The sequence below is a fragment of the Nostoc sp. WHI genome (assembly GCF_015714725.1).
In the GTDB taxonomy this organism is placed as follows: domain Bacteria; phylum Cyanobacteriota; class Cyanobacteriia; order Cyanobacteriales; family Nostocaceae; genus Nostoc.
In genome coordinates, this window is record NZ_WBKM01000235.1 from 1 (window position 1) to 48,416 (window position 48,416).

The following is a 48,416-nucleotide window of genomic DNA, read 5'->3' on the forward strand; positions in this document are numbered from 1 at the left end:
GAGTGAAACAAGTGGCGATGGATGCTTACGCTCACCAAGACGTGCCATTTGAGCAACTGGTAGAAGCCTTACAACCAGAGCGTTCCTTAAGCCATAATCCCCTGTTTCAGGTAATGTTTTCCTTGCAAAATGCCCCCATTGGCAAACTAGAAGTGCCTGGTTTGACCCTGATACCTTTAGAAATAGCCAACGTCACGGCGAAGTTTGATTTACTCTTGTCGATGGCAGAGACAGAAGACGGTTTGACTGGGGCTTGGGAATACAACAGCGATTTATTTGATGCTGACACTATTAAGAGGATGATTGGACATTTCCAAACCTTGCTGTTGGGTATTGTCAGCAATCCGAGTTGTCGAATTGACGAATTCCCCTTGCTGGTTGACTTACAACGCCAACAGTTATTGGTGGAGTGGAATGATACTGAAGTCGAGTATGGTTTTGAGTGTATTCATAATATGTTTGCAACTCAAGTGGAACTGACGCCCGATGCGGTGGCGGTTGTTTATGAACAACAACAATTAACTTATCGACAGTTGAATGAGCGAGCTAATCAACTGGCTCATTATTTACAAAAAATGGGGGTGGGGGCAGATGTTCTGGTGGGTATCTGCATGGAGCGTTCTTTGGAAATGGCTGTGGGGGTGTTGGGTGTTCTGAAGGCTGGTGGGGCTTATGTGCCAATTGACCCACAATTACCGCAAGAGCGTTTGGCTTGGATGCTGGAGGATACTTGTACTGGGGTGTTGTTGACTCAGAATCGGCTGCTTTCGAGTTTACCTGTTAATCAGGGGCGCTTGGTGTGTTTGGATGCTGATTGGGAGGTGATTTCTCAGGAGTCTAGGGAGAATCCTGTGAGTGCGGTTAATCTGGATAATTTGGTTTATGTGATTTATACTTCTGGTTCTACTGGTAAACCTAAAGGAGTAATGAACACCCATCGGGGGATTTACAACCGCTTGGTTTGGATGCAAGAAACATATCAATTAACCTCACAAGACCGCGTTCTCCAAAAAACTCCCTATAGTTTCGACGTGTCAGTGTGGGAGTTATTTTGGCCATTGTTTACTGGAGCGTGTTTGGTTTTGCCCAGACCAGAAGGACATAAGGACAGTGGTTATTTGCTGAAGCTAATACAAGAGCAGCAAATTACTACATTGCATTTCGTCCCCTCTATGCTGCAAGTTTTTCTAGAGGAGCCAGGAATTGATGCTTGTAGTTGCTTACAGCGTGTTTTTTGCAGTGGAGAAGCACTACCTTTGAAACTCCAAGAGCGCTTCTTTGCACGTTTGGGGTGCGAATTACACAATCTCTATGGGCCAACGGAAGCCGCTATCGACGTTACCTTTTGGCAATGCGAACCAAAGAGCGATCGCCAAATAGTACCGCTAGGTTATCCTATTAGTAATATAAAACTTTACATTCTCGATACATACCTCCAACCTGTTCCAATGGGAATCCCCGGTGAACTGCACATTGGTGGCGTTGGTTTGGCGAGAGGTTATCTCGCACGTCCCGATTTGACTGCACAGAAATTCATTCCCAACCCCTTTGATAATCAGCCGGGAAGCCGTCTTTACAAAACTGGGGACTTAGCTCGCTATTTATCAGATGGTAATATCGAATATCTTGGTCGGATTGATCATCAGGTAAAACTAAGGGGTTTCCGCATCGAATTGGGAGAAATTGAGGCGGTGTTGAGACAACATCCCCAGGTGCAAGAAACTGTAGTTATTCTCCGGGAAGATCAACCAAGTAACAAGCGCTTGGTAGCATATATTGTTAACAATACTGTATCAATCGACACCAGCAAAGTTCGCCACTTCTTAGGTGAAAAACTGCCAGATTACATGGTGCCTAGTGCCTTTGTGGAGATGAAAGCCTTGCCACTAACGGCTAATGGCAAATGCGATCGCCGCGCTTTACCAGCACCAGACGCAACCGTAAATTTAGCAGTCAGCTTTGTAACACCTAATACTCCTACAGAAAAAATTCTAGCCGCCATTTGGTGTCAAGTATTGGGATTGCAAGAAGTCGGTATTTATGACAACTTTTTTGAACTCGGTGGAGATTCCATTAAGGCTATTCAAGTAGTATCCCGTTTAGCCCAGCACAACCTCAAAATCAAAGAAAGACATTTATTTCAGTTTCCAACTATTGCCGAACTCGCCCAACAAGCAGTTTTACAAAACAATCAAGCTGAACAGGGGACTATATCAGGAATTGTACCACTGACCCCAATTCAACTTTGGTTTTTCTCAACTTACCCAGGCAAAAAACATCATTTTAATCAGTCTATTATGCTCGCCACTCCAGATCGCTGGAATGTGGATGCTTTACGCAGCGTTGTTCGACAGATTCAATTACATCACGACGCACTGAGATTGCGATTTAGGTATGTCAACGGTTCCGTTGTGCAGGAATCTGAAAGGGCTGAAAATCCCTTCAGTTTTGAAATTATTGATTTAGCGGAACAAGCCGATGCAATCAGTCAATTAGACGCAGAAGCTAATCGGGTTCAAGCTACGATGAATCTGGAGCGCGGCCCTTTAATCCGTTTTATTCTCTTCCACTTGGATCGAGGAGATAGACTTTTAATGGTTGCTCACCATCTAGTTATTGATGGCGTATCTTGGCGGATCTTAATGGAGGATCTTTCTCAAGGATATGAACAAGCTTGTGCAGGTTTACAAATCAAATTTCCTGCTAAAACAGACTCTTATCAGCGATGGTCAACCGCACTGCAAGAATATAGTACCAGTCAAATATTACAGCAAGAAATAGAGTATTGGCAGCACCTAGCTAAGACGATGGTGGATACTTTAAAAATCGATACTCCTGAGAGAGAAAATCTTGTCCAGGATAGTTGCGCCCTAGCTTTTACTTTAACCGCAGAGGAAACAAACTCATTATTAACAGAAGTTAACCGTCCTTATAACACCGAAATTAATGATATCTTGCTGACTGCTTTGGCTCACGCCCTCAATACGTGGTGTGGATGTCGGCGCTCTTTAATTGATTTGGAGGGACATGGACGAGTTGATGACATTGATGGGGTAAATGTCAGCCGTACCATAGGCTGGTTCACAAGTATTTATCCGGTGCTGCTCGATTTAGGTATCGCTAATGATTTGGGATATCAAATCAAGTCAATTAAAGAAATGTTGCGACGGATTCCTCACAAAGGTATAGGTTACGGTATCTGGCGCTACTTAATATTAAATGAGCAAAGTTCTTGGATTCATCATCAGCCGGCGATTCTGTTTAACTACTTGGGGCGTATCGACGAAGACATCAGCTTCAGTGGACTTAATTTAGCTGAAGAGCCATGCGGTAATTTGATTGACCCTGAATCCAGACGAACACACGAATTAGAATTTTCGGGATTTGTTCATCATGGGAAACTAAGACTTTCAATTACTTTTTGTACTAACCGATTTCAGCAGCAAAGTATCCAAAAACTATTAGATAATTACGAAGATGCTTTGAAAGCGATTATTAACCATTGTCAGCAGCAAAAAACTCTTGAACTTACCCCTTCTGATTTAACATACGACAATTTGACTTTGGAGGAATTTGAAGACATTTTTGCAGAAGAATAATCAGGTAGAAATAAAATTAGACATTACTAAATCAGCAAATGAAATCTTACGTATCGAAATCCAAAACTCCTTATACTCTCTGCGTCTCTGCGTCTCTGCGTGAGATAAATCATTCCACAAATATCCACCGCCAAAAACCACTCTAAACATAACTAAGGAGAAAAAACAAAATGAATTCAAATAAACATCAGACTCTCAACACAAGTAAAGAAAATTTAAAAGATTTGTACCCATTAACACCGATGCAGGAGGGAATGCTGTTTCATTCTCTCTACGATGAAAGTCCTGGTACTTTTTTAGAGCAAATCTCCTGTTTAATTACTGGTGATTTTAATATTGACTTATTTGAGAAAAGTTGGAACGAACTGTTTAAGCAAAATGATATTTTTAGAACTATATTAATTCCTCAGAAAGCTGCACAACCCTTACAAATGGTCTTAAGGGAATGTCAGGTAAACTTTCACTATGAAAATATTCAGCATTTGAGAGGAAAAGAACAAGAAGCTTATTTAGAGAATTACCAACAGGAAGACCGAAAAAAAGGATTTAAGTTAGACCGAGATTTGCTGATGCGAGTCGCGGTTTTTCAGACGCGCCCCGATAGCTACGAAATACTCTGGACGCATCACCATATTATTATAGATGGTTGGTCTTCTGGTTTGGTGCTTGGGCAGTTAATTGACACTTACAAAACATTAGTTGATGGCAAGATTCCCAATGCTAACACTGCACCACCTTACAGCTATTTTATTCGCTGGTTAAAACAGCAAAATACAGAGGCAGCAAAGCACTACTGGAAGGAGTATTTACAGGGTTATAACTATCCAGCTAGGATGCCAAAAAGTCAGTTTGCAGAAGTAGGTTATCAATTATTTACATTTGCATTGAAACTAGACGAACAAACTACCAGCCAATTAGAGCAGTTGGCTCGTAAATTGCAAGTTACCCTTAACAGCTTGGTTCAAAGTATTTGGGCTGTCTTGTTAGCTCATTATCATGATGTCGATGACGTTATTTTTGGCTCCACGGTATCGGGTCGCCCTCCTGAAATTAAGGGCGTTGAACAGATGCTTGGTTTGTTCATCAATACCATTCCAGTGCGAGTTCGGATGGAACCGAAATTGACATTTGGGCAATTAATTGAACAGATTCAAAAAGATGCGATCGCTAGTATTGAACATAGTTATTATTCATTAGCTGATATTCAGGCATTGAGCGAACATCGTTCTAGTTTGCTAGACCATGTAATTGTATTTCAAAATTATCCTGCCCATGACCAAGTGCGCGAAACTATAGAAACAACTCACTACGGGTTTAATATTGAAAAAGTCCAGGTTGTAGAACAAAGTAATTATGATTTCTCGGTAGTTATAACTCCAGGTAAACAACTGCAATTCCGGTTTTTATATAATGCGAAAGTTTTTAGTTTGGCATATATTCAACGCCTTGAGAGCCATCTGAACAATATCATCGCAACTGTGCTGAAATCTCCAGAAATTGCGATCGCTGATATCCGAATTTTGAGCGATCGCGAAAGCCATCTGCTACTATCAGATTTTAATGCGACTAAAGCTGTCTGCGACCAGGAAAAAACCATAGTTGATTTGATTGAACAACAAGCCAATCAAACTCCAGATGCAACAGCAGTCCGTTTTGCTGACAAAAACCTCAGCTATCGAGAACTGTGTACCGCCTCTGGCAAAATTGCGGCTTATCTGGTAACAAAAATAGAAGTGCAACGCGGCGAACCAATCGCAATTCTGCTTCCGCCTTCCGAACAGTTCGTCATTGCGGTATTGGCTGTGATGAAAGCAGGGTGCGGGTTTTTGGCGCTAGATTCCCAAGCACCCATAGAACGAAATCTCTCTATTATTAAGGAATCTGGTGCAAAGGTGGCGATCGCTGATGATATATTTAGCCTCAAACAGGAAAACTTTTCTGGCACTGTTGTTGTAATCGCTGATCAGGATGCTCTTGAGCCACTTTCAACTAACCATTTACCATCACCCGCAGACTTAGCATATATCATCTTTACATCTGGTTCAACTGGAAAACCAAAAGGAATCGCAGTTAATCATTCCAGTCTCTTTAATTACATCCAATGGTGTTCCAAATTTTACTTCCAAAAACGGGATATGGGAAACATGCCATTGTTTACCTCTCCTGCTTTCGATTTAACTATAACTAGCCTTTTCTGTCCTTTGGTTATTGGTAAGACGGTGGTAGTCGTAGACAGAGAAGAAATTGACCAAACCCTCAGACAAATTATCGACTTGGGAACCCAAATTGATACTATCAAACTAACACCATCACATATTTCAGCTTTAAAACAATTAGAAGCAAAGCAAATTGCCATCCAATTAGCCATTGTGGGTGGCGAGGAGTTGAAAAAAGAGCAAGTCGAAACATTACTGGCTCTAAATCCTAGCATGGAAATTTACAACGAGTATGGCCCAGCAGAAGCAACAGTGGGATGTATTGTTAGTCGAGTAACAGAGCCAGACTGCATCACTATTGGTAAGCCAATAGATAATACCAAAATTTATATTCTCAACAGATATTTGTTGCCTGTTCCTATTGGATGTATAGGTGAAATTTATATTGCTGGTTCCTGTTTAGCCTCTGGTTATTGGCAAAACTCTACATTAAGTGCAGCACAATTTATTGAACATCCGCTAGAGCCAGAAAGTAAACTTTACCGCTCAGGAGATTTGGGCAAATGGTTAGAAAATGGAGAAATTATTTACTTAGGTCGAAAAGACGACCAGGTGAAGATTAGAGGACACCGCGTAGAATTGGGTGAAGTGGAAACCATGCTCAAGCAGCATCCTGGAGTCGAAGATGCTGTTGCTATCTTAACTGAATCAACGGCTAACATTGCACAGTTACAGGCTTATATTATCCCTAGTTATGGGCAAGCACCACTACTCAGACATTTAGTTAAATTGATTTCCGAAGACGCCAATCTCCAAAACCAGCTGCATTACCTACCCAATGGCTTGCCGATTTTTGGGATGAATCGGAAAGAAACAGATTACCTATATCAGGACATCTTTGAAGAAGAGAATTACTTAGCTCATGGAATTACTATTAGCAATGGTGATATCGTCTTCGATGTGGGAGCCAATATCGGGATGTTTTCGCTGTTAATCAATCAGAAGTGTCCCGAAGCGCAGATTTACGCTTTTGAACCCATTGCTCCAATCTATGCAACCTTAAGCAAAAATGCTGCCCTTTATAGTCACAAAATTAAGTGCTATCCCTTTGGATTTTCCTGTGAAGAAAGTCAGCCCATTTTTACGTATTATCCTACGAACACAGTTATGTCGGGTGAATACGGCGATGTTGAGGATGATAGAAGAATCGTGTCATCGTTTATCATAAACGACGAGAAAGCCAAAGGATCTGCTGGCGTAGTCTTAACAAAACAGGAATTGGACAATCTTTTAGATGACCGAATGCGATCGCACCAGCAAGTTGTTCATCTCAAACCGCTATCCTTAGTTTTGAGAGAGTTGGATATTAATCATATCGACTTGTTAAAGATTGATGTTGAAAAAAATGAAATCAACGTCCTGGATGGTATTGATGCGGAAGACTGGCAAAAAATTAAACAATTAATCGTAGAAGTTCACGATATCGAAGGGCGGCTTGAACAAGTCAAAAAACGTTTGGTTGGATACGGGTTTCAGGTTCAGATTGCTCAAGACAACTTACTCAAAGGTACTAACCTTTATAAAATTTACGCTCATAGAGGCCAAAGTCAAACTTTCAACTTGTCCGACACTTCGATTAAATCTCAGGGAGAAGAAGCAGAGGAGGAATGGGTACAAGTGGAGACTTTAGTAAAAAGTATTCGTGCTTTTCTTGACAATCAGCTACCACAATACCTGATTCCCAACGATTTCCAATTTGTGAATCGGTTTCCCTTAACCTATAACGGAAAGCTTGACCGCAAAGCCCTACTGCAAGAAACTGGACTTACTCAAAAGCAAAATCAAGCACACGAACTACCCAAGAGTTCTATAGAAACAGTTTTAGCTGGGATTTGGCAAGATTTACTTGGTATTAAAACCGTGGGGGTTCATGATGATTTCTTTGCTCTTGGCGGTCACAGTTTAAAAGCACTGATGCTACTTTCCCGAATTCGCAAATCTTTGGGCATTGAAATCGCCCTCAAGTCTGTCTTTGAATTTTCAACGATTCGGACGCTGGGCGACTATACTACCACGATTGGGGCTTATAACGATATTATTGGCAAGGAGCAGATGATCTTGCTCAGTAACCAAGGTGAAAGATACATCTTTGCCTTACCCACCGTCTTGGGTTATGGAATCGCATTTAAAGGGCTAGCTCAACATCTCAAGTCCTACTCAGTATATGGTTTAGACTTTATCGAAGACAAAGATCCCGTTGCACGCTACGTTCAATTGCTGGAAAAGGCTCAACCAAAGGGTTCGTACTTGTTATTAGGGTACTGCGCGGGAGGTAATTTAGCTTTTGAGGTAGCAAAAGGTCTAGAGGATCGAGGTCGTCAAGTTTCAGACATCATTATGTTAGATTCCATTCCCCGGTTTTGCCAGCGCAATGAAAGCGAGGCGATGATTCAAGAGCAAGTTGATGCAGAAATTGGCTACTATTCCACCTTTGTTAAAGAAGACAAAGATTTAAGCATGATATTGAGCAATCCATATTTTCAAGACAAACTCAAAACGAAAATGATTGCTTATATGCGCTACTTAAATAATGTGGTTAACAATGGACAAATCAGAGCTAATATCCACTTAATTTGTTCGCAAGAAAATCAGCCAGTCCCCGACAACATAAACAGTTGGATTAACATCACCACAGGTAAAGTATCAGTTTCCAATGGTTGGGGCAATCACGGTGATATGTTCGTCAATGAATACTTGCAGCACAACGCCCGTGTGATGAATGAAATTCTGGTAGGACTTACGCAAAAATACACGCTGTAGGGGCAATTCATGAATTGCCCCTACCTAAAAAATTCATGAATTGCCCCTACCTAAAAATCATTCTTTTTGGCTATTGTTTGCATAAGTCATATCTGGAACAGATTCTTCAAAATCAGATTGAAAACAGACGCGATTAATCGCGTTTCCTAACTTCCGGTAACCAAATAATAAACGTAGTTCCCGGCGTATCAGGTGAAGTTAACTTAGAGTTGATTGCAGGGCTGAAAACCTCGATTTCGCCCTGCATTTGCTCTATTAATTGTTTAGCGATCGCTACCCCTAATCCTGTCCCAGGGATTGCTGTTTGCGCTTGTACACCCCGGTAATGCCGTTCTCCAAGATGCTCTAAATCCTGGGGTGGAATGCCAGGGCCGTTGTCACTGATCACAATTCCCTGAAAATTAGCTTTTTCTTGCCCCGCCTGGATCAAAATTTTGCCACCAGTGGGAGTGTATTTCAAAGCATTATCGATAATGTTAGTTAACACTTCTCGTAATGCTTTGACGTTGGCACGTACTGGTGGTAAATTCTGTTTAAATTCAGTTATTAATTGTAGCTTTCGCTCTTGGGCGATCGCTTTGGCTGATATTAATAATGGTTCTAATATCTCTGCTAACGAGCATTCAACTGCTTTATCTCCCGTTCCCGGCAATAATAGCAGAGGTTTAGCGGCTTTTTGGATAGTTGCTTCCACAAATACTTCATTTTCTGCCAGATGTAATGGTTCTAAATCTGCCTCTGTCAAATCAATTACTTGATCAAATTGTTGCAATAATTCTTGGAGGCGATCGCTTTCCCGCACTATACTATTTGCCACATTCCGATTAGCGTCTGCTGGTTGTAGTCGCTTCAATAGCAGTTTGCCAAAAGTTCGCAACGCCGTTAATGGGTTACGAAACTGATGCAACAGGTTATCCAGCAAATCGCGCTGTTTTTCTTGCAAAATTTGTTGTTCATGCAACTGCTGCTCAAACCATGCTCGTCGCTGATCTACAATACAAGCGATCGCTAGTGTTTTGACCATCCGTTGAATCTGACTTTGCTCGTGTTCATTCCATGCCCGGTCATGCCTACCTGTCACTAGTAACCCCATCATCACACCCTCATAAATCAAAGGTAAAACAATTTGGTTGCCATTAAGTAGGTATTCTTCTTTTAGATGGGGTTGAGACGCATCTGGGTTCTCAGACTCCCGTGACGAGGTTGGAAATTCTGCCCCTCCTGTCAATAACCTTCTCTGATGATTGGATAATACCGCCACATTTCCAACTTGAAGTTGCTGGCGTGCTGCCGCCTCAGCAGTTTCCTCTCCTTGCAGTAATAATCCTGTCTCCGGGTAAATCACCACAGGAATCAGTTTTGCCTCACCTGAAGGAGTCTCTAGCAATTCTTGTGTTAGGTACACAACACTTAAAGATGCTCCCAGCCCTTGGGTTAACAGCGCGATTTGCTCTCGGCACAGAGCAAGAAAATCGGAACTGGCATACATTAACATTTTTTAACTCTTGCTCAAGATTACAGACTTCGAGGCATGATTAAGAGAGAATACTTAGTTTTTACCTCACTCATTTAATAAAGCTTAACTAAAATCTTCTTAGTGATGGTTTGTACCAGGGGATTATATCCTTAGTTGCTTTTATTTTACCTATCTCAAAAATATTAATTTTCTTACACTAAAAGGTTAAAAACTATTGATATTCTGAATTAGAACTTATATAATGACGACAAATTTTGTAGCTATCACTACAATCTATAGCTTGAAAGAGGAGGACAATGAGTTGGCAAGGAGACGCAAAAGAAAAAGTCGTCGTCGCCAGGAAGGACGGCGGATTCTAGAACATGTGCCTCAATATAGTATCGAAAGTGGCGAAGAGAAACCTGTGACAGCAGCAAGAAGATTTATTCAAGCTGAAGGTATTTTGCCACCTGCGTTGCTACTCGTAAAGAGAAATGAACACACTACAGACCGTTATTTCTGGGCAGAAAAGGGACTGTTTGGTGCTCAATACGTAGAAGAAAATCATTTCTTGTTTCCTAGCTTGAGGGTGTTAGAACCTTCGCCAGTGCAAGAACCTCTTGCTTTAGCTAGTCGATGAACTAGAAATGGTCATCTTACACATTGAATGTGGCTCCTGACTATCATTAACTAGCAAAATTGCTAAGTTTATGCAAAATTTAATTTTTTTTTAGTTTGGAGCTGATTTGATTTTTAAGACTAGACCAAGTAATTGGAAAGTTAACTTGTCTCAAACCACGCTAGGTTGCATGGGTTGGTACTGGTTTCATAATGCAGAAAGGAGTGGGTATAGAGCCAAGCGCGTCCAAAAGCGCTAGTGAAGTTGCGCTCTATCCCGGAGATTGTTAGAAAGCTCTGTCAACAAATTTAAGTTAATAAATTTAAATTTTTCCCCATGACGCAAGTCGTGGGGAAAACTGACAAAGTAACAGTCTTGATTTCCTCCTTCCTATTTTCCATTGTCCAAGGAGTAGGTCAAGTTAGAAGTCTGCATATCATAGTCAAGAAATGGTCACAAAAATTAACAATTATTCACTAGCCTTTAAATGCAGAATTCTCTGTAACTCACTTAGTTCATCTCGATGGGCAACTACAGTAATCTTACTTGAGGAGGTTTGTTCGCTTTTAATTGTTTCTACTTTGAGCGATACTTTCTCAATTCTTCCAGATTTTTTCCAATAAAAAAGGCCACTTAAAGGCGACAGCAGTACCGTAGCAAGAATAAGGGTACTAAGGCTAGGAAAAACCAGAGACACAACTAGCGATAGGCAAAAAATACCAATAGCTGCCAGTAGAGTTAGAAATATAGCTAAGAACCAGCTCGGGCGAACATTACCTTCAAAAATCACTTTGTTTTGTTCTTGGTCTACCACTGCCACTCGGTAAGATCGCGATCGAAAATACTCTTTTAATTGAGCCATTAAAGCAGATTCGTCTTGCTCAGATACTAGTTCCACTGTTTGTGTGCGGTCTTTAGTCGAGGCACGAATAAAGAAAAACAGCCCCACTGATAACAACAAGGTTAGCAGAAATGTAGATGGCAAAATAGCAGTATCCATAACTAATTCTTACTGTTTGACTAGAGGAGACTTATTCATTATCAATTATTTCGTTATGCCAATTTGAATAGGACTTACGCAAAAATACACGCTGTAGGGGCAATTCATGAATTGCCCCTACCTAAAAATTATTCTTTTTGGCTATTGTTTGCGTAACTCCTATTGAACAATGATTTCGACAAATGGAGCGACAAAAAACGATTACTAGGGACTTTTCCACAATCCAAAATCTAAAATTTAAAATCTAAAATGGTATTACTTTGTCCTCCTGTGGATGTAGTTTTGCCAAAGAACAGCTAAATCCTGCGCTTGAACTTGCCATTCTGGAGAAACTTGGTACATCCGCCTCGGGCGTCCGCGTCCTTCGAGTTTCTTCCAATATCCGTTGATTGCTTTTTGGTCTTCCAGAAATTTGATTGCACTGTAAAGTACGGTATCTGAAAGCCTATAGGTGGGATATTCAGTTTCTAATTGCTGAATCAACTCGGTTCCGTAGGATTCACTTTGTAACAAAACAGACAGTATGTAACAAACTGCTAGTTCCTGACAAAGGTAACTTGGCGGAGGATTCTCAAAGAATTGATATATATCCTCAAGTTTCATGGTTAGTGAATGGCTAAAAAAATGCCTTATGGTAAGGTCTACAATCCTTGTAGTCAGTATATGGTGGTACTCTTAAGTGAGTGATATATAAAGCTACTTAGGCTAGATTTCCAAAGCGTAAACACCAAACTCTTCCCACTACTCCGAAGTTGTGGGAAGAGTTTGCGATTTTTAGGGGTACAAAGTAGAGTACTCTTACCCAAGTTAGATCCGGTGTGGTGAGGAGCGAACAGACAGTGGCAAAGTCCCTATTTTGGTGTTTAGGTGATCCCGGACTGGTTAGAACTGCTTAAGCAATAAAATGCCACCGAAGAAATTTTACAGGTAAAATGCTATTTTGTCTGCAAAACTTAATAAACACTTTGTTTTACAGTGATTCTCTCAACGCAGATTCTCAAAGCTTAAGCTAGAAATATATTTCGGTTCTCGTTTACGTGAGGTACACCCGTAGGGACACGGCACTGCCGTGTCCCTACACCTCGTAATATAATATTGTACCGCATCTGAGTGGGAACCGCTATGTTTCGGTTAAAACTACTACGCCTGTGGACACACCTAAGCAGTAACCCTTACTGATTTCTTGGACTTGAGATCGTCTTGTCTTATCTGGTCAATGTGATAGTAAATTTATCAAAGAAGACGCAAAGACTAGGAAAGGGAGAGACGCAAAGTGCGATACCTCTTAACAAGGCTTTCCGTGTCCCTGTGTTTTTGTGTCCTTTGAAAGCGCCCAGCACATTGGTGATCAGTATGTCACAAACTCCCGATGCCCCATCATCTTCCTCAACTCTACGGGCAATTGCCCAAACTTTTCGCCTTACAGGTTGGATTAGCTTCTGGATTCAGCTAGTACTAGGCGTTGTCTCTAGCATAATTGTGCTGCTGTTTGCCGTCTTTAATCAAAGAACTGGCAGTTCTAGTAATAATCCTGGGACTGGCTTTGGCGTATTTTTAGCAATTTGTGGACTAGTTATTTTGGGTGGGGGGATTTATTTAGCTTACCGTTACACTAGAATCGGTAAGCAATTGGAATCCTCCAATCCCAGCAATCGCCCTCGGAAAAGCGAGACTGTGCAAGTATTACGCTTAGGGCTGTGGGTGAATTTAGGAGGAACGCTGGTGACTCTTTTGGGGGCGCAAGCGATCGTTGGGACATTGGTCGCAAGATCCATATCTCCCCAAGCGGTAACTACCCAATTGTTTGATCCCACCCGGATTATTAGCGGTCTAGATATGCTTGTAGTACAGGCAAATACCAACACTGTCTCAGCCCATTTTGCAGGACTTATTGCCTCACTTTGGCTGCTCAATCGCATTAACAGACCTTAATATAAGGGCAGAGCCGGGGAGAGTAAATAATTTCCCCTTATTTTTTCTATTTAGCAAATTAATCGCCTAATCTTATCCTACTTTTCCGTAACAAACAGCCCAAGGTGTGAAGACAACTATAGATTATTTGAAAAAAACATCCTACTAAAAAGTTGCACAGGGATGATAAACACCTTTTTTGGAAGTCTTACACCATGAGAAATCAATCGGCACAGAAATTTAATCAAGAAGCGTGGAGATTTGGCGTACAGGTTTTGTTTAGTAGTATCGTGCTGGGGTTGTGCATTTTTAAGCTTGGCTCGCCATCGCCAGAGGACGACAAGAATATTGCGCTTTACTGGGGTGGTTTAACAAGTGTACTTGCATACTGGTTACCTTCACCTGGACAAACTAGAGACGAAAAGGAAGCACAGAATATTACTCAAAGGACTTTTGCAGCAGCTGATAACAATAATGGTAATGGTCAGAGTTTGGCTCAGGTTACTGAAACAACAGTGACTCAAGATACCAGTTCATGATGGGCATTGGACATTATTTAAATGCATTATCTGCTTTCATAGCCCTGGCAATGATGCTAGGATAAAATTTTAATAATAGATTAAGACTGATTTTTCTAAAAAACTTTGTTTTCCCAATCACAGAAAACCAAAATTACTATATGCTTGATGCTTATGTGTTAACTGTTTTTACAGGAAAATTCTAAGCTAAAAACTGAGAAAAATCTGTGCTGGATATTAAGCAAATACGGGAAAATCCGCAATTAGTTCAAGAACGATTGAATAGTCGTAGTGGTAAATACGTCATTGAACCGATATTACAGTTAGATCGGCAACAACGGGAATTAGAAGGGACGCGCAGTCAACTCCAAGCTCGTAGCAACGAAATTGGTAAAATTGTTGGGCAAAAGATTAAATCTGGGATCAATTCTCAAGACCCAGAAATTCAAGCTTTGCGGGATGAAGGTAACTCTGTCAAAGCTACGTTGAGTGAACTGGAACCCCAAGAAAAAGACCTCAAAGCTGAAATTGCCCAACTTGTGTTGGCACTTCCCAACTTACCAAGCGACTCTACACCCATTGGTAAAAATGAGGAAGATAACGTAGAAGTGCGGCGCTGGGGTGATGAGTACATTCCCCAAAACCCGAATATTCTCCCTCACTGGGAAATTGGCGAAAAGCTAGGTATTCTCAATGTTGAGCGAGCTGTGAAAGTTGCCCAAAGCCGGTTTGTGACATTGATAGGGGCTGGGGCGGCTTTAGAGAGGGCGTTAATTCAATTTATGCTGACTCTCCATACTCAAGCGGGATATGTGGAAGTCAGTCCGCCTTTGTTAGTTAATACCGAGTCTTTGACGGCGACCGGTCAGTTACCCAAGTTTGCGGAAGAAAGCTTTAAATGCGCGGATGATGACTTGTGGCTGATTCCTACGGCGGAAGTTCCAGTTACAAATCTCTACCGGGGTGAAATTCTTGCTGCTGAGAACTTGCCTATCTATCACTGTGCTTTTACTCCCTGTTTTCGCCGCGAAGCTGGTAGCTATGGGCGCGATATGCGGGGATTAATTCGCCTCCATCAATTTAACAAGGTGGAAATGGTGAAATTTGTCGAACCCAGTACATCTTTTGATGAATTGGAGAAATTGGTAGGGAATGCAGAAGCAATCTTACAGGCGTTGAAGTTGCCTTACCGAGTAGTAAATTTAAGTAGTGGGGATCTGGGATTTGCCTCTACCAAAACTTATGATTTAGAGGTTTGGTTGCCGTCTTCTGGCAAATACCGCGAAATTTCTAGCTGTTCCAATACTATAGATTTCCAGGCGCGACGGGCTGATATTCGCTTCAAAGAGGCGGGTAAGAAAGGCACTCAGTTCGTACATACCCTCAATGGTTCGGGTTTGGCGGTGGGACGGACTATGGCAGCAATTTTGGAGAATTATCAACAACCTGATGGGACGGTGAGGATACCAGAAGCGCTGCAATCTTACTTGGGACGTGAAGTTTTATAATTTGTCCTTTGTCTTTTACCAATGCCCAATGCCCAATGCCCAATGCCCAATGCCCAATTAGAATGGAAATAACTATAGCTTAATATTTTCCCTAATTTACTCTATGTCAGTTTTAGCAGCGATCGCAGTCTTGGCTGTTTTGATCTTAGTACACGAGTTGGGACATTTTGTTGCAGCACGTTCTCAAGGCATTCTCGTTAACCGCTTTTCTTTGGGTTTTGGCCCAGTTCTTTTAAAGTACCAAGGTTCACAAACCGAATATGCTGTCCGCGCCTTTCCCTTGGGCGGCTTTGTCGGCTTTCCCGATGATGACCCCGATAGCGATGTTCCACCCAATGACCCGAATCTGCTGAGTAACCGTCCAATTTTAGACCGGGCGATCGTCATCAGTGCCGGAGTGATCGCAAATTTAATATTTGCCTACTTCGTATTAGCTCTACAATTGGGTATCGTTGGCATTCCTAAAGAATTAAACTATAAAGCTGGTGTCATCGTACAGCCTGTTAATCAAGAATCCATTGCCTACCAAGCAGGAATTCGGGAAGGAGATATTATTCTGGCTGTGAACGGTCAGGAACTCCCGGCTTCTGACAAGTCAACGCCTTTGCTGACAAAAGAAATTCAAACTCATCCTAATCAGCAAATCGAACTGAAAATTCTGCGTGAAAACCAACAACAATCCCTGAAATTAACACCAAAACTGGGAGCCGATGGCAAAGGTGTAGTTGGTGTGGCACTCAGTCCAAATGCTACAGCAGTTTATCGCCGTCCTAATAGTCCTTTTGAAATTTTCGGTATTGCTGCTAACAGGTTTCAACAATTGTTTGTTGGGACACTTAGCGGTTTTGGGCAGTTGATTACCAATTTTCAACAAACTGTTGGACAAGTTTCTGGGCCAGTTAATATTGTCAAAATAGGGGCAAAATTAGCTGAAGATAATAGCGTAAATCTGTTGTCTTTTGCCGCAATTATCAGCATTAACTTGGCTATTATCAACATTTTGCCTTTACCAGCTTTGGATGGCGGACAACTCGCTTTTCTGCTGATTGAAGGTTTGCGCGGTAAGCCTGTGCCTGCTCGGATTCAAGAAGGTGTAATGCAAACTGGTTTGGTGCTACTCTTAGGACTAGGTATTTTTCTGATAGTCAAAGAAACCACCCAATTAACTAGCCAATTAGAGTGGGTACAAAGATTGTTCCAATGAAAATAGGGAGTCGGGAGTCGGGAGTCGGGAGTCGGGAAAAGAAACTTTCATCTTTAAAGCAACGGGCGGTAGAGATTCTCTCTCAATTGAAGCGTCTTTATCCAGATGCTACTTGCTCTTTGAACTACTCAACACCAGTACAATTGTTGGTGGCAACTATTCTCTCTGCTCAGTGTACTGATGAGCGGGTGAATAAGGTGACACCAGCTTTATTTGGTAGATTCCCTGATGCTGCTAGTTTAGCGATCGCTGACTTGGTAGAATTAGAAACCTTGGTGCGTTCAACTGGGTTTTATCGCAATAAAGCCAAGAACATTCAAGCCGCCTGTCGGATAATTGTGACTGAGTTTAACTCTGTTGTCCCTAACCAAATGGAACTGTTGTTAAGGCTTCCAGGTGTGGCGCGGAAGACAGCAAACGTAGTCCTGGCTCATGCTTATGGCATTAATGCTGGGGTGACAGTAGATACTCACGTTAAGCGCCTTAGCGAACGTTTGGGTTTAACTGAAGCAAAAGACCCCGTGCGGATTGAGCAAGATTTAATGGGTTTATTGCCGCAAGCAGATTGGGAAAATTGGTCAATTCGACTGATTTATCACGGTCGTGCTATTTGTAAAGCTCGCTCTCCCGTCTGTGTTGCTTGTGAGCTTGCCGATTTATGCCCTGCTGCGAATAAGCCAGTGGTTGTAGGGTAGTCTTGGTCAAAAAAATCGATCCAAAGCCGGGATACAAGGAGAAAGAAGACATAAACAACTTTCCTTCGTCATCGTTTCAGCCTTAATCCATGTTGGTCAATTTTAATTTGACAAACCAGTAAGCGACACGAGTAACCCCAGAATTGATAGGGAGACTGTAGAATGGGGAATGGTGTCTTTAAATAAATTAAAAAATGTATGGCAAAAAAGAGCTCGATTGAGCGCGAGAAAAAGCGCACTAGGTTGATAGAAAAGTATGCTGACAAACGAGAAGCTCTTCTCGAAGAGTTCAGAAGTGCCGCATCTCCCCTGGATAAGCTGGAAATCCACCGGAAGATTCAACAGCTACCCCGGAATAGTGCGCCTACCCGCCACCGCAACCGTTGCTGGTTGACTGGTCGTTCTAGAGGCGTTTACCGCGATTTTGGACTGTCTCGGAACGTGCTACGGGAATGGGCGCATCAAGGTCTTTTGCCTGGAGTTGTTAAGTCTAGTTGGTAGTCAAGAGTCATTAGTCATTGGTAAATGACAAAATTATTGACCACAACACTTATCAATTCCTAGACTTTCTAAGAGTAGATCGCTGACGGCGTTGGCGATCGCAAACTCTCCATAAAAACTATTGGAAAAATCATACGACTGCATCTCTGTGACAATGGCAATTACCAGAGAACCAAGGTCGTTTTCTCCTTCCATCCGTTGACGCACAAAAATCTGTGCGGCTCGTTGGGCAATATTTTGGTTGACTGCTTCGGGGATAAATTCTGTATCTAGCCACCGTTGTAAGCCTTCTCGTAACCATTCACCTTCGAGCAAGGGGTTTTCAGGGGGTGGTAGGGTGATGGGTGGAATTGGTTGAGTCATTTTTTTTTAAACGCAAAGGGACGCGGAGGGAAACGCAGAGGAACGCTGAGGTTGACTGATGGCAAATTGCGTTTTTCTGGTTTTTTTATATTTATGGAATATGATATCGCCGCTATTGTTGATGGTTATGCACAAGGCTATTTTCTCATGGCTGATGAGTGCGATCGCCTGAGTTGGTACGGAAGTCGCGATCGGACTTTTATTCCTTTGGATGATCGGTTTCGATATCCTAAGTCTTTGCAGCGTGTTATCAATCAAGAGCGGTTTAGTGTGGCGATTAATCGGGACTTTCAAGCTGTGGTGGCTGGGTGTGCTGACAGAGAGACAACTTGGATTTCACCGGAATTACGAGAGATTTATTCGCTACTTTACCAGAATGGTTACGCTTATAGTTTTGAAACTTGGCAGGGTGATGAGCTAGCTGGGGGAATTTTAGGGATTGTGATTGGTGGGGCTTTTATTGGAGAGTCGATGTTTTACCGGATTCCCGAAGGTTCTAAGGTGGCGATGGTTAAGTTGGTGGAAAGATTGCGTCAGAGGCAATTTGTGTTTTTTGATGCCCAAATGATGAATCCCCATTTGGAAAGATTTGGTGCTTATGGGGTTAGAGATAAAGAATATCAAATTTTACTCAAACAAGCGTTGCAACATCGCTGTTTTTTGGTATAAAGATTGACAAAAGTCTTAACATAGCTTTTATCTGTTACTTAGAAAAACAGTTAGCAAGTTTATTAACTGAACTTCAAGAGTTAAGGGAGGACGAGGATTTATGAATCGATACAGTATGATTATTCAATGGTCTGATGAAGATCAGCTTTTCCTAGTCACGATTCCAGAGTTTGCCGATCGCGTTATTATGCCTTGCACTCATGGTAAAACTCGTGAGGAAGCTATTCGTAATGGCGAAGAAGTGATTGAAATATACTTAGAAGCTTGGCAAGTAGAAGGTGAATCTATTCCTGAACCTAGCACGCTTCAAATTGCCTGATTACCAAGCAATTCAACACTCGCAACTAAGAAGCGCCTACCTTATATACTGGGTTAAAGACTATTTCCGAGTGAAACCGTATGTTAGACTTACTTGGAAGAATTACAGTTAATCCCAAACAATGTGGTGGTCGTCCCTGTATCCGGGGCATGAGAATTCGGGTATCAGATGTACTCGACTTGTTTGCGGCGGGACTGAGTGCCGAACAAATCCTAGAAGAAATGCCCGATTTAGAAGCGGATGATCTTAAAGCAGCACTTGTGTACGCTTCACGTAAGCTCAATCATCCCGTTTTGGTTGCATGACGATCTGGGTAGATGCACATCTGTCACCTGCAATTGCAACTTGGATCACTATCACATTCGGCATAACCGCATTAGCTTTGCGTGATGTTGGACTGAGAGATGCCGAAGATCCTGAAATTTTCGAGGCAGCGAGGGCTAGAGGAGTCATCTTCATCACCAAAGACAGTGACAAAGCTTGACTTAGTTGATCGTCTTGGAACACCGCCACAAGTTATCTGGTTGACATGTGGCAATACGTCAAATGCCCGATTGAAAGAGATTCTGAATTCAACATTGCCAGAAGCATTAGAGCTTTTACGATCTGGTGAAGCGTTAGTCGAAATCAGAGGGGATTAACGGTGCAGGCTAACCCAATACGGTTCAGTTAAAGCTAAAACTCTTTGTTAAAGTCAATTTCTTTAATGAACCGCAAAGGACGCAAAGAGAAGAAAGAAATGCTTATCTCTTAGAGTGAAAATAGCCCAGTTATCTGAAGAAGATTTAGTCTGATTAGAAAGTGTTGATCGAAATTACCCAGAATAAGCGATCGCATACTAACAAATCTCTTACACTCTTTCTTCAGTCACTAATGTCAGACTAACCCATTCGCCTTTCTCGTTGTAGCTGCGAATCATCCTCTGGCGCAGGTTTGCTTGGATTAACCAACCGACTTCCAAAAATAAGGGTTGACGTAATTGCACTTTGAGAGGAGAAGTTGCAGAAGCGCCATCTGGTAACAGCAATACTTGCACTTGCTTTTGAGGATCTTGGTCAAAGAGAATAATCCGGTCTTTGATGGTAGCAGTTGAAGTAATTGTGCGATTACCAAAAGAGATACTTTGAATTAATCGCCCAGTATCATCTAGTTGTAATTTCAAAGTTGTAGAGTAAGTATCAGGCGAATCTCCTTCGGAGACGCTACGCGAACGCAAATCTCGATATATTGTCACTGCTTCACCTTGCCATTCTCCCAACAAGTCATTGATCTGCAAGGGTGGACGTTCTGCTGTTTGGGTTCCAGCTAAATGTTCTCTAATTAAGGTTAATTTATTGAGATCACCGCTTTTATCAAACAGTTGCACCAAACGCAAGCGGCAATTTTCATGAACAAAACCGAGTTCTGCACCGAATTCGGAAAATGGGCCTAGCTGAATTAAACCTTCAGAAAATGAACCATTTTCAAAAAACAGTAGACCCCCTCCCACTGAACTAAATTCTCTGATTAGATCATCTCGTCCCGAACGGCTTAGAGTTAAGCGCACTGTCTGGTTATTGTTTAAACCCTCTAGGGAAAGACGGCTAAGAGTATCATTTAGAAGTGTACCTTGGGGAGAAAAACTAGTGAATGAACCTTCCCATACACCAAGATTTTGCAGAAAACATTCCCATTGCGATTTCATAGCAATTTTGTCCTTTGTTCTTTGTCCTTCGTCCTTTGTCCTTTGACTAGCCCTGTAAAGTTGATATGTAGGTTTAATTTTATATTCGTTCAACCCAAAACTTCAGTTGTTCTTTTAAAATTTTGAAAGTTCCGAGTTCAAAGGTCGGAGTTCCAAGTTAAAAGGTCGGAGTTCCGAGTTAAAAGGTCGGAGTTTCGAGTTAAAAGGTCGAAGTTCCGAGTCCAAAGGTCGAAGTTCCGAGTTCAAAGGTCGAAGTTCCGAGTTCAAAGGTCGAAGTTCCGAGTTCAAAGGTCGAAGTTCCGAGTTCAAAGGTCGAAGTTCCGAGCTAAAAGGTCGAAGTTCCGAGTTCAGAGGTCGAAGTTCCGAGCTAAAAGGTCGAAGTTCCGAGTTCTAAGCTAGTAAATGAATAAAAATTGCAATCTCATCCAGACTCACGCTAACAGGGCTAGTCAAAGGACAAAGAACTAATGACTATCCTTTAGCAAAACGGCGGACAGCAAATAAACTTCCCATTAATCCTACAGCTGCACCGAAACTTAAGAGAATCAAGGGCAATAGTAAAATTTGGGCTGTAGTGAGTTGCGCCCCGTTAGTGAGAACTTGGATAAACTCAGGTTGATTGACTAGCAACTTACTGATAAACTGTTGAATCAAAGAGATAAAACTCCAAGCGATCGCACCACCAACTAAGCCAAAGGTGATTCCTTGTAAAATAAACGGGAGGTAAATCCAAACGGAAGTTGCTCCCACTAATTGCATAATTTCAATTTCTTGGCGGCGCGCCATGACAATCAAGCGAATTGTCGTGGTAGTCACAGCGATCGCACTTAAAGTCAGAGTAATCGTAATTGTTAAAGTAATCCAGTTGAGACCTTGATGCAACTGAGCAATCCTTTTAACTGCTTCATCCACATACTTCACCGTATCAACTCCCGGTAACTTAGCCAACTGCGTTGCTAAAATTGGCACACCTTGGGAATTACGCGCTTTCACCTTCATCTCGTCAACCAGAGGATTTTCGCCTAGCTGCTGGGTAGCACCCTCAATATCAGAAATTCTCATTTCCTTAACTAACTTAGTCCAAGCTTCCTCTTTGGTAATGCTTTGTATCGCCGCCACTTCTGGTATTTTTGCGATCAGTAGCTCAATGCTTTCGACCCGCGTACCCGGTTCAAGATAAACTGATACTTCTAACTGGCTACCGAACTGGTAGAGAAGTTTTTCAACTTGCCAAGAAGTTTGCAAACTCAAGCCGAATAAAAACAGTAACACCGTGATAGTACTCACAGCCGCCCAATTCATCCAACCTCCGCGTAATAAACCGAGGAAAGTTTCTTTGAGCAGATAGTCAAGTTTTGTCAGAGATTTAAACACACATCACCTCAAAATCTAAAATTAGCTCTGCGCCTCTGCGCCTCTGCGTGAGATAACACCCAATACGGTTCGGTTAATATGTTTGGCTCTCGGAGATCCCCCCAACCCCCCTTAAAAAGGGGGGCTTTTTTCCTCCTTTACCCCCTTTTTAAGGGGGTCGCCACAGGCGGGGGGATCTTATCCGAACCGTATTGAGATAACACCACCCTTTATACTCGACAGCGCAAACTTTGGAGAGACCAGAGCCAAAAACATCATTAGTAGCGAGTACAACTGACCACCAACGAGATTGATAGAATTAAAGTAGTAGGAATTTTCACCATCTAGCCATCGAGACTCATGCCCTCTGAAATTGCTGTAGAGAAAAAAAAGTTAAAAAATCCACCTTTGGAGCTTCATTATTTAGGCGATCGCGTGCTGCGTCAAGCTGCAAAGCGGATTTCTAAAGTTGATGACGAACTCCGCCAACTGGTGCGCGAAATGCTGCAAACTATGTACAGCAAAGATGGCATCGGTTTGGCTGCACCCCAAGTAGGAATTCACAAACAATTAATTGTCATCGACCTGGAACCAGAGAACGCAGCTAATCAGCCTTTGGTGTTGATTAACCCCACCATTAAACAAGTAAGCCGGGACATCTGCGTTGCCGAAGAAGGATGTTTGAGCATTCCCAATGTATTCCTAGAAGTGAAGCGCCCCGAAGTCGTGGAAATTGCCTACAAAGACGAGTACGGTCGTCCCCGGACATTAAAAGCTAATGACCTTTTGGGACGCTGCATTCAGCACGAGATGGATCACCTCAACGGCGTGGTATTTGTAGACCGTGTGCAAAACTCCTTGACTTTGGCCCAGGAGCTATCTAAGAATGGCTTCTCGTATCAAGCGGTGAAACCAATAGCATAGGGGGCTAATAGTGTATTTAACTCCAAAAAGCGGTTTATTTCTGGGTGGTGCTTGTGTAAGTGCGATCGCAGCCGTAGGTTCGGTTTTTGAACTCAGTTATGGACACCCAGATTTTGGTGTCCCAGTTACGGCGATTATCCTAGCATTGAGCATTCCACTCACAGGATTATTTTTCTTTGCCGCAGTGAAGGACGCAAGGGGTAACATGAAATAAGCATCAGGTACATAAAAAAGGTAAAGGGATGAACGAAAGGCAAAGTTTATCCTTTTACCTTTTATTTTTGCTCTGCATCTTCCACTGCCCCTAAAGCTTTCAGTGTTGCCTTCTGAGCTGCTGTTAAACCGATAGAGCCTGTAATCTCCATATCCTCATATGGTTTGGGGATACTAAGAATTTTCAAACATTGACCAGTGTCTGCATTCCATATCCTCACAGTTTCGTCTTCACCACCACTAGCTAGAAATTGTCCATTGGAGCTGAAAACGACTGACCATATCCTCTTGGTGTGCCCTTGCAGCGTTTTAAGGCATTTAGTAGTGTTCACATCCCAGATTTTCAGGGTATTGTCATCACCAGCACTGGCCAAAATGTAGCTAACTTTATTAGTCTCACTGGCGATTGTGTAACTTTGAGGACTGAAAGCAACGGCTCGTACTTTATCGGTGTGTTCCTTCAAAGAAGGTTCTAGAGGTTCCAGGCTGTCGTTGGTGCTGGCCTTCCATAATCTCACTGTATGGTCTTCACTGGCACTGGCTATCATTTGACCGTCAGAACTGAATGTTACTGACTTTACCCAATTAGTGTGTCCTTTCAAAGGTTCTAAGGATTGACCTCTGCTAAGGTTCCACAATTTCACTGTATGGTCTTCACTAGCACCAGCTAAAATGTCACCTTTGGGACTAAAGGCTACAAACCATATTCTGTTAGTGTCTTCTAACAAAGTTTTGAAGCATTTACCAGTATTCACATCCCATAACTTTACTGTTTGATCGTCACTAGCGCTAGCTAAGATTTGACCATTGGGGCTGAAGGCAATTGACCATACCCAATTAGTATGTCCCTTCAAAGTTTTGAAACATATACCAGTATTAGCATCCCACAACCTGATAGTTTGGTCATCACTGGCACTAGCTAAAATTTGACCATCGGGACTAAAGGCGACCGATCGCACTCCATTCCTATGACCCTTCAAAGTTTTAAGGCACTGACCAGTGTTTACATCCCACAGTCTAACTGTGTAGTCATCATTGGCACTGGCTAGGATTTGAGAATCGGGACTGAAAGCTACAGACCACACCCAATTAGTGTAACCCTTCAAAGTTCTCAAGCATCTACCAGTTTCCCCATCCCACAGCTTTACTGTTTGGTCATCACTGGTACTGGCAATTGTCTGATTTTCAGGACTGAAAGCTACTGACCAGATTCTATCTGTGTGTCCAGGTAAAGTTTTTAGACACTGACCAGTGTTTACATCCCACAGTCTAACTGTTTGGTCATCACTACCACTTACTATCATGTCCCCTAGAGGACTATAGTCTACTGACCATACCCAATTAGTGTGACCTTTCAAAGTTTTGAGGCACTTCCCAGTGTTAGCATCCCACACCCTGACCGTTTTATCATCACTGGCACTGGCGATCGCATCACCTTGAGGACTGAAAGCTACTGACCAGATTCTATCTGTATGTCCTAACAGTGTTTTGAGGCATTTACCGCTCTTGACATCCCAAATTTTCACGGTTTGGTCTTTGCTACCAGTAACTAAAGTTGTACTATTGGGACTAAAAGCAACTGACCGTACCCAATTAGTGTGACCCCTCAAACTTTTGAGGCATTTACCACTCTTGACATCCCAAATTTTCACGGTTTGGTCTTCACTAGCACTAGCGATCGCATCACCTTCAGGACTATAATCTACTGACCAGATTCTATCTGTATGCCCTAAGAGTGTTTTGAGGCATTCACCGCTCTTGACGTCCCAGATTTTCACTGTTTGGTCTTCACTGCCGCTAATTAGGGTTGTACCATTGGCATTAAAAGCAACTGACCAAACTTTATTAGTGTGTCCTTGATAAAGCAAAAGTTGTTGACCAGTAATAACTTGCCATAGGCGAATCTCACCGTTAGCATCTCCTGTAGCTAAAAGTTGACCATCTCGACTAAATGCTACTGACAACACAGTGGCAAAGTTTTTAGCAAAGACAGACCGAGTTAGGTCGCTGTGAGCAAAACTGACCTGATGCAGATTTACGTTCTGTAGATAAGCTTGCCGAACAGCTAGATGGGAGAAGTCATAACCAGTCAAATCAGTCTGTAATTGACACAGTAGATTGAGAACGTTACTCCCAGCATATCCAGGTTTGACAACAAATTTGTCTCGCAGGGGTTCCAGAATTTGCATTAGCTTGTCTTCAATATTTCTCTGAGTGATAAAAACACTGAGCAATCTTTTGATGATTGGTTTCAAAATCAAGCGAATTTGAATATCTCTGACATAATCTTTGACAGTGGCTCCCATCAGAGCATGACTCATGAATAGTACGATTTCACCTGTAGTAATTTCTTGACAAATCTGTTCAATTATGGTATCAGTGATGTACTCCATAACTACAGGTTGGAGGGTGAACAGTGCTGTGCTTTTTTCAATAAGCGATCGCCGCCGCAGTGATTCTAGTGCTTCTAGTAATTCTCTTTTTGCTAAGGGACGCACAATATCATCTAGCAATTCTTCTAGCAAAACTGCCTCACGCTTGATTGCCAACCAGTAGATAATTTCTTTTTCTAGCTCTGAGGCGCGTTCAAACTGCTGGTCTAATAAATTACGAGTGTCACCAAAAATTATTTCTTCTTCGGCTAAAAAGGCAGCAATATCCCCACCAAATAATTCTCGGATTGTCTCTGAGACTAGCTTTAAAGCCAATGGATTGCCTGAATAATTCTTAACTAGTTTCGCCCAGTTTTGCGGCGATCCAGATAAGCCTTTATCTTTGAGAATTTCTTGCCCTTCTGTTTCTCCCACACCAGGTAATGATATTGTTCTGACTGGTGATGCTTTGCCCTCTAAAGGTGCAAATTCTTTTGGTTTTTCGCGGCTAGTAATCACCAAGCAGCTATCATGAGGTTCTTCCCCTACCCGTCTCAGTAGTTGACCATAACCTTCATATCCTTGTTGATAGTATCCGGCGCGAGGTTCTTGCGAAGAAGCTACGCTCATGCTTGTTTGCAAAATTGTCTCTGCATTATCCAACACCACAAGACAACGCCGCTTTCGTAAATAATCAATTAGCAGCGTGACTCTACCATTTACGGTTTCTGGTAAATTCGTTTCTCGCTCATCAGATAGAAATCGGATCAGATTTGCTAACATCTCTTGGATGGGTGGAGCATTGCGGAGAGTTCGCCAAACTAAGTAATCAAAATTCTCTTGAACTTCCTCTGCCAGTTTTACAGACAAAGCAGTTTTGCCAATTCCCCCCATGCCTAAGAGTGCTACCAATCGACATTTATCATTGACAATCCACTGCTTAAGGTTAGACAGTTCTGTTCCCCGTCCGTAGAAGACATCACGGATACTTGGTGCTTCGCCCCAATCTTGACGCTTGTTGGCAGTCGCTTCTATAGTCTGCAAAGAAGCTTGATATTCACTTTCAATAATTTGCTGTAACTTAGTGAGTTTACCTGGTCCGCTGCCACTCACTTGGAATTTTTTGTAAACCTCGCTCAATCTTTTGCGTACTGCCTCAGCGCTGACACCCAATTCTTCAGCGATCGCATTTGGCGATTTGTCTTGAGCGGCATATAATAACACCTCTAGCTCACTGCTAGACACACTTCGTTCTTGGGCTAAAGCCAAAAGAAAGTCTTCGGGAATCTCACTCATACGCACATTATGACAAACTACACTCCAATATTACCTCACTAGGTGAGGTAATATTCTGCTCAGAGTGACGCTTAAACTATTGTCTGGTGATGATCAGGTGTTTTTAAGTCGGTATTTTATGTCTTTTTAAATAATTTTCTCAGTTTTACTTGACTAGGTAACTAAGTTACTTTATAGTGAGTTTAACGCAGGTAAGTCGGATAACTTAGTAAGTTTAGGGTTGAATTACTAAAACTTAGTGAGTAAGAGGTAAAGGCCAAAACTGGAACCGTTAATCGATTTTGAAAAAGACAAGCATTGAAAGTCTGTTGTCTATAGGAATTGTATTTTAGGGTTTGATGCGCGTAGTGTGCGTTCTGCATCATCACGAGCATTAAACACTTAACAATAAATTGTTTATTTTCACCATTTGTAAATACCAAAACTACTGTTGTTGGTATTCAAACTTGATTCAGGTTTGGAATGACTGCTGCGTGCTTTCAAGTATTGGCTCTTTTTTTTAGGACAGTCGAGGTGGCCTTAACAGCTGCTTAGATCTAACTCTCAAAACAGGACAAAAACTATGAAAATCAATCTCAAAGATGATGAAAATCTACTATTTAAGTGGTTTTGTCAGGGACTCAAGTATTTTCTGCTGACTCTGCTTGGTTTGGCGATCGCTCTTGTTTTGTCTCATGTTTTTGGCGCTGTCTCAATAGCTGGGATGCTGTTATCCACAAGTCTATGGATACTCTTTGTGAGGATAGCAGTATCTCTGTTCTGTCTATTTGCGATCGCCATGATTATTGAGTCTTGGGGTTAATAAGTAATCGTACGGAATTAATTACACAATTTCATTGCGAGCGAAGCGAAATGAAGCAATTCGCTTGCGGTTGGGATTGCAACTCTTGGAGACGCTCCGCGAACGCTCGCAACGACTGTAAATATTTTTGTACATCTACTTAGAACAGAGTTTGCTATTTAAGACTCATGCTGAAGCTTAATAAATAGCTTTTGGCTAACTTTCACTCAGCCAAAAGCTTCTCTTAACTTTACATTTGGAGATTATATCATGTCAAAGAACAGCAACGGCTTTAAGGGAGAAGCACTTTCACCGATTTTAGTCATCTTAGTTGCAGGGTCTATCTCTTTGGCGATCGTAAACAAAGATAATCACCCCGCATATTTTGACATAGTGAAAATAGCTATGGCCTACAGCTTTGGCTCAATCAAGTCCCAAGAAAAAACTAAACATTCCCATAACCAGGATGATGTAGATAAGGATGAGTTAAAATAGCAGACATGAAGGTTATCTGTGAAGGCGATAGAAAAATACCTGTTTTTCACAGATAGCCAGCCAAATGTGAGTTACAGACCAGAGTTTGCTTCTAAAATATAAGAATGCTGTCAACTCCAACTCAACTACTGCGACTGTCTCAAGGACAGCTCAACTTACTAGAAGCTTGTCCGCGTAAATTCCAACACACCTACCTACAACAACTCAGTTCGCCCTCAAATCCAGAACAAGAAGAACGGCAAACTTTGGGTAGTCGTTTTCACATGCTGATGCAGCAGCGAGAAATGGGTTTGCCAATTGATAGTTTCCTACAAGCTGATGCTCAACTGCAAAGCTGGATGGCAGGTTTTGCCGATGCAGCTCCAGAAATCTTAACACCTGTATCTGATAATCAAACTTTCCGCGAAAGTGAACACTACCGTACCCTGCAAATTCAAAATTATTTGCTCACAGTTGTCTATGATTTATTGATTGCAGATAACCAACAAGCGCAAATTCTCGACTGGAAAACTTATCCTAAACCACCGAATCAACGCAAGTTAGAATCCAACTGGCAAACACGGCTTTATCTGTATGTATTGGCAGAAACTAGCGACTATTTGCCAGAAAATATTTCTATGACTTACTGGTTTGTTCAATCTGAGGGCAAACCGCAAAATATTAAATTTAATTACAATACTGCTAAACACATACAAACAGCAAAGAAACTTAATCACCTGTTAAACCAGTTAACTAATTCGTTAGAACGCTACCAAAATAACGAGCAGTTTCCTCAAGTGGTGGAGGGTAGCAAAACTTGTGATTATTGTCAGTTTGCCAGACGGTGCTATGCCTACGGCGGTAAACTACGCACACAAGCTACAGAAGAACCAGTGAAAGAATCATTGTCAAATCTCGACAGCATTTTAGAAGTGTCACTCCACCTCATAGATTAAACAGAATTGCATTCAGTCAATTTCAGCATTTATATCGCATTCAGCTTGATTTTTGGTTTTAATCTGTCTGTAGATAGCTGCAATGTTGCGGGCATCATCAATGCCACGGTGATGTGTGCCTTTTAATTCTATTCCTAGTTTATTGAGAGCTTCTGCCATGCCAAATTTTTTAGACACGCCAAGATATTCTGAAAACTCCTCTTTGATATTTATGTGTTCTGAAATAAAAGGATAAGGGAAGTTATGAAACTCACAATCTTGAATAAATTGCTTTTTGTCGTAATTACCCCAAGAACAAAAAATATGATTGGGAAATGAATAAATCCATTCTTGGAAGTGAGAAATTGCCTCTAAAAATTTTGGTGCTTCGTCAACATCTTGCTGCCGAATGGTAGTCAATTCGGTGCAAAAATCTGTCAGTTGAGGATGTCTCACAGGTTGAATGAATTGCTGAAACTCTGAATCAATTTCCCACGTTGCTTGATTTAACATCACCGCACCGATTTCGATGATTTCCATTTCGTGACGGCGAATAGTCTCCTTGTTACAGCACGTAGCCTCCAGATCGACTATCAGATAATACTCGAATATTTTAGTTTTCATCTTAGCTAGTAAAGATTGATAATTAGTAATAATCTTGAGTTTTTAACTAACTATTTACAAAATTGTCGCATAATTACTTTTTGTATTGTTGTTGTAATAAAAATACTACGCTTAAGTTAAAATTATTTAGCGATATATGGAATTTACTTTGATGAAAAAGGTTTAACCCAACCGAGTTTAATGGCAATATCGAGAGCGATGGCAGCTATTATAAACCACAATACACTTTCAAAAGCCAATACCACAAAAGACCAAATTGTGCTGTGAGAATTCCACCCAAATTCTATCTGGGTTAATCCGCGCACCAAGCCAAAAGCCAGCACACCACCAGCTTTGAGTTGAGGATTTTGATCTGAGCGGATGATATAGCGGTAGGTAACACCAAATAGAAAACCAGTAAAAGTTGCAACTGCACCACTCACCCACAAGTGCCAATTAATATCAGTTTGCAGACTTGCAAGTATCTGAAAATACTTTGCCAGTACTAAAGTATTCAAAAGACTGGCAAGCACAAAAGCGAAAGACACAGATAGACTCCCAATTATTCCACCTTTCAGGGATTCTATACGTTCTGCCATTAGTTGAGAATCTAAAGTTTCGTTCACTGCTTCGATAAACTTACTCAAATAATTGTAATTAATTAAATGCTGCTATTATAGTTTCTCTTGCTGCACTACACTAATTGGACTTGGGCTTGTTGCAAAGCCTTGGTGCGATCGCTGACTTGTTGTTCCAAAGATTCAGTCAACACCCTAGACGTAAAGTACTAGCATACTAAGAAAAGATGTATGTTATTGGCGGCAGCTACGCCCGCACTTCTCTACGAGACCCTTCCCTACGAGACGCTCCGCGAACGGCAAGCTCAGGGCATCGCGCTGCGCGTAGCTTGCTTCCACGAAGTAGTACGGAAAGCTCAGTGACCATCGTAGACATCACACGCAAAACTTTCAATATCATTGATAAAAAAATCTGAGCCTACCCAATCCCTGTATGATAAATATTAGAAACCCTTTGTAATTATTTGAAAAGTGAGACTATGGAGATTTTGACACTAGGTTGGGTATCACTGTTAGTTGTGTTCACTTGGTCGATTGCAATGGTAGTCTGGGGACGTAACGGACTGTAGAGGTATGGTAGAAAGTCCATTCTTGAGTATTTTGACTTTAGTCGCTGTGGTGCTGCTCGTAGTAGTTACTGGTGGTATTGGTTATTTAACCTTGGCAGATTGGCGCGATCGCCGTCGCCTAGATGAAGAAAAACGCAGCACTCGCAGCACCACTTCCAAGCGGCGATAATTCGCTCGTAGTTGAAAAATGTTTTTGTAGGGACATGATACTATCGTGTCCCTACACTATTTAATCTGGCATTCCCAGGAAATAACTGTTACCTTTCTACTGTCTAGGGGAATTATGAAATATAAGACTTTCAATATTTAAAATCCCGTTGGGAATGGAAAACTCCTCTACTATTCAACCCATACAACCAAATTCAGAGCAGCCAGAATCTAATTCAAATATGACATTCTCCCTGCCTCAGAATGAGCAACAAAAAGCCTTGTCTGGAGTTATTGCCCGCATTCGGGAGTCTCTAGACATAGAAACCATCTTCAAAATTACAGTCACTGAAGTCCGCCAGCTTCTGAAAGCTGATCGGGTTACTGTGTATTGTTTTTATCCTGAATTGGGATGGGAAGGGGAATTTATTTATGAAGATGTGGGAGCAGAATGGGGTTCAGTAGTAGCAGCCAAACTGCCCGATCAATGCTTTGTTGCCGACTTTGCAGCATCATATCAGCAAGGTCTGATTAAAGCAATGGCTGATATATATCAACCCAATGTTAGTGATTGTCACGTCCAAATGCTAGAAAGATTCCAGGTACGTGCCAATATAGGTGCCCCTTTAATGAAAGGTAAGGATTTATGGGGATTGCTGTGTATTCATCAGTGTAGTAGTCCTCGCCAATGGGAAGCATCAGAAATTGAGTTTGTGCAATTAATTGCCCAACATCTGGGAGTTGCTTTGCAGCAAGCAGATTACCTGGAACAAGGGAAATTACAATCAGCACAACTAGCACAAGCAAAAGCCACAGAAAAAGCAGCAGAATGGCAGAAAACCATAGCCAGAACCATTGAGAAAGTTCGTCAGTCCCTAGAGTTGGAAAGCATTTTTTGCACAAGCACCACAGAACTTAGACAAGTGCTGAATGCTGACCGCGTGGCTATCTATCGCTTCAATGCAGATTGGAGTGGTGAATTTGTGTTTGAATCAGTAGCAGAAGGTTGGGCTGGCTTAATGCAAGAGCAGTTGGTGCAACCAGAATTGGATAGAAACATCAGCGAATGTAGCATCAAAAATTTAGCTGCACTCCCAATAGTTGATACTTACTTACAAGATACACAGGGTGGTCGCTTCACCAAATGTGAGCTATACCGTGTTTGTAATGATATTTACGATGCAGGTTTTAGCGACTGCTATATTAATGTATTAGAGAATTATCAAGCAAAAGCTTATGTGATTCTGGCTATTTACCACGGACAACAACTTTGGGGTTTGCTAGCAGTATACCAGAACACCAAAGCCCGTGATTGGCAGGAAGATGAAATCTACTTGCTTACCCAAGTTGGCATTCAACTAGGCGTAGCTTTGCAGCAAGCGGAATTTTTACGACAGACACAAATTCAAGCCGCAGAGATTAGCAAAGCCGCAGAACGACAAAGGGCATTGGTGAACACTGTAGAGAAAATTCGTCAGTCTTTGGATATTGACATTATCTTTAATACCACTACTCAAGAAGTTCGACGGCTATTAGAAGTGGAACGAGTAGCAATTTATCGCTTCTATCCTGATGGGAGTGGCGAATTTGTCGCTGATTCCATTGTTGATGGCTGGATGCCAATGGTTAAGTCGCAGCCGATAACGGAACGCGTTTTTGTCCAAGAAAAGCAAGCGGGTAAGTATGCACGTAATGAAGTTTTTGTACCAATTTCTCAGGGGGAAAAGCTGTGGGGATTGTTAGTAGCTTATCAAAACTCCCAGCCTCGTTATTGGCAAGATGAGGAAATCAACTTGCTGGCACAAGTTGGCGTTCAGTTGGGGGTAGCATTACAGCAAGCTGAGTCTTTGAAACAGGTGCAGGTGCAAGCCCAAAAATTGGCTAAAGCCGCCGAACGAGAACGCAAAGCAGCCCAAAGGGAGAAGGCGTTATCAGCAACGGTGGAGAAAATTCGCCAGTCTCTTGATATTGACACCATCTTTGCCACCAGTACAGAAGAAGTCCGGCGGCTATTAGAAGTTGATAGAGTGACAATCTATCGATTCCGGCCTGATTGGAGTGGCGAATTTGTTGCTGAGTCTTTAGCCCAAGGTTGGACACCAGTAAGTAAAATTGTACCTGCGATGTCTACGACGGGCGTAGCTGTTGCAGGTAATTACTTGCAAGAAACCCAAGGTGGAGATTTTGCTAATGGTAAAACTCTTGTGATTAAGGATACTTACAGCACTGATTCTTCTATTCCTTATATTGCCCTAATCGAGCTAATGGAGGCTATGGCATATATGATTGTGCCGATTTTTCAGGGTGAGAAACTTTGGGGATTACTAGCAGCTTATCAAAATATCAAACCTCGTGATTGGCAAGAAGATGAGGTAGATTTATTGATGCAGATTGGTACTCAGTTAGGGGTAGGACTTCAGCAAGCAGAATTACTTGAACAAACTCAACGTCAAAAAGAAGAAATTACCCAGACTCTTAAAGAATTACAGAACACTCAAAGCCAGTTGATTCAAAGTGAGAAAATGGCAGGTTTAGGGCAGTTAGTTGCTGGTGTAGCACATGAAATTAACAACCCAATTAGTTTTATCTACGGCAACATGACTTATGTTACCGAACATACCGAAAATTTATTTAAATTACTACGCCTATATCAGAAACATTATCCCAAGGCAACAGGAGAAATTGAAAAGCAAGCAGCAGCAGTTGATTTAGATTTCATTAGTGACGACTTGCCCAAAATTCTTACTTCAATGAAAATGGGGGCAGAGCGGATCTCTCAATTAGTCTTGTCGTTACGAAGTTTTTCTCGACTTGACGAAGCAGGAATGAAACCCGTTGACCTTCATGAAGGCATCGACAGTACTTTGCTAATTTTACAACATCGACTGCAACCAGAGACTAATTCTTTTGCTATTGAGGTAATTAAAGAATATGGTGAATTACCCCCGGTAGTCTGTTATGCAGCCCAGATAAATCAGGTGTTTATGAATATTCTCAACAATGCTATTGATGCACTTGAACATTCAGATAGGGCTGGAAAAATAATTGACAATCCTAAAATTTGGATTCATACAGAAGCTAAAGAAGGGAATACTATTCTGATTTGCATCGCTGACAATGGTTGTGGAATTCCAGAGGTGATGCGATCGCGCATTTTTGAACCTTTCTTTACCACCAAGCAACCAGGACAAGGTATTGGTTTGGGGCTATCTATTAGCTATCAAATTATCGTAGAAAAACACGGCGGTAATATCAAGTGTGTTTCTGAACCTGGTAACGGCTGTGAGTTATGGATAGAAATTCCGATGAAACCCTTGGTTAGCTAATAAAAAATCAGGCGATCGCTTTTTAACGAATATAGAAGAAGACAGAGTTTATTGCAGATTATTTTCACCTATATTCAAATGTTTGAGAATCAACGAGCAAACATCTGTTGCCTGAATGAAGTTTTGATCAACTAAGTGAGTTTGATGGGTGATAAATAAGGGACTTTCATCTGGAGAAGTGGTAATCTGACCGTGAGAGCCACGTACTAGGGAAGCATCCAGAGGAATCACGTCCATTAAATAGCGAAAACCGAGTTGTTTCTTCAGTAGCTTGAGAGCAATTTTTCCCTGAGGAAATTTTATCTGCGGATCAAGGAAAAGTTCTACAGGATCGTAACCAGGTTTGCGGTGAATATCTACAGTTCTAGCGAAATCAGGCGCTTTAGCATCATCGAGCCAATAATAATATGTAAACCAAGCATCAGGTTTAGCGATCGCAACTAACTCCCCCGATCTAGGATGATTTAGGTGGTAGGTTTGTTTACCTTCTTCATCCAACACCTGTGCTACGCCTTCAGTTGCTTCTAGAAGCGATCGCACTTTTGGGATGTATGCTGGATCATTCACATACACATGAGCAATTTGGTGATCAGCAACAGCAAAGGCAATGCTAGCGCCAAAATCGAGCAGTTCTAGCCCCAATTCCTCCCGCACAGCAATTAAACCATTTGTTCGTAGCACGCGGTTCAAATCCACTGCTTTGGAAACTGGGCTAATGCCATACTCAGAAAGAATAATTACCTGAGTATTACGTGCTTGATAATATTTAATTAAATCGCCACAAACAGCATCAATTTCTTGCAAATCTGTTTGGATTTGTGTTTGATTGTTACCAAATTTTTGCAGACAATAATCTAAATGTGGTAAATAAACTAATGATAATGTAGGGCTGTAACGTTCCTCAATCCATTTTGCTGAATTGGCAATCCATTGGCTAGAACTAATCGAAGTTTTTGGCCCCCAAAAATCGAACAGAGGGAAGTTACCTAAATCGAATTGAATTTGCGATCGCACATCACTAGGATGGGTATAAATATCAGGTAATTTTCTCCCATCTGCGGGATACATTGGGCGCGGCGTAATGGCATAATCTACTGAAGAATACATATTGTACCACCAAAAAAGGTTGGCACAAGTGAAGTTTGGATCAATAGATTTAGCTATTTCCCAAACTTTGGGAGCCTGTACTAATTTATTAGATTGTCGCCAAAATTTCACTTCACACTCATCGCGGAAGTACCAACCATTACCGACAATTCCATGTTCATCAGGCAATTTTCCTGTTAAATAAGTAGCCTGAACCGAACAAGTTACAGCAGGTAATACTGTTGTGATTGGAACCACTTGTCCAATAGCCGCCCAAGAAGATAAAAACGGCGTATTTTCTCCTAACAAACTTGGCGTTAATCCAACAACATTTAGAACAACCGTTTTTTTCATAAACTTAATTCCTTTTAATTTGCGGCGAGTTCTTTTAATACCCACTCATATTCCCGTTGAATAGAAGTTAGCAAATCTATTTTCATTTCTGATGGTAATACATCCCAAGTGTAAGTCTCAATTTCTAAATGTGAGCAAGCATTGTTTGTTTGAAGTAGACGCAAAACAGTAGCAATGTCATCTTGGGTAGACTGCAAAATTTGATAATCACGAATAAAAATTGGGACATGGAAGTGAGTACGCCATTCTTCAGCTAGAGATTCTTCTAAATGTGGTAAGGCATTTATTAAGTCAGGATAGTGATGAAGTGTACCGTCGCTGCGACGTTCTATTACTTGGTGAAGATAAGTAGATTCAGCAAAGGGGCGTAAGCGTTCAACTATCAAATTACGCTTCTCAATCTCAGCAGGTATTTTAACTTGAATTGCGGCGCTGATTTGAATCTTACCAATCTTAATTCCTGCTGATTGCAACCGCGCAAATATAGACTTTGGCTCCTCATATTCAACGGAAAAATGGCACGTATCATAGCAAATACGAACGTGTTCTAGCAGCTTAGTTTCTGCTAAACCCTGATCAATATTTAATTTTTCTGATAAATAACTACCGCCGATTGGCAACAACCAATTTTGATAGAAATCAATTACTTCTGAGGTATTCTCAATTAATCCATCAGGCTCAGGTTCTAAATTAATATGGAGTAACTTTCCTGTTTGTTCGTAAACGCGAATCATTTCTACAACAACTGATACTAAGTTAAAACAACTCTTTTTCACAACTGTTTCATAAGTTGCTTGGTCTTTTCCCCACCAAAGTTTATAGGATAATGGCAATGTAGAAATTCCGCCATCCAGCCCCTCTGGTAACAGAGTTGCTAAGATTTGTGTCAAGTTTAATGTATAATTTAAACGTTCCTCTATAGACCAATCTGGTGAATAAACTTGGTCTTTTACTACTTGTCGATGAAATCCGCCATAAGGAAATCCATTTAAAGTAAAAACATATAAATCTTGTTGAGTTAGCCACCCTTGAAATTGAGCCAAGTTATTACTTTCTAAAAGCTCTTTTGCAGCTGCATCTGCTAACCTCAAACCAATACCAAATGGTGCTGTAGCCGATAAACGTGACTTGAGTTCAGGAATATACTTCTCTAAATTAGCAAAAACCTCTAGCCAACTTTCACCAGGATGAATATTGCTGCAATAAGTTAAGTGAAATCCGTTTCTCTGCGACTCTGCGCCTCTGCGTGATACCTTCATAATTCTATTTAGTTAATCTTAAGTAACAGCAAAAATTTGTGCTAACTTCATCGAAATTGGTAGCAAAATTAGAACTAATAAACCGTAATACAAACCAGCAAAACCAGATGCAACCGTTGCATCTAAAACAATTAGAGACAACACACCTACTTTCACAGCAGTTCGGATATTTTCGGCTATTGGTTCACGCGCAGCTTTAATAAAATTAGGTAGCACTCGGATAGCTAATAAAACCGCGAATGGTAGTGCCGCGATCGCTGTATAATCTCCTAATAATCCTAAAGCTAAAACTGCCGTTAAAACTATTGCAATCAGTACTATTGCTAGTACTCCTGTAATCTTCTTACCTCCATGAACTTCGCCCTGACTAATTGCGGTGATTGCCGCAATGTAAAGAACAGGAATTAGCGCTAAATACCAACGTTCTCCTATTATTGCAGGTACAGCACTTACACCTAATAATAAGTTACTGCCACGACACAAACCCATATTTAAAGGGCCAAAAAAAGGATGATGTTTAGCGAATGAATCATACAGCAGCGATGCCAGAATGATAAATATAGCGATCGCGCCACTCAACCAAGATACTTGAAAAGCAGCTATAATACCGATTGCAAAAAGTATACTCCCCAATAGAATAGCATTTTTAGGGGATACACGGCCACTAGGAATTGCTCTATTTGGTCGCTCTTTTGCATCTAATTCAGCATCGAAAACATCATTAAAAACGATACCGCCGCCATACAAACCAGTTGTAGCTAATAACAACCAAGCTAATGGAATTAATACGTCATAACTTGCTTCTCCATTGATTAATTTAGCAAAAATAATCCCAGAGCCGGAAGCAGCAAAACCAACCAGAATATCCGCCCAAGCAGTAACAATATTAGCCGGACGCATCAATTCCAAATAACCTCGCCAGCCTTGAAAATTTAAGCTTGCAACATTCACTCGTCTGCCTCCTTAACTAAATAATTCATGAAATTTTCTCTTCCTCTGCGACTCTGCGCCTCTGCGTGAAAAAATCTTTATCCAACAGGTCTATATTTCCTACTCAATCAGCACTGAAACCGAATTAATTCCTGGTTCCTGTCCCCGCAACACAGAGTTACCATCGAATAGCTGACGCTGATCAATAGATTGAGGATTGAGCCAGTCTGATGCTTTCATCTGCCCAGTTTGACTATAAGCAGCTAGGGCATTTTCATAACAAACTGCCCGCACATTTTCTTCAGGAATACCTCTTTCTAACATCAACTGAGCCGTTTTTGGGACTGCCAAAGGATCGCTAATACCCCAATCAGCGCTACTATCTACAATGATGCGATCGCGTCCATATTTACGGACAACTTCTACCATCCTGGCGTTACCCATCTTTGTCTGTGGATAAATCGTGAAAGCAGCCCAAAAGCCCCGTTCTAATACTTCCTCAACGGTTTCCTCATTATTGTGATCAATAATGACTTGTGAAGGATCTAAACCATATTCGACACACCGATCCATACTCCGACTAGCACCCGCTTTCTTGTTACGATGGGGCGTATGAATTAGTACCAACATATCTAATTCTTTGGCTAATTCTAACTGTTGACAAAAGTACTTATCTTCTGCTTCTGTCATGTCGTCATAGCCAATTTCGCCGATAGCTACAACCCCCTCTTTACCGGCGTAAAGTGGTAACAGTTCTATAACTTCTGCTGCTAGTGCCTCGTTGTTAGCTTCTTTGGGATTTAGTCCGATTGTACAGTAATGTTGGATACCAAACTGACTAGCACGAAACCGTTCCCAGCCCACAAGAGTGCTGAAATAGTCTTTGAATGTACCGACATTAGTTCGGGGTTGTCCCAACCAAAAAGCTGGTTCAATGACAGCGACAATGCCATATTCCCGCATTACTAGGTAATCGTAGGTAGTACGGGAACACATATGAATGTGAGGATCGATAAACATCATGGTGTAGTTTAATAATTGGGCATTGGGCATTGGGCATTGGGCATTGGCATGGATTATTCTCCTTGTCTTTCTCATGCCCAGTGCCTAATCTCTTTCATTTGGAGACTGATAAGCGTTAGCGTAGCTCGCCGCAGGCATCGCTGCTAAAACTGTTCCAAGTCAGATTACCTTGTTGAATAGATGACTGTAAATCTGGATAACGGGAAAGTAATGCTTGCGCTTCGGGTAAAGACGATTGAGCACAAGCTAAGGCTGCTGCTTCTTGCTCGGCTATATCCCCATTAACCAGCACTCTTTCCAAATCTGCGATGATTGCGGTATCGGCAAACTGTCCCACAGCTCGCCAAAGTTCTGGCGTAACTGAGCGTTTAGCTGCCCAACGTTCGTGGGCATAATTTGCCAACATCCTCGCCAATTCTGGATTAGCACGGCGATCTAGACCCCAAATTAGATGCAGTGGACTGCCGACAAACACAGCTTTCAGCACCATCTGATTCCAAGCAGCATTATCTAAATAATCCGCCGGATAAGGGTTCCGTAGTGCGATCGCTTGGAACACATTACTCATATTGCTGCGAATTCCTTCAGCAGCCCGGTGGCGATGTAACTCTGGATGTGGTAATAGGGGCAAACTTTGATAAAGTGCGACTAACTCCCCCATATCGGCAGTAGAGAAGACTTGATCGAGCGATCGCACATACCCCTCAGCATCATTGTGGGGCAAAGCTAAAAGCAAGAGTGTGCGACCCGCTTGATCTACACTCCAGTTACCAGGATACCAACCTGGAAGCACGTCCTGTGCTGCTTCCAAGTCCTGGGATGTTAGCTGCAAATCCTGTTTACCCAGATAACGCGGCACAGCACTAAAAGCCATGAAAAATACTCGTTCAGCAGCGCCACTAGCAATCCGTGCCTGCTTCTGTTCTAGCCAAGCAGTAGCTTTTTCTGAGACAGACTGTAATAGCCAGTCATGCAGTAACTTGTTTACTTTACTCATGATGAATTCAGTAGAAGTTGCCCAACTTTTTTGTGACAACCAAGTATAAAACTTACCACAAAACTTAATACTTTATTATTAAACCAGCTAGATAATATATTACTTAGATCATAACTTTACTAAATCTATAAAAATCTCACAGCTTTAAATAAGATACTGTAAAGATATGATTTTGATTATATAAAGCATAAAACTAGGTTGCGGAAAACAATTAGACTTTTATGTAATGCTGACAACCTAAGATATAAATTCTAGGAATCAACAAAGTTTCTAAATTAATTAATGCTATTTTTGACCGAAAAATAAAAGGATACAAGACCTCCGAAGTCACGACATCTATCTATCTAAATAAATTTAGAAATTATTATTAATTTTGGATTTTGAATTCGGAGCGTACCCTTCTCTTAAGCAAGCTATGCGTGGTATCTCATAGAGAAGTGCCGTAGCTTATACACTTAAATAAAGAGACTTCAAAGCTTAAATAATTTATTAACTCAAATTTAATAAATCATTCAAAGTTTGAAGTTTCAAATAAATTTATTGTGTTCAATGCGCTGTAAATTTTAATTGCAGTGGTGCATCTATATTTCAGTTATTTAAAAAGTGATGGTGTTGAAATGGCTATAAAACAAAAGACTACTCTAAGTCTCCAATCAATTAATCAATGTGTTCGTGTGATCTTCAACTATGATGTTCATTTCACTAGAGGTTTGTTTCAGTTAGATAATCCTTTACTTGCACAAGTGATTGCCGCAGATGGGGAGACAACGCCAAAGCAAGTGCTAGCAGTGGTAGATGGAGGACTTTTACAGCACCAGAATGGGTTGCTAAAAAAATTATCAGTTTATGCTCAGGATTATGGAGATGTACTAAGACTGAGCGGTGAGCCGATGATAGTTCCGGGTGGAGAAGCAGTCAAGAACGATTCTAGATTTATAGAGCAAATTCATCAGATTATTGATGAAGTAGGATTGTGCCGTCACTCCTACGTGTTAGCAATTGGAGGTGGAGCCGTGCTAGACATGGCAGGATACGCAGCAGCAACGGCTCACCGAGGAATTAGGCTACTACGAGTACCGACGACAGTGTTAGGGCAAAACGATTCGGGCGTAGGCGTAAAGAACGGAATCAATGCCTTTGGCAAGAAAAACTTTTTGGGTACATTCATGCCACCTTATGCTGTCTTGAATGACTTTGATTTCCTCACTAGCCTTGATGATCGAGATTGGCGATCGGGTATTGCAGAAGCAGTGAAAGTGGCGCTGATTAAAGATGTAGATTTCTTCGATTTTATTATGACTTATGCCGATAGATTAGCTAATCGAGACATGGACATAATGGAAAAGCTGATCTATCGCTGCTCTCAGTTGCACTTAGAGCATATTGCTGGCGGCGGCGATCCCTTTGAGATGGGTTCATCGCGTCCTTTGGATTTTGGACACTGGGCTGCTCACAAACTGGAGCATTTAACGAATTACAGCCTACGTCACGGTGAAGCTGTAGCGATCGGTGTTGCTTTGGACACGACCTATTCATATTTAACAGGGCGACTCTTGCGATCGGAGTGGCAAAGGGTTCTAAGTACACTTAAAAAATTAGGCTTCAGCTTGTACGTATCGGCACTGTCAGAGCAATTAGATCAACCAGACCATCCATACTGCCTATTTAGGGGGCTTACCGAGTTCCGTGAACACTTAGGGGGAAAATTGACAATCACCCTTTTAGAAGGAATTGGGCAGGGAATAGAAGTTCACCAGGTGGATTTGTCTTTGTATAAAGATGCTATTTCGATGCTGCAAGATTGGGAACTTTCGCATTAATTTTTGTTATTTCAGGTTTTATCAAGCTCAGGGCTTTTCGTCATCATCCGCGAGTCCCAAAGATTGCTCAACCGAAACTAACTTATCTTAAAAATAAGCTCCATGTCTCAATAGAATCAGATTCTAGCCCGGAAAACACAGAGCATTAACACACTTGAAAGGGCTGGTAGCCTTGATAAACTAGCTTAAGTGCCAACGCTTTCTTTATCTGACGTGCATCTGGACGCAGATCGATAAAATTTTGTAGTTCGACGATCGCATCAAGTGCAATTATCTCTGTTGACTGTTGCCGCGATGCTGGCACTGCGAGTGTCGCAATTTCTAAATGCTGACTTATCATTGTTTCCTGCTAGACTTGTACTCCCCTCCGTATTTTCTCGTAGTTTTGTTAAAAATTAAATAAGAGTTAGATAGAGGTAGTTATTTCCTCTACAGAAGCAAGAACAGCATTGTTTACACCTAACACTAGAGATTGAGAAGAACCTAAAACTGGTGTTGCATCTGGTAAACTCCAAGCATCTTCCAAGGTTTCCCAAGAAGGTGCGAAAGGTGGGAGTGCCAAAGAGCAAGCTTTCCAAGTTGCTTTAACTGGCGCTCCCAATTGCTGACACATTCCACCACGGCGGCCTTCTGGCTGGTAATGACGGCAATATCGACAGGCAGATGCTAAAAATTTAATGGGTTTCATTTGGGTTCATCTTTAGTAGCGTTTCTGGCTAAATTTCACCCTTATATTTTGCTTCTATATACTAAGAGGGACTAGAGCCAAAAAGTCATTGTTTTCTATAGGTTTCAGCGATCCCAACGAAAAAATAAACTTTAGGATGTTTTTATATTCTTGTTATATTTTTCAATGATCCTTAGAGTGGTTACCCATAGATTTAGGCTAAAACTTATTAGGGATCAAGAGTAAAACTAAAGCTTTTGATTTATCCAGCCTTTTAAATTCCTCCTTAAGGATGGCTTAAAACAGAGAATTCAAGATAAATACTGTACTTTGCATACCACATTCGGCATATTCTGCTGCAAAAATATATTTTTCTGAAGAATCAGAAATATTTTATGTGGTAAGTAGCAAGTTTCTTTAGTATAAATTATGTACAACGAATAATTGCTAAACTATTTTGCTTTTAATTTAGGTCAGGACTGATTTTCTTCAAAACTGTTTAGCAGCACAGACAGAACAAACTGCCCAGCGCTGGAGTTCACCGGGTGGGGTGGGACATTGACACTGGGGACAAAGGGGTAAGCCATGCGATCGCGATCGCATTATCTTAGCCCAATGCCCAAAAGCAGCATTCACATCCTTAGTAGGTGTAACATCAGTGTGGCTAATATCATCACCAAGGTAACTAGGATGCTCATGCGGCAAAACCTTTTGTTGCTGTTCTCTTTCTACAGATGGATGCTGCCACCCGGCTGTAGAGAAGCGAATATCAACCAAAGGCGTTGGTAGCTTTTTATTCACCTTTAAAAGCAGAGACGGGCGACCAAAAGTTAGATTTTGCGCCCAAGCTGCACTAGAAGTTGCTACCCATAAAACATCGCGTTGAATCGATAATGGTCGAGTATGTGCGGCAACCACTGGGCCAACAATTTCTGTCCAACACTTGAGCAGGCGTTGAAATGGTTGCTCTTGCCATTTAGCCTGTTTTTCCAGAATGCCTAAAACATGATTAATTGATTTCAACGACATAATTAAAAGTGCTGAGTGCTGAGTGCTGAGTGCTGAGTGCTGAGTGCTGAGTGCTGAGTTGGGAATCTCACTTCTTCACTCAGAACTCGGAACTGTTTTTGCCCAATGCCCAATGCCCAATGCCCAGTCTATCTATTTAGATAATTTCCGCTACTATTGTCACAAATCTATCTAAAGTTAATTCCAGCAGTCTACGTTTGTGGCACAAAAGCAATGACCCAAAATCCCCTGATCGATTCCGGTACTCAATCGTCTAAAACACCTGGGTTGAAACCAGCACTAGCAGCAGCACTAGCGAGTTTAGAGGTGCCGCTAGATCAAGAGTTGGCTCGATACCGACGTGCGCGAATTGGTCCGCTGTCCTCAAACCAGCCCCGTATTGGGAGTTATATCAGCAGTAAACCCCAGCAGTTGACTGCCATTTCTACAACATCGGCAACAACTCAGCCATCAGTAGCAGAAATTAAAATCAACGTGCCGCCTGCACCTGTGAATCCTCAGAGGAACCCAGCACCACCTACGGCAAAAATCGACGTACTACCCGCATCTGTAACCGTAAATCCTCAGAGGAACCCAGCACCACCTACGGCCAAGACCGAGGAACTAAATAATCTCAATATACCCTCCACCTCAGATTCTGCGAAAACACAAACTCAACTTCCACCCCCCCCGCCCAACTTTACTAGCAGCATCGTGCCAGCAGTCGTTAAAGATACTAAGAGCGAAAATCTCGTGCAGCCGGATGACGCCCCTAAGCAGCCAGATGACTATTTGGAATCTAGTGAAGCACTGCTACGAAGTCTGACAGAAGAACAACCAGAAATCAAGAAGCAAAGCAATTCTAGCGACAGTCTGCTATCACCTTTGGGTATCGGCTCCATGTTGCTGCTATTGGTAGCGAGTCTTACCTTGGGTTATGTAGTTTTCAATCCCAAAAGCTTGTCACAATGGAATTTAAGCAAGTTGTTTAACGGGAATTCTTCTCCTGTACCAGAAAATACTGAGGAAGTTGGCAGTAATGTCCAACCTCAGCTCCAACCACCAAGCACATCTATACCCAAGTATCCTAATCTAGCCGCCGAAGAGTTTCCTGAGGTGAGAGACCCTAATGATGTAGTTGGCTTAAAACCCAAAATCCAACCTACCCTCCCAGTAGTGCTTAATCCAGTCGTTCCCCAAAACCCCGCAAATTCTCAAGGGGCATTGCCTGACCCCAACACAGCCCTAAAACCGACAAATCCGATCGCCTTAGCACCAGTACCGACAGTACAACCCTTGCCTCCCCTGAGTTTGCCTCCCATCGCAACGGCAAAAACCTCGCCCAAGCCGATCACAACCTCACCAAAGTCGAATGCGGAAATCAAACCAGGAACAGATGGGTTATATCATGTAGTGATAGAAAATCAAGGGCGGGCTTTAGCCTCAGCCCGGCAAGTAATTCCCGATGCTTATTTATCACCCAGCAAAGAATTGATTTATCTAGGTGCTTTTAAGACTAAAGAGCAAGTAAAACAACATCTGCAACTGTTACAGAGGAGAGGAATCAAGGCACGGGTTCAGCAGCCATGAGTTGCAATAATCTAAGATACCATGAGATAAGAGTGCTGAATAGTAGAGACGTCTGTGATCCTACGACAAAAATTCTTATACTCAGTACTCTAACTGGGTATTCAGCACTCCATAACTACCGTATGACAAAAATTTTTATACTTAGGACTTTAATTAGGCACTCAGCACTCATTATTCAGTACTGAGTTTCGTGAATGGAGAGCCGACATGGAATTAATCAAGCGTATCCTGCGGGTGATTCGCGCTAATCTCAATAGTCTGATCGGTAGTGCAGAAGATCCAGAAAAGATTCTGGAGCAAACCGTCATGGAGATGCAGGAAAATTTGGTGCTATTGCGGCAGGGTGTAGCACAAGCGATCGCTACCCAAAAACGTACCGAACGACAAGCTGCGGCTGCACAATCTCAAGCAGAAGAATGGCATCGTCGTGCCCAATTGTCCCTGCAACAAGGCAACGAAACTCTAGCACGGGAAGCTCTTACTAAACGTCAAGCCTACAAAGAATTGCTTTCAGCCCTCTCCAACCAGATAGAGCAGCAAAACAATATAGTAGCTAGGCTAAAAAAAGATATGCGATCGCTAGAGTTAAAAATTGCCGAGGCAAAAACTAAAAAAGATATGTATATTGCTCGCGCCCGTTCTGCCGAAGCATCTTATCGCCTCCAGGAAATGCTCGGCGGCGTTTCTGCCACCAGCAGTCTGAGTGCCTTTGAGCGGATGGAAGAAAAAGTTTTGCAGATAGAAGCTAAATCAGAAGCAATAGCTCAACTCAGTAGCGACGACTTGGAAACACAATTTACTTCCTTGGAATCTAATGATGTAGATGCCGAATTAGCAGCGATGAAGGTGCAGGTTTTAAACCAGTCAGAAAACACACAGCACAACAGTCTCCTCACTGAGGAGAACCAGAAGACAGCACAGCAGGTACCCAAAACTCAGGACTCTTAAAGTTCGGCTAATTAACCCAGTTTGGAGATATCTTAACAATTAAGAGTTGTTGGGAGTTACTGATTCAAACCGGAAAGATTACATTAAAATAGGTAGCTATTAAAAAGTAAAAAAGCTAACTGTCCAACAAAAAGCGTAAACCAGACAAGGAAAAACAAAGTTATGGGATTATTTGATCGCATTAAGCGAGTAGTTAGTTCTAACCTCAACGACCTGGTTAACAAAGCCGAAGACCCCGAAAAAATGTTAGAACAAGCTATCCTGGAAATGCAGGAAGACTTGGTTCAGCTGCGTGGGGGAGTAGCCCAAACGATCGCCGCCCAAAAACGCAGCGAGATCCAGTACAATGGTGCCCAAAATGAAATCAATAAGTGGCAACGCAATGCCCAACTAGCCCTGCAAAAAGGCGATGAGAACTTAGCACGACAAGCTCTAGAGCGCAAGAAAACTTATACGGACACCAGCGTAGCCCTCAAAGCTAGTTTGGATACCCAAAGGACTCAAGTTGAAACTCTCAAGCGCAACTTAATCCAGTTGGAAAGCAAAATTTCTGAAGCTAAGACTAAGAAAGAAATGCTCAAAGCTCGGATCACCACTGCAAAAGCCCAAGAGCAACTCCAAAGCATGGTGAGTGGGATGAATACCAGCAGTGCAATGTCTGCCTTCGAGCGGATGGAAGAAAAAGTCTTGATTCAAGAATCCAAGGCCCAGGCACTAGGAGAGTTAGCAGGTGCAAATTTAGAAACTCAATTTGCCCAGTTAGAAGGTGGTAGCGATGTTGATGATGAATTGGCAGCCTTGAAAGCGCAAATGTTACCACCTGCGACTCCCCAAAATCAACCCCAACTGCCACCGCAACAACAAACTACTGCTCCTAAGTCCAGTGAGGTGGTTGATACCGAGTTGGATTCCCTACGCAAGCAATTGGATCAGCTGTAAAATTGGCAGAAAAGTTATTTGAGCCAGTCCCACGCCTGTTGGCTGTGGGATTTTACGTCATTAGTCAATACTTTGAGATAAAGTATTGTGTGTGCCAACTTTGATGCCACCTGATGGAGACTGTAATGAATAAGGCTGTAATCACCATAACTGATGCTGAGTTTGAAACTGAAGTGTTAAAAGCCGAGCAGCCTGTATTAGTTTACTTTTGGGCTTCCTGGTGTGGGCCTTGTCAATTGATGTCGCCCGCGATCGCTTCAGCTGCCATCGAATATAGCGATCGCCTCAAAGTCGTTAAAATGGAAATTGACCCCAACCCACTCACTGTTAAGCAGTACCAAGTGGAAGGTGTACCCGCTCTCAGACTGTTTCAAGGACAGGAAGTTTTGATATCCACTGAGGGAGTCATCGGCAAAGAGAAATTACTCGCTCTTTTAGATTCGCATTTGAATACTAATTAGTCATTGGTCAATAGTCAATAGTCATTTGCTAATGACTATTGACAAAGGATAAAAAACAAAAGACAAATGACCAAGATGCAATTTGCAAAGCGTTTACAATCCCTACAATCTAATGTATTTGCTGATATGGACAGAGCCAAAGCAGTTGCATTGGCAGCCGGACAACAAGTAATTGATTTGTCGTTGGGGTCTTCTGATTTACCAGCCGAGGTACATGTCATTGAGGCGATCGCCCAGTCTCTTCACGATCGCAGTACCCACGGGTACCTGTTGTTTAACAGTACCCTTGGGTTTCGCGAAGCCGCAGCCAACTGGTACGAACAAAAATTTGGCATCAAAGTCGATCCTCAAACTGAGGTATTACCTCTGATTGGTTCTCAAGAAGGTACAGCCCATTTCCCCCTAGCAATACTCAATCCAGGAGATTTTGCCCTATTGCTCGATCCAGGTTATCCCTCCCATGCTGGGGGAGTCTACCTAGCTAGTGGTCAAATTTACCCGATGCCGTTACGGCCAGAAAACGATTTTTTACCAGTGTTTGCTGATATCCCTGTCCCAGTCTTGGCTCAGTCACGGATGATGGTATTAAGCTATCCTCATAATCCCACGGCTGCGATCGCTCCTTTATCTTTCTTCCAAGAAGCTGTCGCCTTCTGTCAACAACACAATCTCGCCTTGGTTCACGATTTCCCCTACGTAGATTTGGTATTTGGCGAGAGTGGGGAGTGGGGAGTGGGGAGT

At 41.9% G+C, this 48,416-nt stretch carries 45 protein-coding genes and 1 pseudogene; 28 read left to right on the forward strand and 18 right to left on the reverse strand.

The annotated features are described in order from the left end of the window. Both F8S12_RS23670 and F8S12_RS23675 read left to right on the forward strand, forming a co-directional pair. Positions 1-3,599, forward strand: a 3,599-nt coding sequence (locus F8S12_RS23670; RefSeq protein WP_196518765.1) for a non-ribosomal peptide synthetase, incomplete at its 5' end; no start/stop codon positions are given. 170 nt (positions 3,600-3,769) lie between these two features. Then, a complete protein-coding gene (locus F8S12_RS23675; RefSeq protein WP_196518766.1) occupies positions 3,770-8,575 on the forward strand; it encodes a non-ribosomal peptide synthetase in 4,806 nt (1,601 codons plus the stop codon). A 133-nt stretch (positions 8,576-8,708) separates the two neighbouring features. Here F8S12_RS23675 and F8S12_RS23680 read toward each other — a convergent pair whose 3' ends face one another. Beyond that, entirely contained in the window at positions 8,709-10,070 is a 1,362-nt protein-coding gene (locus tag F8S12_RS23680) for a sensor histidine kinase (protein WP_196518767.1), read from the reverse strand. A gap of 283 nt (positions 10,071-10,353) precedes the next feature. Between F8S12_RS23680 and F8S12_RS23685 the strand changes: the two genes are divergently transcribed. Then, entirely contained in the window at positions 10,354-10,671 is a 318-nt protein-coding gene (locus F8S12_RS23685; protein ID WP_196518802.1) for a DUF3155 domain-containing protein, read from the forward strand. 448 nt (positions 10,672-11,119) lie between these two features. Here the strand turns inward: F8S12_RS23685 and F8S12_RS23690 are convergent, their stop codons facing one another. After that, a complete protein-coding gene (locus F8S12_RS23690) occupies positions 11,120-11,650 on the reverse strand; it encodes a cofactor assembly of complex C subunit B (RefSeq protein ID WP_196518768.1) in 531 nt (176 codons plus the stop codon). Between the two features lie 255 nt (positions 11,651-11,905). Next, positions 11,906-12,253, reverse strand: a complete 348-nt coding sequence (locus F8S12_RS23695; RefSeq protein WP_196518769.1) for a PadR family transcriptional regulator — start codon at positions 12,251-12,253, stop codon at positions 11,906-11,908. Between the two features lie 750 nt (positions 12,254-13,003). On the opposite strand from F8S12_RS23695, the gene F8S12_RS23700 reads away from it, so the two are divergent. The 6 genes from F8S12_RS23700 to rpsN all read left to right on the forward strand — a co-directional run bounded on the left by F8S12_RS23700 (position 13,004) and on the right by rpsN (position 17,987). Beyond that, on the forward strand, positions 13,004-13,582 hold the full coding sequence (locus F8S12_RS23700) for a DUF3611 family protein (protein ID WP_196518770.1): 579 nt from the start codon (positions 13,004-13,006) through the stop codon (positions 13,580-13,582). A gap of 194 nt (positions 13,583-13,776) precedes the next feature. Then, the gene (locus F8S12_RS23705; RefSeq protein ID WP_196518771.1) at positions 13,777-14,100 is read left to right on the forward strand and encodes a hypothetical protein; all 324 of its coding nucleotides are present in this window, start codon (positions 13,777-13,779) and stop codon (positions 14,098-14,100) included. Positions 14,101-14,306: 206 nt separating this feature from the next. Continuing rightward, positions 14,307-15,587 (forward strand): serine--tRNA ligase, encoded by a 1,281-nt coding sequence (gene serS, locus F8S12_RS23710; protein WP_196518772.1) that lies wholly within the window; start codon positions 14,307-14,309, stop codon positions 15,585-15,587. A gap of 103 nt (positions 15,588-15,690) precedes the next feature. Further along, positions 15,691-16,791: an RIP metalloprotease RseP gene (gene rseP / locus F8S12_RS23715; protein ID WP_196518773.1), complete on the forward strand. Its 1,101-nt coding sequence runs from the start codon at positions 15,691-15,693 to the stop codon at positions 16,789-16,791. Continuing rightward, complete coding sequence (nth, locus tag F8S12_RS23720; protein ID WP_196518774.1) at positions 16,788-17,486, forward strand: endonuclease III; 699 nt, start codon at positions 16,788-16,790, stop codon at positions 17,484-17,486. Before rseP ends, nth begins: the two co-directional genes overlap by 4 nt. 198 nt (positions 17,487-17,684) lie before the next feature. After that, complete coding sequence (gene rpsN, locus F8S12_RS23725) at positions 17,685-17,987, forward strand: 30S ribosomal protein S14 (RefSeq protein WP_196518775.1); 303 nt, start codon at positions 17,685-17,687, stop codon at positions 17,985-17,987. 33 nt (positions 17,988-18,020) lie between these two features. Here the strand turns inward: rpsN and F8S12_RS23730 are convergent, their stop codons facing one another. Next, positions 18,021-18,350, reverse strand: coding sequence for a hypothetical protein (locus F8S12_RS23730; RefSeq protein ID WP_196518776.1), 330 nt, complete (start codon positions 18,348-18,350; stop codon positions 18,021-18,023). 93 nt (positions 18,351-18,443) lie between these two features. Between F8S12_RS23730 and aat the strand changes: the two genes are divergently transcribed. The 5 genes from aat (at position 18,444) to F8S12_RS42045 (ending at position 19,979) form a co-directional block, all read left to right on the forward strand. After that, a complete protein-coding gene (gene aat, locus F8S12_RS23735; protein WP_196518803.1) occupies positions 18,444-19,019 on the forward strand; it encodes a leucyl/phenylalanyl-tRNA--protein transferase in 576 nt (191 codons plus the stop codon). A gap of 100 nt (positions 19,020-19,119) precedes the next feature. Continuing rightward, positions 19,120-19,338 carry a type II toxin-antitoxin system HicB family antitoxin gene (locus F8S12_RS23740; protein ID WP_196518777.1) on the forward strand — a complete coding sequence of 73 codons (219 nt, stop codon included), beginning with the start codon at positions 19,120-19,122 and terminating at the stop codon, positions 19,336-19,338. A gap of 80 nt (positions 19,339-19,418) precedes the next feature. Continuing rightward, positions 19,419-19,643, forward strand: coding sequence for a DUF433 domain-containing protein (locus F8S12_RS23745; protein WP_196518778.1), 225 nt, complete (start codon positions 19,419-19,421; stop codon positions 19,641-19,643). After that, on the forward strand, positions 19,640-19,822 hold the full coding sequence (locus F8S12_RS40880) for a DUF5615 family PIN-like protein (protein WP_230968221.1): 183 nt from the start codon (positions 19,640-19,642) through the stop codon (positions 19,820-19,822). The genes F8S12_RS23745 and F8S12_RS40880 overlap by 4 nt, the downstream gene beginning before the upstream one ends. Beyond that, on the forward strand, positions 19,743-19,979 hold the full coding sequence (locus tag F8S12_RS42045; RefSeq protein WP_331001431.1) for a DUF5615 family PIN-like protein: 237 nt from the start codon (positions 19,743-19,745) through the stop codon (positions 19,977-19,979). The genes F8S12_RS40880 and F8S12_RS42045 overlap by 80 nt, the downstream gene beginning before the upstream one ends. Positions 19,980-20,188: 209 nt before the next feature. On the opposite strand, the gene F8S12_RS23755 is transcribed toward F8S12_RS42045, so the two are convergent. From F8S12_RS23755 to F8S12_RS23765, 3 genes are all read right to left on the reverse strand, one after another. Further along, positions 20,189-21,022 carry a DUF3598 family protein gene (locus tag F8S12_RS23755; RefSeq protein WP_196518779.1) on the reverse strand — a complete coding sequence of 278 codons (834 nt, stop codon included), beginning with the start codon at positions 21,020-21,022 and terminating at the stop codon, positions 20,189-20,191. Positions 21,023-21,136: 114 nt separating this feature from the next. After that, positions 21,137-21,331, reverse strand: a complete 195-nt coding sequence (locus F8S12_RS23760) for a hypothetical protein (protein WP_196518780.1) — start codon at positions 21,329-21,331, stop codon at positions 21,137-21,139. A 162-nt stretch (positions 21,332-21,493) separates the two neighbouring features. Continuing rightward, positions 21,494-22,396 carry a cell division protein FtsX gene (locus F8S12_RS23765; RefSeq protein ID WP_196518781.1) on the reverse strand — a complete coding sequence of 301 codons (903 nt, stop codon included), beginning with the start codon at positions 22,394-22,396 and terminating at the stop codon, positions 21,494-21,496. A gap of 339 nt (positions 22,397-22,735) precedes the next feature. Between F8S12_RS23765 and def the strand changes: the two genes are divergently transcribed. Both def and F8S12_RS23775 read left to right on the forward strand, forming a co-directional pair. Then, positions 22,736-23,299, forward strand: a complete 564-nt coding sequence (def, locus tag F8S12_RS23770) for a peptide deformylase (protein ID WP_196518782.1) — start codon at positions 22,736-22,738, stop codon at positions 23,297-23,299. Positions 23,300-23,309: 10 nt separating this feature from the next. Continuing rightward, positions 23,310-23,513, forward strand: coding sequence for a hypothetical protein (locus F8S12_RS23775; protein ID WP_196518783.1), 204 nt, complete (start codon positions 23,310-23,312; stop codon positions 23,511-23,513). 61 nt (positions 23,514-23,574) lie between these two features. Here F8S12_RS23775 and F8S12_RS23780 read toward each other — a convergent pair whose 3' ends face one another. Continuing rightward, positions 23,575-27,180, reverse strand: coding sequence for an NB-ARC domain-containing protein (locus tag F8S12_RS23780; protein WP_196518784.1), 3,606 nt, complete (start codon positions 27,178-27,180; stop codon positions 23,575-23,577). Between the two features lie 562 nt (positions 27,181-27,742). Here F8S12_RS23780 and F8S12_RS23785 point away from each other — a divergent pair. The 3 genes from F8S12_RS23785 to F8S12_RS23795 all read left to right on the forward strand — a co-directional run bounded on the left by F8S12_RS23785 (position 27,743) and on the right by F8S12_RS23795 (position 29,391). After that, on the forward strand, positions 27,743-27,982 hold the full coding sequence (locus F8S12_RS23785) for a hypothetical protein (protein WP_196518785.1): 240 nt from the start codon (positions 27,743-27,745) through the stop codon (positions 27,980-27,982). A gap of 249 nt (positions 27,983-28,231) precedes the next feature. After that, on the forward strand, positions 28,232-28,456 hold the full coding sequence (locus tag F8S12_RS23790) for a hypothetical protein (RefSeq protein WP_196518786.1): 225 nt from the start codon (positions 28,232-28,234) through the stop codon (positions 28,454-28,456). 104 nt (positions 28,457-28,560) lie between these two features. After that, on the forward strand, positions 28,561-29,391 hold the full coding sequence (locus F8S12_RS23795) for a PD-(D/E)XK nuclease family protein (RefSeq protein ID WP_196518787.1): 831 nt from the start codon (positions 28,561-28,563) through the stop codon (positions 29,389-29,391). A 12-nt stretch (positions 29,392-29,403) separates the two neighbouring features. Here the strand turns inward: F8S12_RS23795 and F8S12_RS23800 are convergent, their stop codons facing one another. Beyond that, positions 29,404-29,994 carry a 3'-5' exonuclease gene (locus tag F8S12_RS23800; RefSeq protein WP_196518788.1) on the reverse strand — a complete coding sequence of 197 codons (591 nt, stop codon included), beginning with the start codon at positions 29,992-29,994 and terminating at the stop codon, positions 29,404-29,406. A 143-nt stretch (positions 29,995-30,137) separates the two neighbouring features. Continuing rightward, the gene (locus tag F8S12_RS23805; protein WP_196518804.1) at positions 30,138-30,572 is read right to left on the reverse strand and encodes a hypothetical protein; all 435 of its coding nucleotides are present in this window, start codon (positions 30,570-30,572) and stop codon (positions 30,138-30,140) included. Between the two features lie 458 nt (positions 30,573-31,030). On the opposite strand from F8S12_RS23805, the gene petN reads away from it, so the two are divergent. The 3 genes from petN to F8S12_RS23820 all read left to right on the forward strand — a co-directional run bounded on the left by petN (position 31,031) and on the right by F8S12_RS23820 (position 34,593). Continuing rightward, positions 31,031-31,120 (forward strand): cytochrome b6-f complex subunit PetN, encoded by a 90-nt coding sequence (gene petN / locus F8S12_RS23810; RefSeq protein ID WP_012408302.1) that lies wholly within the window; start codon positions 31,031-31,033, stop codon positions 31,118-31,120. Positions 31,121-31,124: 4 nt separating this feature from the next. Continuing rightward, positions 31,125-31,289, forward strand: a complete 165-nt coding sequence (locus tag F8S12_RS23815; RefSeq protein ID WP_196518789.1) for a hypothetical protein — start codon at positions 31,125-31,127, stop codon at positions 31,287-31,289. Positions 31,290-31,443: 154 nt separating this feature from the next. Then, positions 31,444-34,593 (forward strand): GAF domain-containing protein, encoded by a 3,150-nt coding sequence (locus F8S12_RS23820; protein ID WP_196518790.1) that lies wholly within the window; start codon positions 31,444-31,446, stop codon positions 34,591-34,593. Positions 34,594-34,641: 48 nt separating this feature from the next. On the opposite strand, the gene F8S12_RS23825 is transcribed toward F8S12_RS23820, so the two are convergent. The 5 genes from F8S12_RS23825 to F8S12_RS23845 form a co-directional block, all read right to left on the reverse strand. After that, the gene (locus tag F8S12_RS23825) at positions 34,642-36,033 is read right to left on the reverse strand and encodes an alkaline phosphatase family protein (protein ID WP_196518791.1); all 1,392 of its coding nucleotides are present in this window, start codon (positions 36,031-36,033) and stop codon (positions 34,642-34,644) included. A gap of 14 nt (positions 36,034-36,047) precedes the next feature. After that, positions 36,048-37,292: a metabolite traffic protein EboE gene (gene eboE / locus F8S12_RS23830; protein WP_196518792.1), complete on the reverse strand. Its 1,245-nt coding sequence runs from the start codon at positions 37,290-37,292 to the stop codon at positions 36,048-36,050. Positions 37,293-37,310: 18 nt separating this feature from the next. Then, positions 37,311-38,243, reverse strand: coding sequence for a UbiA-like protein EboC (gene eboC / locus F8S12_RS23835; RefSeq protein ID WP_442946825.1), 933 nt, complete (start codon positions 38,241-38,243; stop codon positions 37,311-37,313). A gap of 99 nt (positions 38,244-38,342) precedes the next feature. Further along, entirely contained in the window at positions 38,343-39,275 is a 933-nt protein-coding gene (locus F8S12_RS23840; protein WP_230968222.1) for a TatD family hydrolase, read from the reverse strand. Positions 39,276-39,360: 85 nt separating this feature from the next. Further along, positions 39,361-40,242 (reverse strand): EboA family metabolite traffic protein, encoded by an 882-nt coding sequence (locus F8S12_RS23845; protein WP_196518793.1) that lies wholly within the window; start codon positions 40,240-40,242, stop codon positions 39,361-39,363. Between the two features lie 617 nt (positions 40,243-40,859). Between F8S12_RS23845 and F8S12_RS23850 the strand changes: the two genes are divergently transcribed. Continuing rightward, complete coding sequence (locus tag F8S12_RS23850) at positions 40,860-42,062, forward strand: 3-dehydroquinate synthase (protein WP_196518794.1); 1,203 nt, start codon at positions 40,860-40,862, stop codon at positions 42,060-42,062. Between the two features lie 166 nt (positions 42,063-42,228). Here the strand turns inward: F8S12_RS23850 and F8S12_RS23855 are convergent. The 3 genes and pseudogenes from F8S12_RS23855 to F8S12_RS23865 form a co-directional block, all read right to left on the reverse strand. Beyond that, a pseudogene (locus F8S12_RS23855) lies at positions 42,229-42,402 on the reverse strand (IS630 family transposase); the annotation flags it as partial. A 66-nt stretch (positions 42,403-42,468) separates the two neighbouring features. Continuing rightward, a complete protein-coding gene (locus F8S12_RS23860; RefSeq protein WP_196518796.1) occupies positions 42,469-42,750 on the reverse strand; it encodes a hypothetical protein in 282 nt (93 codons plus the stop codon). Between the two features lie 468 nt (positions 42,751-43,218). Continuing rightward, positions 43,219-43,758, reverse strand: a complete 540-nt coding sequence (locus F8S12_RS23865) for a DUF721 domain-containing protein (protein WP_196518797.1) — start codon at positions 43,756-43,758, stop codon at positions 43,219-43,221. Positions 43,759-43,971: 213 nt separating this feature from the next. On the opposite strand from F8S12_RS23865, the gene F8S12_RS23870 reads away from it, so the two are divergent. The 5 genes from F8S12_RS23870 to F8S12_RS23890 all read left to right on the forward strand — a co-directional run. Then, positions 43,972-45,327: a hypothetical protein gene (locus F8S12_RS23870; protein WP_196518798.1), complete on the forward strand. Its 1,356-nt coding sequence runs from the start codon at positions 43,972-43,974 to the stop codon at positions 45,325-45,327. Positions 45,328-45,534: 207 nt separating this feature from the next. Then, a complete protein-coding gene (locus F8S12_RS23875) occupies positions 45,535-46,275 on the forward strand; it encodes a PspA/IM30 family protein (RefSeq protein ID WP_196518799.1) in 741 nt (246 codons plus the stop codon). 162 nt (positions 46,276-46,437) lie between these two features. Further along, a complete protein-coding gene (locus tag F8S12_RS23880; protein ID WP_196518800.1) occupies positions 46,438-47,214 on the forward strand; it encodes a PspA/IM30 family protein in 777 nt (258 codons plus the stop codon). A 125-nt stretch (positions 47,215-47,339) separates the two neighbouring features. Continuing rightward, the gene (locus F8S12_RS23885; RefSeq protein ID WP_196518801.1) at positions 47,340-47,675 is read left to right on the forward strand and encodes a thioredoxin family protein; all 336 of its coding nucleotides are present in this window, start codon (positions 47,340-47,342) and stop codon (positions 47,673-47,675) included. A 75-nt stretch (positions 47,676-47,750) separates the two neighbouring features. Beyond that, positions 47,751-48,416: aminotransferase class I/II-fold pyridoxal phosphate-dependent enzyme (locus tag F8S12_RS23890; protein ID WP_196518807.1), on the forward strand; the 666-nt coding region annotated here is incomplete at its 3' end.

What these genes read in the sequence shown, in the direction of transcription:
- F8S12_RS23675 (WP_196518766.1), top strand. Translation starts at nt 3,770, where the DNA reads ATGAATTCAAATAAACATCAGACTCTCAACACAAGTAAAGAAAATTTA.
- F8S12_RS23680 (WP_196518767.1), bottom strand. Translation starts at nt 10,070, where the DNA reads ATGTTAATGTATGCCAGTTCCGATTTTCTTGCTCTGTGCCGAGAGCAA.
- F8S12_RS23690 (WP_196518768.1), bottom strand. Translation starts at nt 11,650, where the DNA reads ATGGATACTGCTATTTTGCCATCTACATTTCTGCTAACCTTGTTGTTA.
- F8S12_RS23695 (WP_196518769.1), bottom strand. Translation starts at nt 12,253, where the DNA reads ATGAAACTTGAGGATATATATCAATTCTTTGAGAATCCTCCGCCAAGT.
- F8S12_RS23700 (WP_196518770.1), top strand. Translation starts at nt 13,004, where the DNA reads ATGTCACAAACTCCCGATGCCCCATCATCTTCCTCAACTCTACGGGCA.
- F8S12_RS23705 (WP_196518771.1), top strand. Translation starts at nt 13,777, where the DNA reads ATGAGAAATCAATCGGCACAGAAATTTAATCAAGAAGCGTGGAGATTT.
- rseP (WP_196518773.1), top strand. Translation starts at nt 15,691, where the DNA reads ATGTCAGTTTTAGCAGCGATCGCAGTCTTGGCTGTTTTGATCTTAGTA.
- nth (WP_196518774.1), top strand. Translation starts at nt 16,788, where the DNA reads ATGAAAATAGGGAGTCGGGAGTCGGGAGTCGGGAGTCGGGAAAAGAAA.
- rpsN (WP_196518775.1), top strand. Translation starts at nt 17,685, where the DNA reads ATGGCAAAAAAGAGCTCGATTGAGCGCGAGAAAAAGCGCACTAGGTTG.
- F8S12_RS23730 (WP_196518776.1), bottom strand. Translation starts at nt 18,350, where the DNA reads ATGACTCAACCAATTCCACCCATCACCCTACCACCCCCTGAAAACCCC.
- aat (WP_196518803.1), top strand. Translation starts at nt 18,444, where the DNA reads ATGGAATATGATATCGCCGCTATTGTTGATGGTTATGCACAAGGCTAT.
- F8S12_RS23740 (WP_196518777.1), top strand. Translation starts at nt 19,120, where the DNA reads ATGAATCGATACAGTATGATTATTCAATGGTCTGATGAAGATCAGCTT.
- F8S12_RS23745 (WP_196518778.1), top strand. Translation starts at nt 19,419, where the DNA reads ATGTTAGACTTACTTGGAAGAATTACAGTTAATCCCAAACAATGTGGT.
- F8S12_RS40880 (WP_230968221.1), top strand. Translation starts at nt 19,640, where the DNA reads ATGACGATCTGGGTAGATGCACATCTGTCACCTGCAATTGCAACTTGG.
- F8S12_RS42045 (WP_331001431.1), top strand. Translation starts at nt 19,743, where the DNA reads ATGCCGAAGATCCTGAAATTTTCGAGGCAGCGAGGGCTAGAGGAGTCA.
- F8S12_RS23755 (WP_196518779.1), bottom strand. Translation starts at nt 21,022, where the DNA reads ATGAAATCGCAATGGGAATGTTTTCTGCAAAATCTTGGTGTATGGGAA.
- def (WP_196518782.1), top strand. Translation starts at nt 22,736, where the DNA reads ATGCCCTCTGAAATTGCTGTAGAGAAAAAAAAGTTAAAAAATCCACCT.
- F8S12_RS23780 (WP_196518784.1), bottom strand. Translation starts at nt 27,180, where the DNA reads ATGAGTGAGATTCCCGAAGACTTTCTTTTGGCTTTAGCCCAAGAACGA.
- F8S12_RS23785 (WP_196518785.1), top strand. Translation starts at nt 27,743, where the DNA reads ATGAAAATCAATCTCAAAGATGATGAAAATCTACTATTTAAGTGGTTT.
- F8S12_RS23790 (WP_196518786.1), top strand. Translation starts at nt 28,232, where the DNA reads ATGTCAAAGAACAGCAACGGCTTTAAGGGAGAAGCACTTTCACCGATT.
- F8S12_RS23795 (WP_196518787.1), top strand. Translation starts at nt 28,561, where the DNA reads ATGCTGTCAACTCCAACTCAACTACTGCGACTGTCTCAAGGACAGCTC.
- F8S12_RS23800 (WP_196518788.1), bottom strand. Translation starts at nt 29,994, where the DNA reads ATGAAAACTAAAATATTCGAGTATTATCTGATAGTCGATCTGGAGGCT.
- F8S12_RS23805 (WP_196518804.1), bottom strand. Translation starts at nt 30,572, where the DNA reads ATGGCAGAACGTATAGAATCCCTGAAAGGTGGAATAATTGGGAGTCTA.
- petN (WP_012408302.1), top strand. Translation starts at nt 31,031, where the DNA reads ATGGAGATTTTGACACTAGGTTGGGTATCACTGTTAGTTGTGTTCACT.
- F8S12_RS23815 (WP_196518789.1), top strand. Translation starts at nt 31,125, where the DNA reads ATGGTAGAAAGTCCATTCTTGAGTATTTTGACTTTAGTCGCTGTGGTG.
- F8S12_RS23820 (WP_196518790.1), top strand. Translation starts at nt 31,444, where the DNA reads ATGGAAAACTCCTCTACTATTCAACCCATACAACCAAATTCAGAGCAG.
- F8S12_RS23825 (WP_196518791.1), bottom strand. Translation starts at nt 36,033, where the DNA reads ATGAAAAAAACGGTTGTTCTAAATGTTGTTGGATTAACGCCAAGTTTG.
- eboE (WP_196518792.1), bottom strand. Translation starts at nt 37,292, where the DNA reads ATGAAGGTATCACGCAGAGGCGCAGAGTCGCAGAGAAACGGATTTCAC.
- F8S12_RS23840 (WP_230968222.1), bottom strand. Translation starts at nt 39,275, where the DNA reads ATGCCCAATGCCCAATTATTAAACTACACCATGATGTTTATCGATCCT.
- F8S12_RS23845 (WP_196518793.1), bottom strand. Translation starts at nt 40,242, where the DNA reads ATGAGTAAAGTAAACAAGTTACTGCATGACTGGCTATTACAGTCTGTC.
- F8S12_RS23850 (WP_196518794.1), top strand. Translation starts at nt 40,860, where the DNA reads ATGGCTATAAAACAAAAGACTACTCTAAGTCTCCAATCAATTAATCAA.
- F8S12_RS23860 (WP_196518796.1), bottom strand. Translation starts at nt 42,750, where the DNA reads ATGAAACCCATTAAATTTTTAGCATCTGCCTGTCGATATTGCCGTCAT.
- F8S12_RS23865 (WP_196518797.1), bottom strand. Translation starts at nt 43,758, where the DNA reads ATGTCGTTGAAATCAATTAATCATGTTTTAGGCATTCTGGAAAAACAG.
- F8S12_RS23870 (WP_196518798.1), top strand. Translation starts at nt 43,972, where the DNA reads ATGACCCAAAATCCCCTGATCGATTCCGGTACTCAATCGTCTAAAACA.
- F8S12_RS23875 (WP_196518799.1), top strand. Translation starts at nt 45,535, where the DNA reads ATGGAATTAATCAAGCGTATCCTGCGGGTGATTCGCGCTAATCTCAAT.
- F8S12_RS23880 (WP_196518800.1), top strand. Translation starts at nt 46,438, where the DNA reads ATGGGATTATTTGATCGCATTAAGCGAGTAGTTAGTTCTAACCTCAAC.
- F8S12_RS23885 (WP_196518801.1), top strand. Translation starts at nt 47,340, where the DNA reads ATGAATAAGGCTGTAATCACCATAACTGATGCTGAGTTTGAAACTGAA.